This window comes from Chryseobacterium sp. FR054, assembly GCF_056844565.1.
In genome coordinates, this window is the sequence record NZ_JBXDSA010000002.1 from 1,152,693 (window position 1) to 1,209,049 (window position 56,357).

The window sequence follows — 56,357 nt, forward strand, 5'->3', positions numbered from 1 at the left end:
CCATATCAGTCAGAAGCATCAGAAGCTGCTTTTCATCTTCTTTTGACATTTTTTTGAAGTAGCTTTTTTCTGCGTTCAGTTTATTGAGCCGGGTTTGATCCAGATACATTTTTTTCTCCTTAAAATCCAGGGTCATGATGAATTGTCCGTCCAGTTCTATTTTCACCTCATTAATGATATGTTTTTGAGGAGTTTTGATATATTCCGTGGTGACATTGTTTTTAACCGTTAAAATATCCGTTTCATAGAATTCTTTATAATCTACATTTCTTGATGGAGTGTATTTAACCCTTAAAACGTGTATGAACTTTCCGTCCGGAGAAATCTTTGCGGCAATAGGTTCTTCATTCATCTCCTTGTAAGGATTGAATATTCTGTACTTTCCGGATTTTTGGCTCAGGGCAATAGCAATATTTCCCAATCCATCACAAAGATTAAGCGGAAAAACACTAATGGCTATCTCTTTTCCCTCGTATTCTTTTTTCTTTTTAATATTGACAACGTAGTCATCTATGCCGTCATGGTTCAGATCTGCAGTGTAAAATGACTTCAGATTCTCCTTTTCTATTTTATCCCTGAAGGCTGCAGTATTCAGATAAGATACTTTCGGCGGCAAGCTGTCATTGATCATCATCTGTTTATAGCAACGGTCTGCTTCAAATATTTTTACAATCTTTTCTCTGTTCTGCTTCTCTTTACTGCAGCAAAACAGTAATGCAAGTGCAGCTGTAATCAGTGTATATTTCATTGCCGCCAAAAATAATATTTTTAACAGATCATTCGGATTTTATTTACAAATTCAGTTTGTTTTTTTAAAAAATAGGGTTGAAAAGTTGAATTAACTTCAATGCTTTAAATATTTAATATGCTGAATTTAAAAAATCTGTAAAATTCGTGCTGTCTGTATGATATTATTTTATCCCCAACGAGACACAAAAGATTCTGACACTTTAGTGATCTTTAAATTTAAATACCTTGCTCATAGAAGTTCGCTTAAAATAAAAATCATAGATTTTTATGTATTCAGCAGTGTAAAATTTTATCGGAGATAAAATCCTAGCGCCTGATTTATCCGATATAAAAAAATAAATTGCGTCTTTGCGCAAACCCCCAACCAAAAATACATCAATCAAAAAGATCTGCTCAATCTGCCTGATCAGCGAGCGATAAAAAATAAAGCAATCATAAAAAGCGATGAAACAGCCTGCAGGAAATGGTGAAAAACAAAAAAACGGACCGAAGCCCGTTTTTCATTCAATATCATTATTAAAAATTAAATTCTTTCGTTTTTAATCTCTTCCACAATTTCAGGATTTAATAAAGTGGTAATATCCCCGAAATTACTGAAATCTCCTTCCGCAATTTTTCTCAGGATTCTGCGCATAATCTTTCCTGATCTTGTCTTCGGCAGCCCGGAAACGAACTGTATCTTATCCAGCTTGGCAATAGGCCCGATCTGGTCTGAAATAAGCTGATTGATCTCTTTTTTCAGATTTTCCTTATCACGGCCTTCTCCGCTTTCTTTTAAGATGACATAGCCATACAGGGCATTTCCTTTAATATCATGAGGGTAGCCTACAATAGCAGATTCTGCAACGGCCGGATGCTCATTGATGCTGTCTTCAATAGGTGCAGTACCCAGATTATGCCCGGAAACAATGATCACATCATCTACACGTCCGGTAATTCTGTAATATCCGACCTCATCCCTTAACGCTCCGTCTCCTGTGAAATATTTCCCCGGAAATGCCGTAAAATAAGTTTCCTTGTATCTCTGATGATCGCCCCAGATGGTTCTGGCAATTCCCGGCCACGGAAAACGGATGCATAAATTTCCGGTTACCTGATTTCCTGTGATTTCGTTACGCTTATCATCCATCAGTACCGGCTGAATACCGGGAATAGGAAGGGTGGCGTAGGTTGGTTTTGTAGGGGTGACGAATGGAAGAGGGGAGATCATGATTCCTCCGGTTTCTGTCTGCCACCAGGTGTCTACTACCGGGCATTTTTTCTTCCCGACATGATCGTTGAACCAGTGCCATGCCTCCTCATTGATAGGTTCTCCTACTGAACCGATAACTTTTAATGTACTCAGATCATGTTTGTCTACCCATTCTGTGCTTTCTTTGGCCAGAGAACGGATGGCGGTAGGAGCGGTGTAGAACTGGGTGACTTTATGTTTTTCAATAACTTCCCAGAAACGGTCCGGTTCAGGATAAGTCGGTACGCCTTCGAAAATAACGGTAGTGGCTCCGTTAAGAAGCGGCCCGTAAAGAATATAAGAGTGTCCGGTAATCCATCCGATATCTGCCGTACACCAGTAGATATCATTCTCTTTATAATTGAATACATTTTTGAAGGTATAGGCTGTGTACACCATGTAACCGGCACAGGTATGAAGCATTCCTTTAGGCTTTCCGGTAGAGCCGGAGGTATAAAGGATGAAAAGAGGATCCTCAGCATCCATGATTACGGTTACAAAATCGGCAGAGGCTTTTTCATACAGGTCTGTGAACCAGTAATCTCTGCCTTCTTTCATTTTGATTTCGTTGCGGGTTCTTTTTACCACAAGAACGGATTCTACGCTCGGCGTTTTTTCAAGGGCTTCATCCACAATGCTTTTCAGGTCCAGAACTTTATTTCCTCTGTAACTTCCGTCTGAGGTGATGACCATTTTAGCACCACAGTCGTTCACTCTGGAAGATACGGCAGAGGCTGAAAACCCGGCAAAAATTACCGAATGTACCGCTCCTAATTTCGCACAGGCAAGCATGGTGATGGCCAATTCCGGGATCATAGGAAGATAAATGCATACTCTGTCTCCTTTTTCAATTCCCATTTCGCGCAGAACATTGGCGGTTTTATTCACACGGGTGTATAATTCGCTGTAAGAAATATGCTGTGCTTCCTCTTTCGGATCATTAGGCTCCCAGATAATGGCTGTTTTTTCGCCTCTTACGGAAAGATGCCTGTCCAGGCAGTTTTTGGTGATATTTAATTTTGCATTTTTAAACCATGTGATTTTAGCCTCGTTCATATCGTACTTAACGACCTTGCTCCATCTCTGGTACCACACGAAATTCTGGTCGGCGATCTTGTCCCAGAATTTTTTAGGATTTTTGATAGACTTTTTGTACTCTTCAAAATAGTGAGGCAGATCTTCTATTAAGTAATTTCTCATATCCTTTCGTTTTTTTGAAATTTGAATTTTATTAATATTAAATGTATGTTTAATTTTTTGTTTAAGCCCTATATTCCCTGATTTTTTCCTGAATTTCTTCAATGATTTTCTCGTCATCAATCGTAGACGGGATCTGGAATTCTTTCCCGTCCAGCAGGGTTCTGATCAGCTTTCTCAGGATTTTTCCGGAACGGGTTTTCGGTAACCGTTTCACAACCACGGTGTTCTTTAAAAAAGCTACGGCACCGATCTTTTCACGAACCATCTGAATGATGTCTTTTTCCACCTGTTCTTCAGAAATCACCGAGCCGTTTTTCAAAACCACTGTGGCAAAAGGTACCTGGCCTTTAAGATCATCGTCTATTCCCACGACAGCACATTCCGCGACTTCCGGATGAGATGACACGATCTCCTCCATTTCGGAAGTTGAAAGACGGTGTCCGGCTACATTGATTACGTCATCCACTCTTCCGGTGATGAAAATATAGCCGTCTTCATCCTGAATGGCTCCGTCACCTGAGAAGTAGTAGCCGTTGTACTGTGACAGGTAGCTGTTCCGGAAGCGTTCATAATCATTCCAGATTCCAAGCATAGCACCCGGCGGGAGCGGAAGTTTAATGACGAGATAGCCTTCATGATGAGGATCGAGTTCAAATCCGTTTTCATCAAATATTTTAATATCATATCCCGGGATTGGCTTTCCGGCAGAAGCTCTTTTGATTTTGTACTGATCGTCAAAAGTCATTAAACCCAGCATCGGCCATCCGGATTCTGTCTGCCACCAGTGATCAATGGCGGGAACTCCAATATGTCGGGCAAACCAGTCAAGGGTAGCGACATCACAGCGTTCTCCGGCTAAAAACTGTTTCTTCAGGCAGGACAGATCGTATTTTTTTACAAGTTCACCGTCAGGATCTTCTTTTTTGATGGCTCTGATCGCAGTTGGAGCCGTAAACATGGCTGATACCCTATATTCTGAGATGATTCTCCAGAAAGTTCCTGCATCGGGTGTCATGATGGGTTTTCCTTCGAAAATGACGGTGGTGTTTCTGTTGATGAGGGGTCCGTAAACGCTGTAACTGTGTCCCACCGCCCATCCGAAATCGGAAGCGGCCCAGTAGGTTTCCCCGGGTTCCATACCGTAAATGTATTTCATGGAAAATTTCAGGGCAGTGGCATATCCTCCGGTATCGCGGACGATTCCTTTGGGTTTTCCGGTCGTTCCTGAAGTATAAAGAAGGTATAAAGGATGTACGGATTCTACCGGAACACAGTCTGCAGGAGCTGATTGCTGAACGAGTTCTTCGTAATCGGTCAGTCCTTCAAACATTTCGTGCTGGTTATCGACTAATTTTCTGTTGTAAACGATGATGTGGTCTACTTTGTCCTGGGCCAGTTCTATGGCTTTTTCCACCAAAGGCAGGTAAGGGATTCTTTTAGCGATTTCCACTCCGGCGGTAGCGGTAATCAATGCTTTGGGTTTGCAGTCGTCTATTCTCACCACCAGTTCATGAGGGGCAAATCCTCCGAAAACCACGTTGTGAATCACTCCGATCCTTGCACAGGCCAGCATGGCAAAAAGGGTCTGAGGAATCATCGGCATATAGATCACGGCGGTGTCTCCTTTCTGTAAACCTAAAGAAGCCAGCCCTCCGGCAAATTTTGAGATTTCCTCTTTAGCCTGGCTGAAGGTGTAGGTTTTTTTCTGCCCGGTTACCGGAGAGTCATATATAATGGCGGTCTGCTCTCCGAAACCATCTTCAATATGTTGGTCAATACACAGATAACACATATTGAGTTTTCCGTCCGCAAACCATTGCGGGTAGTTGTTTTTATCATGAGAGAGAATCTGTGACGGGAATTCTGTCCATTGGATCTGTTGGGCCTGTTCCTTCCAGAAGTTCTCCTTGTCTTCTATGCTTTGTTTAAATAAAATATCTGCCTTCATATCAGTTCTGTGTTTCATGTTTTCTGATTATCCTGTTTTTCCGTTTTTTTTTGAATCTTTTTTATTCAAACATCTCTTCAATCTGCTGGATCAGCTTCTTGATGGAATAAGGTTTGGTAATGTAAGCATCGGCTCCCATTTCCAGTCCCTTTTCAATGTCTTTTGGGTTGTTTTTGGCGCTCAGGAAAAGAACTTTGGTGTCTTTCAGTTTTTCATCCTGTTTGATGATTTCCAGCGTGCTGTATCCGTCCAGATTCGGCATCATGATATCGAGAAGGATAACATCCGGGGTCATGGTTTTTAAAAATTCCAGCACCTCGGCTCCGTCTCTGGCAATATAGACATCGTAGCCGTTTTTTTTGAAACTGTATTCCAGCGACATTAATATTTTGTGCTCGTCATCTGCAATGATTATCTTTTTCATAGGAGGTGTTTATAGTTATTCAACTTCATTTTTACGGTTATTTATCGGTTCAGGCATGCTGATGGTAAAAGTGACGCCCAGGCCGCTGTTTTCAGCTTTTATGCTTCCGTGGTGAGCCTGTACGATCTTTTTGGAAATGGCCAGCCCCAGACCACTTCCGGTAGGCTTGATAATATTTTGGTTTTTGGACTGATAAAATTTATCAAAGATCATTTCAAGGTCTTCTTCGGGAATATGTCTTCCGGTATTGAAGATCTTAATCACGAGTTCATTTTCTTTTTCCGATAATTTGGTCTGTATTGTTCCCTGGTCATCTGTGAATTTCAGGGCGTTTCCTAAAATATTCTGGAAAAGCTGGATCATTCTTGCTTCATCATATTCAAACAGATACTGATTCAGAAGGTTTACTTCGCTTAAATGGATGTTTTTCTGCTGGATAAGATGGTGCAGGGGACTGACTGCTTTTTTATAGGTTTCAAGAATGTTGTTTTCTTTGATGTTTAAAGCAATTTCGCCGTGTTCAAGTTTGTCCAGATAAAGAATGTCGTTGATGATTTCACTTAGCCGGTCTGATTCTGTGATGATATTATTCAAAAATTCCTGTTTGATCTCCAGGGGAATATCGTCGTCGTCTGCTAAAATTTCCCCCGCAGAGCGGATGGCAGTGATCGGGGTTCTCAGTTCATGGGCTACGGAATCCAGAAAGTCGTCTTTCTGGCGGTCTTTGATGATCAGGCTCTCGTTGGCATTTCTGAGGTCATCGGATAATTTCTGCAGTTCTTCAGACTGTTCCGTAAGCTTTTTGTTGAGGGAAATGTTTTCTTTGGATTCCTCTAAAATATTCAGGACTTCCTTTAAGGATATTTTATCCTCTTTTGTTACGCCTTCGATCAGGATCTTGGCAGAAGCGGTTCCTATCCTCCCGGCCAGAAGATTTTCTGAAAACTTGATAAACCTGGAATCGGCTGTTTCCGTCTGGGAATCGATATTGTATTTTAAATTGAAGATCCTTAACGCCTGTTCGGTTTTGTTTTTACCTAAAAATCTTTCCAGAATATTTTTAATATCCGAAACATAAGCTGTTCCGCGCCAGATAAAAGCATTTTCATGATTCTGAATGTATTTGTCGATGTCTACATACAGCTCGGCGAAATTTCTTTCACGGTAATTTCCTTTAACACTCACGGAAATAATGGTGAACAGAGCCGTATTGATGAGTAAAGACCAGAAGAAGATCTGCGAGATCCTGCTCAGATAAGGAATATTGAAAAACCCGAAAGCATCATACATATCTCTCAGAACGCCTTTGAATTCCTGGTTGTAAGAAAAATAATACTGCGGAATAATCAATCCGAAATAACATATGGCAAGTCCGGCGAGCAATCCTGTAACAGCTCCTTTATAGCTTCCCCTTCTCCAGAAAATAGCTCCGAAAAAAGCGGGAGCAAGCTGTGCGATCACTACAAACGAGATCAATCCCACCGAATCCAGTGATGTTCTCAGGATGAAATATTTATAGAAAACAAAAGCCATGATGATCAGCGCGAAAATACTGAACTTCCTGATGTTGGTAATGTTTCTGGTATTCTGAACCTCATTTTCAGATTTGAATTTTCCAAGTAATCCATAAGGAATGATGAGGTTGTTGGAAAGCATGATCGAAAGAGTAATGGCGGAAATAATAATCATGGAAATGCACGAACTCAGCCCGCCCAGGAATACAAAAACAGTAATCAGGGTATTGTCGAAATGCTGGGGAATCAAAATAGAGTAGAACTCCGGATTTACTTTCTGTCCGTCAAAAATAAGCCTTCCGCCCCAGGCGATCGGGAATATAAATACAGTGAAGATCAGAAGATAAAGAGGAAAAAACCAGATGGCGGTTCTGATATGTTTTTCCTGTCTGTTCTCTACAATAGCAGTGTGGAACTGTCTTGGAAGAATACATATGGCTGTTGCGGAGATCATACAAAGCACCATCCAGTTCATGGCGTCTTCGGTTCCGCTAAAAGTGTTTTTTTCTTTAAAATCTTCAAACTGGCTCGCTTTCTGGTAAATATCGGAGAATCCGTCAAAAACAAAATAAATAACAAAAACCCCGAGAATAATAATAAAGAAGAGTTTCAAAAAACTTTCGAGGGCAATGGCTGAAATAATCCCTAAACGTTTCTCGGAAGCATCCACGTATTTTGTTCCGTAATACGAGGAAAATAAAGCGATCAGGATAACTACGAATGTGGCGTTATCTGTAAGAATATTGCTGGACATTGAGGTTTCTGTCACCAGATGGAAAGTTTCTGAAATCGCTTTGATCTGAAGCCCGATATAAGGAACAATAGCGAGCAGGCAGACGATTGTAATAATGGCACTGAAGCTTCTGCTGTTACCGTATCTCAGAGAAATAAAATCCGCGAGGCTGCTTATTTTGTTGATTCTGGCAATACGTACGATCCGGGTATTGATGTAGATCCATGCCGGAATAATCATCACAGGTCCGATATAGATAGGAAGATAGTTGAGCCCGCTGGTGGCCGCGACGCCAATACTTCCGTAGTAGGTCCATGCCGTGCAGTACACCGCAAGAGACAGGGCATAAATATAGGGATTGTTGATCCACAACTTGCTCTTTTTCTTCTCTGCCAGGTGGGCAACTAAGAACAAAAGGGCCAGGTAAAGCAAAACCACAAAAAATAATGCAAAACTACTCATCATACCTTTTTACGATTACAAAAGAAATAATGATGGAAATCATCCAGACTGCAAACAGGTAAACGAGGATCATAGGATAGCCAAAAACTTCCCTGTCGCTGTTGAATAGCAGAGAAAAGGGAATACTGAAGGCAATCATCAGTCCGATGCTCAGGATAACCAGTTTTTGTTCGTGTCTTTTCTTCATAATGTTCATGAATAACGATAATTGATGAACAAATAATAATTCATCAATTATCGTTTATTTTTATAACTAAATCTTGTCGTCAGAATATTCTCCCGTCAGGGCATAATAGCCGAAAATACCCAGTCCGCCGGAAATAATCGGCATCAAAACAAATAAAATTATGATACCGAAAACCAGATCTTCCTGCTTACCCGAAGTAATTTTGGGAATTCCTAAAACTGTTATTCCGAAATATCCCACCACCAGCGCAATGGCGATCCAGAGTATGCCTAATATTTTTTTTAGTCCGTTCATTTTAGTAGTATTAAAATTAATAAAAATTTGAGTGATTCAGTGCCTAATCGTGAATATTATTGTTCTTGTTTTTAAGATAAAATAATCCGATGATTAAACAGACTGCAGCAACCCCTATCGGGTACCATAACCCTTCAAGATACCATGTCGGATGGCCTGCGTCTTTACCTACCGTAACCAGATAAGTGGCAACAGCCGGAAGAAGTCCTCCAAATACTCCGTTTCCGATATGATAAGGGAGAGACATGGAGGTGTAACGGATTCTTACCGGGAACATTTCTACAAGGAAAGCTGCGATAGGGCCATACACCATAGTTACAAATATCACCTGGATAAATACAAGGAAGATCAGATACCATTTTGTATTGTCGGCCAGGGTTACGGACTGTGATACTTTCGGTTCTTCCGCTTTTCCGTCTTTCATTACCGGACCAGCAGGCGACCAGTGAGCTACACTGTCTTTTTTAATTAAGGTTCCGTCTGTATAAAGGGTTTCTTTATGGAAGGTAATCAGACTGTCTGAAGCAACTTTATCGTGAATTTTAGCGGTTCTCTTTTCTGTAATGCCATTGGCGGCAACGGTTTTGTTTTCAAGCTTTACACTGTTGAACATACTGTCGTATATCGGGCGGTAGGCTAAGATGGCTACCAGCATTCCGGTCATCATCACCGCTTTTCGTCCTATTTTGTCAGAAAGCCATCCGAAGAAAACGAAGAAAGGAGTTCCCAGAAATAAGGCAGTTGCCATCAGTGAATCAACCTGTGCAGATTCTACATTCATTACTTTCTGCAGGAAGCTCATCGCATAGAACTGTCCCGTGTACCAGATTACCCCTTGTCCCATAGCGGCTCCGAACAGGGCAAGAAGAACAAATTTGAAATTGTATTTGTTTCCAAAGCTTTCCTTCAATGGGTTTTTGGACGTTTTTCCTTCGCTTTTAGCCTTTGCAAAAAGTGGAGATTCTTTCATGTTTTTTCTGATGATGTAAGAAACACCCACCATAAGAATAGAGATCCAGAAAGGAACCCTCCATCCCCAGTGGTCAAATTCTTCAGCCGAAAGCGAGGTTTTGGTAACCAGGATTACGATCAGGGAAATGAAAAGTCCTGCTGTTGCGGTAGTCTGTATCCATGATGTCCAGTAACCTCTCCGGTGAGGTTGTGCATATTCGGCAACATAGGTAGCGGCACCTCCGTATTCACCACCGAGGGCAAGTCCCTGGAGAAGTCTTAAAATTAAAACAAGGACAGGTGCTAAAAATCCGATGGTCTCATAGCTTGGAATACACCCGATCAGGAATGTTGAAAATCCCATGATCAGCAAAGTGACCAGAAACGTATATTTTCTTCCGATAATATCTCCCAGTCTTCCGAAAAACAGCGCTCCGAAAGGTCTTACGACAAATCCGGCGGCAAAAGTGGCCAGGGTGGACAGAAATGCTGCGGTAGGATTATCAGCAGGAAAGAATTTCGTTGCCAGAACAATGGCTAAGCTTCCGAAAATATAGAAGTCATACCATTCTATCAGGGTACCGAGAGAAGAGGCCGTAATAACGCTCCAGATCGTGCGGTTTTTCTGCCTTTCGGTCATGTTTTCGTAGTTTTCGTGATGGTTTTCGCTCATATTGCTTGATTTTTTTGATGTTAATTAAATAAATAATAGCGGAGAATCCGGTTGTTACAGGTAAATCTGAAACTGGACAATAAATTCGCCTTTACTAGAAGGGCTTTCTGTCGGGCTTGTATATGCCGGTCTTGTGGAATACTGTGTGGTAATTTTCGCGTGATGACCGTCAATAAACCAGTTGGCGCCTATATCAAATTGTGAAGATGATTTGTCGAAAGCTTCAAAACTTTTATGGGTGTACGCTGCGAAAGGCTGTATCCTGACTTTTGGTTTTTCCGCCTGATTGGGTAAGAGTAAACCGGCCTGGGCATAGATAATATTACCTGTTCCTATGGTAGGCTGAAGATTTCCGGGCCCTGCGATGGCTTTGTTTCCCATAAAGCTGGGGTCTGTTGCTGCAATGTTCATTATTCCTAAGTTTCTGACATAATTAGGTCCGAAATTGTAATTGTAATATCCGGCATAGGCAGAAACCGCCATTTTATGTTTAGCTTCTCCTAATGGAATATCAGCAAAAGCATCTACGGCAAAAAGAGTAATATCGTGTTTTTCTACGTTGGAGTTTACAGAAGTTCTTGTTCCGTCTGCCTGGTGGTAAAAACCTGCTCCTACATTGAAAACTTTTTTCGTTCCCAGATAAGAGCCGACTTTGAAGGGGAGGGTGTTGGATTCTTCATCAAGAAACTGGTACTCAACATAACCGGCCTTTGAAAAACTTGGATTTCCATTGTTGTCTACGGCTACGGCTTTCAACGGATCTGTTACATTTACCGGAACAAGATCGGTGGCAAAAGGTTTGTTTAAGCTGAAACGGTATTCCAGTTTTCCGTATTTTCCTTTGGCAAACATACCCAGCTGTCTGGCAAACTGATCTGAGTTATCGATGAGGGGCCATGAGAAAATAGGAGAGTCCACTGTAAGGAAATTAAGCGTTGAAGCCATGGTCATACGGGAAAGTCCCATATAATAATGAAGTCCTGCCCCTAAAGATAAACTGAATTTTTCCGCTTCTCCAGGTAAAATAACTGCATATTCATTCCAGGCATCATGAAAAAACAGCTGCGGTTTCTTGCCGTTTCCGTAACCGCCTGTTCCTGAAGTCCCTGATCCTCCACCATTGATAAAGGTCTGGTTGTTGATTCCAAAATGAGCCAGAATCATATATCTTTTAGAGATCTGGGCATAAGCTAAAGCTCTTAATCTTCTGTTTCCCAGGCTCCATGAGTTGTCCGTAGGTTCACCTGCTACCGTGCTTCCCGGATTCATCTGGGTATTTCTGAGCCAGAACTGATCCCATAAAATAAATCTGATGTACTTATCTCCATCCTGGTTGAGATTTAATTTTAATCCGCTGCCATAATCCGGAGAGCCCTGCGAGTATAAAGAACTGCTTATTACGGTTAATCCTATGAATATGAGAATTTTTTTCATAAATTATCAATTTTTGGCGTTGTTTTTTATTGATGCCAAATTGTAATTAATAATTTATTTACGAAAATTTAATATATATTTATGCTAATAGTATAGCTATAAGATGTAGCCTGTGAAATACAGAGTATGTGGTCTGTCATCTATCCATCTATCCGTCTATTATCTATCCGTCTATTATCTCTGATCTACTTCTTAAACCTTTCCCACTTGATCAGCATGTATTTATCAGCAAACTGGGTAATAATAATCCCTGAGTTCTTAATATTTTCTTCCTGGGCGATATACTCTATTAATTCATTTTGTTTCAGGATCTTATAAACCGGATGAAATTCTGAATGGGGAGGTCTTGTAATATTGTATTTTTTTATCCACGAACTTATGGTTACATGGGAAACACCAATAATTCTTTCTATCTCACGGTAGCTCAGGCCTTCAAGATAAAGCTGTAATGCTTTTGTGACATAGTAATCGTCAATCTGTTTTCCCAGTTTTTTAACGGTAAAATAATAGCTGCAGTCCTTGCAGTGAAAGCGTTGTTTTTCTTTTATGATTCCGCTTTTTACCACTTTGGTACTCTTGCATTTAGGACATTGGTTTTCCATAACTATACCTTTTTAGCAAATATATAATAATTTAGCAAATATATAATTTAACACAAAGATAATTTTACCTGTTGATTTTATTTAAACAAAAAAAATATCTTTTTAATTTGGATTTTAAAGAAATTATATTTTAAATTTGCCAAAAAATTTAGATAAATAAATGGAAATAGAAATTTCCTCATGCGCACATCTGATGTATGTGAGTGAAATACAGCAGGAAATGTATGATTCTGCACAGCGCAGAGGAACAGGGATCGCAAAGCGTTCCCTTGAGTATTTGAGTAAAAAAATTTCAGAAGGCAATGCTGTTGTAGCTACTGAAAATGGAGAGTGGGTAGGTTTCTGCTATATAGAAACCTGGTCGCACGGGAAATTTGTAGCCAATTCAGGACTTATTGTTTCTCCGAAATTCAGGAACGGAGGGGTTGCCACTCAGATCAAACAAAAAGTTTTCCAGCTGTCCAGAGATAAATATCCGGATGCAAAAGTATTCGGACTGACAACAGGGCTTGCGGTAATGAAGATCAACAGTGATCTCGGGTATAAACCGGTGATTTATTCCGAACTGACACAGGATGAGGAATTCTGGAACGGATGCAAAAGCTGTGTGAACTATGAAATATTAATGATGAAGGAACGTAAGAACTGTCTTTGTACGGCCATGCTTTTTGTTCCTGATAAGAAAGCAGCAGCCGGAACTTCAGAGGATCAGTCCGAAAATGAGTATGATCATAAAATCAGTCAGGTGGATGTGGATGATCATCTTGATGAATTTCACCGGACCATTAAAAATAATAAAAAGAATTCAGATGAAAAAGAAAGTCATCTTAGCGTTTAGCGGAGGTTTAGATACCTCTTACTGTGCAAAATACCTGAGTGAAACACTGGAGTATGATGTATATGCAGTCACTGTAAATACCGGAGGTTTTTCTAAAGAAGAAGAAAAAGAACTGGAGAAAAAAGCCCTGAATCTCGGGGTAAAAGAATACAGGTGTGTAGACGCTCAGGAGGATTATTATAATTCCTGTGTAAAATATCTGATCTTCGGAAATGTTTTGAAAAACAATACATATCCTTTGTCTGTAAGTGCTGAACGTACCATTCAGGCGCAGGAAATTGCAAAATATGCCATAGAAGTGAATGCTGATGCCATTGCGCACGGAAGTACAGGAGCCGGAAACGATCAGGTACGTTTTGATTTGATTTTTCAGGTGATGTGCCCGGAAATGGAGATCATTACACCAATCCGTGATAAGGCTCTGTCCCGCGAAGAGGAAATTGAATTTTTAAAGAGTCATGGCTATGAGATGGAATTCCATAAAGCACAGTATTCTGTAAATAAAGGACTTTGGGGAACCTCTGTAGGAGGGAAAGAAACACTGACCTCCAGAAATTATCTTCCGGAAGAAGCTTTTCCTTCACAAATAAAAGAAACGGAGCCTTCCGATCTGGAAATTGAATTTAAAAACGGAGAAGTAATTGCGGTGAATGGAGAAAGCTTTAAGCATCCTGTATATGCTATTCAGGAAATAGAAAAACTGGCATCTGCTTATGGAATTGGACGTGATATTCATGTGGGAGATACAATTGTAGGAATCAAAGGAAGAGTAGGATTTGAAGCGGCAGCGGCATCAGTCATTATAAAAGCCCATCATTTACTGGAAAAACATACCCTTTCAAAATACCAGCAGATGATGAAATCACAGCTTTCCGACTGGTATGGAAACTGGCTTCATGAAGCACTTTTCCTGGATCCTGTAATGAGAAATATTGAAACCTTTTTATCGGATTCTCAAAAAATGGTAACCGGAAAAGTATTTGTAACCCTTTATCCATACAGGTTCATCCTAAACGGAATTGAATCCGGTCATGATCTGATGTCTGATAAATTCGGCAGCTATGGCGAAGCCAACAGGGCCTGGAGCGGTGAAGATGTAAAAGGCTACACCAAAATTGTAAGCAACTCCCTGAATATATACCACCAGGTGAATTCAACATTATAAAAACAGGAGTTCCGAAGGAACGACTTAACGAAAGATAGGATGCAATCCTGTCAATTTAAATCCAACCGAAACATCCGTCAAAAGAGTTCCGGAGGAACGATTTAATAAAGATAGGATGCAATCCTGTCAAATTTTATCAATTATCAACATTCAAAATGAAAAAAACAGTAGGAATTGTAGGCGCCAACGGCTACACAGGAAGCGAATTGGTCCGTCTTCTGGCTTTTCATCCTCATGTGTCATTGAGTTTTTTATATAGCCGTTCCAATCCGGGAACAAAGATTTCAGATTTGTATCCGGATTTAGCAACCGTTTGCGAGGATGCTCTGACGGATCAGCCAAAAGAGACAGATATCCTTTTCCTTTGTCTTCCTCATAAAGAAAGCCGGAATTGGCTGATGCAGAATCCTGTCAGTGAAGAAACGTTGGTCATTGATCTGGGAAATGATTTCCGTTTGGATGGGAAATTGGAAAACAGAAATTTTATCTACGGACTTCCTGAAATCAATAAAAAACATCTGAATGGGACGAAAAATATTGCCAATCCGGGATGTTTTGCTACGGCAATTCAGCTGGCATTACTGCCTCTGGCTGAAAAAGGATTGCTGGATGAGGTTTTTACCACAGGAATTACAGGTTCCACAGGAGCCGGGCAGTCATTACAGGCCACTACCCATTTTACATGGAGGAACGATAATATCTCAGCATACAAAACGTTGTCGCATCAGCATGTTGATGAGGTTTTGAAACAGCTGGTTTCGTTTAATCATAAAGAGATCAGTTTGAACTTTGTACCATGGAGAGGCGATTTTGCAAGAGGAATTTTTACAAGTTCTACTGTAAAAACAGATTTAATACTTTCAGAAATAAGTCAGTTGTATCAGGATTTTTATGCGGATGAACCTTTTGTAAAGGTAAGTGAGAAAGCAATTGATTTAAAACAGGTTGTCAATACCAATCGCTGTGTGATTCAGATTGAGAAAAGTGGAAATGTAGCCGTTATTCACTCAGCGATTGACAATTTGTTGAAAGGAGCTTCAGGACAGGCAGTTCAGAATATGAATATTTCAATGGGCTGGAAAGAAAATCTGGGGCTGGATTTGAAGCCGGTAGCGTTTTAAGGTCAATTTTTAGAGAATAGAATTGATTCTGGCAAAAGTTTCCGGTCTTGAATTTTGTTTCAGAACAAAAATGAATTAAAAAAACAAAAATGAATTTATTCAACGTATATCCATTATTTAATATAAACCCGGTAAAGGCTCAGGGATCTTTTCTCTGGGATGAAAAAGGAGAACAGTATCTTGATTTTTATGGAGGGCATGCCGTGATTTCTATCGGACACAACCATCCGTATTATCAGAATAAGCTGAAAGACCAGCTTGAAAAAATTTCTTTCTACTCCAATTCTGTACAGAATAATCTGCAGAATGAACTGGCTGAAAAGCTGGGAGCACTTTCAGGATATGAAGATTACAATCTTTTCCTGTGTAATTCAGGGGCTGAAGCCAATGAAAATGCTTTAAAGCTGGCTTCTTTCCATAATGGGAAAAATAAAGTGCTTTATTTCTCAGGTTCATTTCACGGAAGAACTTCTGCCGCGGTTTCGGTGACAGATAATCCCAGCATTGTAGCACCGGTTAACTTTTCGGAAAGATTCATCAAATCAGAATGGAATAATGTAGAACAGCTTCAGCAGACCTTTGAAAAGCACGGAAACGAAATTTCCTCTGTCATTATGGAAGGTATTCAGGGAGTAGGAGGAATTATGATTCCGACAGCAGAGTTTCTATCCGCAATTAAAGAACTGTGTGAGAAATATGAGGCTGTTCTTATTCTTGATGAAGTGCAGTCCGGCTATGGAAGAAGCGGCTGTTTCTTTGCCCATCAGGAATTCGGGATAACACCTGATATTATCACCACAGCAAAGGGAATGGGAAATGGATTTCCGGTTGGCGGAGTTCTGATTCATCCGAAATTCGAAGCAAGTAATGGTCTGCTCGGAACGACATTTGGCGGGAATCATCTGGCCTGTGCTGCTGCAATCGCAGTACTGGATGTGATGAAAGATGAAAATCTTATTGAAAATGCTCAGAAAATGGGCCAGTATATTGAAAATGAAATTAAAGATCTTCCACATATTCAGGCCATTCGGAGGAAAGGGCTGATGATTGGAATAGAACTCGACAGAGACTGTTCTGAAGTAAGGAAAAACCTGCTGTATGGCCACCACATTTTTACAGGAAACTCCAATGATAAAAATGTATTGAGGATTCTTCCCGCACTCAATATCGGAAAAGAGGAAACAGACCTTTTCATCAATGCCTTGAAAGTGGTATTGGGGAATGTTTAAGAAGCGGAAGAGCAAAACTGAAAAAGACTGAAAAATTAATTTAAACTGAAATGGATATTTCATTTATCCATTAAAAAAACAGAAACTGTCAAATGAAAAAGTTCACCTCTGTAAGTGATGTAGAAAACTTACAGGATATTATAAAAAAAGCTTTAGAAATAAAAGAAAATCCTCTTTCGGAAACCGCGAAAGGAAAAGGAAAAACCATAGGTCTGGTATTCCTGAATTCAAGTCTGAGAACCCGTTTAAGCAGTCAGATTGCTGCCCAGAACTTAGGGTTGAACGTATTGACCTTAAATGCAGCACAGGAAGCCTGGAATCTTGAATTTGCCGATGGTGCTGTAATGAACGGAGATACCGTAGAACACATCAAAGATGCTATTGAAGTACTGAATCAGTACTGCGATATCATTGCGGTACGTTGTTTTGCAGGAATGAAAAATAAAGAAGATGACGTTAACGAAAGCATTTTAAGCCAGTTCGAAAAACATGCGAAAGTACCGGTTGTTTCCCTGGAATCAGCAACGCGGCATCCTTTGCAAAGCCTGGCAGACTGTATTACAATCACTGAAAACTGGAAAGAAGAACGTAAGCCCAAAATAGTTCTTACCTGGGCGCCTCACATCAAACCGATTGCTCAGGCCGTAGGAAATTCTTTTGCAGAATGGATGCAGGAAATGGATGTCGATTTTGTAATCACCAATCCGGAAGGCTATGATCTGGATAAAAACTTTACAAAAGATGTAAAGGTAATTCATGATCAGGATGAAGCTCTCAAAGATGCCGATTTCATTTACGTGAAAAACTGGTCGTCTTTTGATGATTACGCTGCAATGCCCGAAGTAAAAGAAAGCTGGATGCTGACGAATGAAAAACTGGAAAATACCAATCATGCAAAAATAATGCACTGCCTTCCAGTCCGTAGAAATGTAGAACTCAGCGACGAGGTTATGGATGGTGAAAACTCCGTCATCTATCAACAGGCAAAAAACAGAATTTTCTCCGCCCAGGCCGTTTTCAGTGAAATTTTAAACAACATACAATAACAAATCAAAAAAGTCCCAACGGGACGATTCAACCAAGGATAGGATGAAATCCTATCAATTTAAAAAACCGTCAAATTGAAATATAACCCCAAAATCAAAATCTCAACGGGACGATTCAACCAAGGATAGGATGAAATCCTATCAATTTAAAAACCCGCCATTTAAAAACCCGCCAAATTGAAATACAACCCCAAAATCAAAAAAGTCCCAACGGGACGATTCAACCAAGAATAGGATAGAATCCTGTTAAAATATATCAAATATCAATCATAATCCACAATGAACAACAAATTATACATCATAAAAATAGGAGGCGCCCTGATTGACGATGAAGCATTGTTAAATCAGTTTCTGGAGCAGTTTTCCGGAATTAAGGAAAAGAAAATCCTTGTTCATGGAGGAGGAAAGCTGGCGACAACGCTGGCGGATAAGCTCGGTATAGAACAGAAGATGATTAACGGAAGGAGGATTACAGATAAAGAGACATTGGATATTGTAACGATGGTGTATGCAGGCGGAATCAATAAAAATATTGTTGAAAAATTGCAGCAGAAAAAATGTAATGCGATAGGGTTTTCGGGAGCGGACGGTAATTTAATTAAAGCCAAAAAAAGAGAACACCCTGAAATTGACTTCGGATATGTAGGGGATATCAATAAAAAGAGTATCAATAAAAAACTGGTTTCTAAACTGATTAAACTGGATCTTGTTCCCGTATTTTCAGCAATTACCCATGATAAAAAAGGGAATCTTTTCAATACCAATGCAGATACTATTGCCTCTGTAATGGCACAGGCTTTATCAGAAAAATATGAGGTTGAACTGTTGTACTGTTTTGATAAAGAGGGGGTTTTGGAAGATGTTGACGATCCTGAATCTGTAATCAGGAACGTTTCTGAAGAAAAATTTCTAACCTTGAAAAAACAGGGAAAACTTCATAAAGGAATCCTTCCCAAACTGGAAAATGCTCTTGGAGCCATAAAAAATAATGTAAATAAAGTGTTTCTCATCAAAGAAACCGAACTCAAAAATCATATAGAACATCATCATGCAGGAACAGAAATCTGTTTATAGTAAAGAAGAATTATTGAGCAATGCCGTGGAATTGCTTAAAAGCCTGATCGAAATTCCTTCATTCAGCAAAGATGAATTCAATACCTCGGTAGAGATTGAAAATTTCTTCGGAAAGCATCAGATTCCCACGAAACGTTTCAGGAACAATATCTGGGCGGTGAATAAAAACTTTGATGTATTCAAACCGTCAGTCCTGCTCAACACTCACCATGATACAGTAAAACCGAATAAGGCCTACACATTGGACCCGTTTCTGCCGATCGAAAAAGAAGGAAAACTATATGGATTGGGAAGCAATGATGCAGGAGCTTCTTTGGTTTCTATGGCGCAGGTATTTCTGCATTTTTATGAAAAAGAAGATTTAAAATATAATTTAGTTATTGCTTTGACAGCAGAGGAGGAGATTTCAGGATTTGATGGAATTGAAGCCCTGTTTCCGCAGCTTCCCAATGTGGAACTCGCTATTGTAGGAGAACCCACGCAGATGAATCTGGCGATTGCAGAAAAAGGACTTCTGGTTATTGACGGGGAAATGAAAGGAACTACTTCTCACGCTGCTCATCCGAACAATGACAACTCCATCGTAAAATGCATGGAAGACCTTCAGCACATCTTAAACTTCCGGTTTCCGAAAGTTTCCGACTATCTGGGCGAGGTGAAAGTTACTTTGTCAGGAATTCATGCGGGAGTACAGCATAATGTCGTTCCGGAATCATGTTCTTTCACGCTGGATGTAAGAGTTACCGATGAATACTCCAATAAAGAGGCATTTGAAATCATTCAGTCGCAGATGAAATCAGAACTCAGGGCGAGATCTTTCAGGCTCAATTCCTCAAAGATCGAAATGGATCATCCGTTTGTACAGGCCGGCTTGGAAATAGGAAGAACTACTTACGGTTCGCCTACCTCTTCGGATCAGGCAATTATTCCATGTACATCCGTAAAAATAGGTCCTGGAGACAGCAGGCGTTCTCATACAGCCGATGAATACATCTATATAAAAGAAATAGAAGAAGGAATTGAAATCTATATCCGGATTCTGGAAAAAGTTTTATAAAAAAGAGAAAACGAACCGCGGTTTGATGTCTCTTATCAGTCATACATGTTTTAGCTACGCCCGGCAGGGAAATTAAAGTTGAGTTTTTAATAAGGATTTATGCAAAAAGAAAAATTAAAGACAAATGCTTTTGAATGTGGAGATGTTTTTTTAATAGTTTTTTACTGGTAACAGTATATAGTTAAGGATCTCTGCCGGGCAGCTGAAACAAAATAAATAATTATCTATGAAAAAAATATGGCAAAAGGATAATCTTGCTACCAATATATTAGTTAACAGCTTTACAGTCGGGAAAGATCTTGACTTTGATGAACGTCTGGCAAAGTACGACGTTAAAGGATCGATGGCTCACTGCAAAATGCTGGCAGAAACCGGAATTATCTCCGGTGAAGAATCGGAACAGATGCTTTCCGTTCTGCAGATTATTCTAAACGAAATTGAAAATGGTCATTTTGAGATCGACAAAGAAGCTGAGGATATTCATTCCCAGATTGAAGCGATACTCATTGAAAAATTAGGCGATACCGGAAAGAAGATCCATACCGCAAGATCACGTAATGATCAGGTTTTGACAGACATAAAACTCTATCTTTTAGATGAGATCCGTGAGATTACTCTGTTAACGGATGAGTTTTTTCAGATCCTTACAGGACTTGCGGACCGGCATAAAAACATACTGCTTCCGGGATATACCCATCTTCAGATTGCCATGCCGTCATCTTTCGGATTATGGTTTGGGGCCTATGCTGAAGCTTTGCTGGATGATATTGAACTCCTGTTTTCGGTGAAGAACATCATCAACAAAAATCCTTTGGGTTCAGCGGCCGGCTATGGCTCTTCATTTCCGATCGACAGAGAAAGTACAACCTATAACCTGGGGTTTCGGTCGATGAATTATAATTCGGTATATGCCCAGATGACCAGAGGGAAATCAGAGAAATTACTCTCTATGGCTATGGCCGTATTGGCAGGAACACTTTCGAAATTTGCCTATGATGTCTGTCTGTATCTTAATCAGAACTTCGATTTCATTAGCTTTCCAAAAGAATTTACCACAGGAAGCAGTATCATGCCCCATAAAAAGAATCCGGATATTTTCGAGTTGGTTCGCGCACGGTGCAACAGAATCCAGTCGCTTCCAAATGAACTGATCATGCTTACCAACAACCTTCCGTCAGGTTACCACAGAGATGTACAGCTCACAAAAGAAATCCTTTTCCCGGCTATCGATTCATTAAAGGAATGTCTGGAAATTTTAAATTATACCCTTCCGAATATTCAGGTGAAAGATGGGATTCTTGAAGATGAAAAGTATAAATATCTGTTCAGTGTGGAAAAGATCAATGAAGAAGTAAAGAATGGAAGCTCATTCCGCGATGCCTATATCAAAATAGGACAGGAGATTGAAAACCTTGAATTTGAATTTGAAAAAGGAGAATTGAATCATACCCACCAGGGAAGCATAGGAAATCTCTGCCTGGATAAAATAGAATACCAGTTCAGTAAGCTGAAAAATAAATTATTGGGTTGATCTTAAACAATATGTGTTAAAGATCTTATCAAAGCTTCGGTTTCTCTCAGTTGATAGATACCTCTGATCATAGAAGTCATTCCGCAGTGCTGTCATGCTGAGCGGAATCGAAGCATCTTTAAATGAATAGAATGGATTTAAATTAAATAAATATTGTAGATATGTAAAAAGGATAAGAATGGAAATCAGATTGAGTGCAGATGAACTGAGATAAAAACAAGGGATATAAAGTGCGGCAAAGTAAAAAGACTTTGTATTTCAAAAATAAGCGAAGCGCCTTTGTCTATCCTAAAAACGCTCAGCAATATTTCTCTTTGTGTATTCTTGCGATTAATTAAAAAAATAATTAAAAACTACTCCAGATCAATCTTAAACTTGGTAGATTTTTTCACCTCGTGAAGCACAATAGAACTGTGATATTGCCCTATATTAGGAATATTTGAAATAACATTGACTGCAAAGTCATTATATGAGTTAATGTCCTTAGCGATAATTTTAAGCATATAATCATACTCTCCGGAAAGACTGATGATCTCCTGTACTTCGTCATGTTTACCAATATTCTTTTCAAAAGTCTCCAGGACTTTCTGAGATTGTTCCTTTAAACGGACGTTGCAGTAAACCACAATATTAAGACCCAGCTTTTCACGGTTTAAAAGACCTACATATTTCTCAATAATGCCCTGCTTCTCCAGCTGCTTGATCCGTTCATACGTTGGAGTAAAGGTAAGACCAATCCTTTCTGAGATTTCCTTAACAGATAAAGTGGAATCTTCCTGGATGATACTGAGAATCATTTTGTCTTTTAAATCCATAAAATAAATTTGAGTTGAAACAAAAATAGTATTTATAAATGAAAATAAGGAAAGAACCACCGTTTTAATTTATTTGAAAAATTGGTTTTGTAGATTCGTGAAATTTTTATATCTTTGCACCTAATGAATAAAAAAGTATTTATATCATTAGATTTACCGGGCGAAAGCGCCCTTTACGATATTTATTGTTATTAAGCGAAGATTTGTCTTCGCTTTTTTTATGCTCAAAAATTAAGAAATATGTTTACGATTACAGAACTTAGCACCGAGAGAATCAATAGTATACTGACTGAGGCAATGGCTTTTGCCAACGGAAAAACTGCTAAAATTCAAGGAGAAGTTTTCTGCTCAAATCTTTTCTTTGAAGACAGTACAAGAACAAAGACAAGCTTCGATATGGCAGAAAGAAAACTGGGACTTCAGGTAGTTCCTTTTGATGCCACGAACAGTTCAGTAAATAAAGGAGAGAGTCTTTATGACACCGTAAAGACTATTGAAAGCATCGGAATCAACCTGGTTGTAATCAGAGATAAAAAAGACCGTTATTTTGAAGAACTTAAAAATATAAATATTCCGGTAATCAATGGAGGAGACGGAACAGGAAATCACCCTTCACAGTGTATGCTGGATCTGCTGACCATCTACCAGGAATTCGGAAAATTTGAAGGACTGAAAGTAGGAATCGTAGGAGATGTAAAGCACAGCCGTGTAGCCAACTCCAATGCTGAAGCTTTAAGAAGATTAGGCGCTAAAGTATATTTCTCAGGACCCGAACAGTGGTTTGATGAAGGAGCTCTGATCAACGGAACTTATCTGGCTTTAGACGAACTGATCGCTGAAGTGGATGTTTTAATGCTCCTGAGAATACAGCATGAAAGACACGATGCCAAAATGAGCTTCTCCGCTTCAGAATACCACAGAAGATACGGGCTGACGAAAGAAAGAGAAAAAGCAATGAAAGACGGTGCTATCATCATGCATCCGGCACCCATCAACAGAGGAGTTGAAATAGATACCGACCTGGTGGAATGTACACGCTCAAGAGTCTTCAGACAAATGCAGAACGGCGTTTTTGCCAGAATGGCCATCTTAAAAGAAGCCCTTGAACAAAAAGGATATACCTTTAAATAAAAAAGAGCCCCAAAGGGGCGATTTACCATAGCCAGGGGTGAAACCCTTGGCTAATAATAATGAAGACAAAATTATGTGAGCCCGTAGAGCAATCTAATTAATAGCCACGGGTGAAACCCATAGAAAAAGAATGAAGGCCCGTAGGGGCAACCTGTAAATAAAAAGAAAATCTAAATAGAAAAAATGAAGAAAAAATTAATACTGGAGTCCGGTGAAGTGTTTCATGGAGAAGGTTTCGGAGCAGATTTGGAAACTGCCGGAGAAGTAGTTTTCAATACCGGAATGACAGGGTATCAGGAACTGATCTCTGACCCGTCCTACTGCGGTCAGATTGTTTGTATGACCTATCCGCTTATCGGGAATTATGGTATTAACCGTGATGATTATGAGAGTATTGAGCCGGCTATTAAAGGACTTATCGTAAAAGAGCTTTGCGATCTTCCTTCCAATTTCCGTACTCAGATTACTTTAGATGAATTATTTAAGAAGAAAAAGCTTTCAGGAATTTCAGGGATTGATACCCGTAAGCTGACCAGAATTCTTCGTAACCAGGGAGTGGTAAAAGGAAAAATCGTGAATGTGGATGCAGATGAAAATGCAGTAGCTGCTGAATTGAAATCAACGACCTTCCCAATCAATCAGGTGGAAGAAGTTTCTACAAAAACGCCTTATGCCAATCCAAACAGAGGTTTCAAGGTGGTTTTGGTAGATTTCGGAGCAAAACTGGGAATTATCAGAGAATTATCCCAAAGAAACTGTGACATTATTGTAGTTTCTCAGGATACAACAGCAGAAGAGATCTTATTGATGAATCCTGACGGGATTATGCTGTCAAACGGTCCTGGCGACCCGGAAGATGTTCCACACGCGCTGGATATGATCAGAGGTTTGTTAGGAAAAGTTCCGATTTTCGGGATCTGTTTAGGACATCAGCTGATCGGATTGGCCTGCGGTGCAAAAACATTCAAACTGAAATTCGGACATAGGGGAGGAAACCATCCGGTACTGGATTTAGAGAAAAACAAAGTGGCAATTACTTCCCAGAATCACGGTTATGCAGTAGACCAGGAGAGTTTGAAAGGAACAGATCTTATTGAAACACATATCGCATTGAATGACAGAACCAACGAAGGGTTAAGACACAAAATCCACCCATGTTTCTCAGTTCAGTATCACCCTGAAGCAAGCCCGGGCCCTGAAGATGCGAATTACCTGTTTGATGAGTTCATTGATTTAATGGAAAACTTTAAAAATAAATAAGGGAAATGTCAACATTCCGCCAGATATATTATCAGATTGTGTTTAGTACAAAGAACAGGGTTCCTGTATTAAATATTGAACATGAAGATCAGTTATACAAATATATTTGGGGGATTGTAAAGAATAAGAATTGTAAACTTTATAGGATTAATGGAATGCCGGATCATATTCATTTATTCACAGATTTGCATCCGTCTGTTTCTTTAAGCAGTCTGGTAAAAGACATAAAAGTTTCAAGTAATTTGTGGATGAAGCAAAGTGGATTATTTCCCGGTTTTGAAGAATGGCAGAGTGGCTACGGAGCATTCACTTATTCTGAAAGAGAAAAAGATATGATCATCAGTTATATTAAAAAGCAGAAAGAGCATCATAAAAGTGAATCTTTTGAAGCTGAATATAAGAATTTGTTAAAGTCTCATGGAGTTGAATTTGATGAAAAATATTTGTGGTAAATAATGTTCAACCCACTTCGTGGGTTGTCCGAATATAATTAAAAATTCCAATCCATAGGTATAAAATTCAGCCACTTCGTGGCTGCCCCAAAAAACAAAACAGAACCATGAAATGGTTCAGCAGTAATAGCTACGGATGAAATCCGTGGAATAATAAAAAAAAGAAAAATGGCAAAACGTACAGATATAAAAACAATTTTAGTAATCGGTTCCGGACCAATCATCATCGGTCAGGCAGCGGAATTTGATTATGCGGGAACGCAGGCTTGTTTGTCTTTGAAAGAAGAAGGGTACAAAGTGATCCTGATCAATTCAAACCCTGCAACGATCATGACGGATGTAGAAATCGCGGATAAAGTATATATCGAGCCGATTTCATTACAGTTTGTAAGTCACATCATCAGAAAAGAGCGTCCGGATGCGCTTTTACCGACGCTTGGAGGGCAGACTGGTCTTAACATGGCGGTAGAGTTGGAAAAATCAGGAATTCTTGAAGAGTGTAAAGTAGAAGTTTTGGGAACAAAGCTTTCAGCGATCAACAGAGCGGAGGACAGAGATCTGTTCCGTGAGCTGATGAGAGAACTGAATGAGCCGGTTCCGGAATCAGATATCGTAAACACCGTAGAAGGGGCTTTAGGATTTGCTGACAATATCGGTTATCCTGTAATTGTCCGTCCGGCCTTTACAATGGGAGGGACTGGAGGAGGAATCGCTTCCAATGAAACCGAGCTGAAAGAAATTGCTGAACTTGGATTGAAGCATAGCCCTGTTACCCAGTGTCTTATCGAAAAATCAATCGCAGGTTTCAAAGAAATTGAATACGAAGTAATGCGTGATGCCAACGACAACGCGATTGTGGTTTGTAACATGGAAAACATCGATCCGGTGGGAGTTCATACAGGAGATTCAATTGTAGTGGCACCATCCCAGACCCTTTCAGACAGAGAATATCAGCTGTTGAGAAATGCATCGTTAAAAATCATCAGAGCATTGGGAATTGAAGGAGGATGTAACGTACAGCTGGCACTCGATCCGCATTCATTCAACTACTATATCATCGAAGTTAACCCGAGAGTTTCCCGTTCATCAGCTTTAGCAAGTAAGGCAACAGGATATCCGATTGCAAAGATTGCAGCGAAAATCGCAGTAGGATTAACCCTTGATGAAATCATGAACCCGGTAACAGGAAAAACATACGCCTGCTTTGAACCAGCCCTTGACTATGTGGTGACAAAATTCCCGAGATTCCCGTTCGATAAATTCGAAACAGCGGACAGAAGACTTTCAACACAGATGAAGGCAACAGGAGAAGTAATGGCCATCGGAAGAAACTTCGAGGAATCTTTGCAGAAAGCCATCCGCTCTCTTGAAACCGGAATCAGACACTTAGGATTAAAAACAAAACAGGCACAGGCACTTACCGCTGAAGAAATAGAAAGAAGAATCAGAGTATGCGACGATGAGAGATTATTCATCATCGGAGATGCTTTAAGAAGAGGATACGACTGGGAACAGATCGTAGAATGGAGCAAAATTGACAAATTCTTCATCTGGAAACTGAAAAAATTAGTGGATTTCGAAAAAACGATCGCCGCTAATAAATTTGATAAAGAAACTTTAATCCAGGCTAAGAAATTAGGCTTTGCAGACCTGAATATCGCTCACCTTTGGGAAGTATCACAGAGAGAGGTTTTCAACTTCAGAAAAGAAAACGGAGTGATGCCGGTATACAAAATGGTAGATACCTGTGCAGCTGAGTTTGAAAGTGAAACACCTTACTTCTACGGAACTTACGAAGAAGAAAACGAAAGTGTGGTTTCAGATAAAGAAAAGATTATCGTTCTGGGTTCAGGACCTATCAGAATCGGACAGGGAGTTGAATTTGACTACGCAACCGTTCACTCGGTTTGGGCCATCAAAGAAATGGGTTACGAGGCGATCATCATCAACAATAATCCGGAGACCGTTTCCACAGACTTCTCCATCTCAGATAAACTTTACTTCGAGCCGCTTACCGAAGAAGATGTAATGAACATCATCGATCTTGAAAAACCTAAAGGGGTAGTTGTACAGTTCGGTGGGCAGACAGCGATCAACCTTGCGGATAAACTGGCCTCTCACGGCGTACAGATCCTGGGGACTTCACTTGAAGACCTTGACAGAGCTGAAAACAGAGATAAATTCGAAAAAGCACTTCAGGAAATGGGAATTCCTCAGCCAAAAGGAAAAACATCCACTTCCAAAGAAGAAGCGATAAAAATTGCCAACGAAATCGGTTATCCGGTGCTGGTTCGTCCGAGTTATGTACTGGGAGGAAGAGCAATGGAGATCGTTTACGCAGAAGCAGAACTTGCCCATTATATGGAGCATGCGGTAGAGGCAAGCCCTGAACACCCTGTTCTGGTAGACAAATACATGGTAGGTAAAGAGATCGAGGTAGATGCGATCTGTGACGGGGAAACCGTAGTGATTCCGGGAATTATGGAACACATCGAAAGAGCGGGGGTTCACTCCGGAGACTCTATCGCGGTATACCCGCCGCAGAATATCTCTCAGAGTGAAGTGGATACACTGGTAGATTACACCCAGAGACTGGCAAAAGGGCTGAACGTAATCGGACTGATGAACATACAGTACGTTCTTTTCGAAGGAAACGTATATGTGATCGAAGTCAACCCGAGATCTTCAAGAACCGTTCCTTTCCTTTCCAAAATCACAGACGTTCCGATGGCGAACCTGGCAACAAAAGCTATTCTTGGACAGAAATTAACAGATCTGGGCTACAAAAACGGCCTGGTTCCGAATAAAGAAGGAGTCTTCGTGAAAGTTCCCGTATTCTCTTTCTCGAAACTGACAAAAGTTGACATCTCCTTAGGCCCTGAAATGAAGTCTACGGGAGAAGTAATGGGGAAAGATACCACGCTGGAAAAAGCACTTTACAAAGGACTGATTGCAGCAGGAAGAAAAGTACCGATGCACGGATCTATCCTGTTCACGGTAGCAGATAAGCATAAGCAGGAAGCTGCTGATCTTGCAGCAAGATTCCATGAAGTAGGTTTCAGAATCTGGGCGACGGAAGGAACCGCGAAATTCTTCGAAGAAAAAGGAATTCCTTGCAAAATAGGATACAAGATCGGAGAAGAGGACGTAAACCTCATCGACCTGATCCAGAAAGGAAAAGTTCAGTATGTAGTAAACACCACCACCAAAGGAAAACAGGCGGAAAGAGACGGATTCCAGATCAGAAGAATGAGCGTGGAAAACGGAGTGCCTTGTCTGACTTCAATGGATACGGTAGAAGCCATCTTAAAAGTAATCGAAAGCATGAGTTTCAAAATGGAAACCATGTAATCAGAACTTAAATAATATTGTAAACCTCATAGACCTCCAAATCTATGAGGTTTTTTTATTAATTTCACTCCACAAAACCTGTTTGAATTAAAGATTTTCGTATAATTTTACAAAAAAGCTTTAAATCAAAATACATGCACATTCTGAAAAAATTCAAATTCTTCTATGGAGTTATTTTCACCCTTGTTCTGTTGGGATGCTCAATACAAACGGATTTTTATATTCAGAATCTTACGCAGACCGGTAAGATTGTTAAAATCAACTATGGAAGGAAGATCATAAATTCGTTGAATAATGATTCCTATGGAAATTTCAGTTTCAATTATCAGGATGGCATTGTGAAACCCGGAGCTTTTAAAAAGAATAAAGATCTGCGGTCTCTGGAAAAAATAAATGTTAATGATTCTGTGATCACCATTGAAATCCCTCCGCATTCAACGGTAAGGATTGAAAAAACACATAATTATTACTGGATGAAAAGTATCGGGAGTATTGAAATTGACGGCCAAAAGCTCAGTGTTAAAGAGGTAAGAGAAAAGTCAGACGAATTTAAAGATGACTATATGTATAAAATTCAATAAAAAAGTCTGAAGAGAAAAAGAAACTACATTTTTCCGATCGGTTTAATCCTCCAGCTGTATTTCTATCCGTTGCTGCTTTACATAGCTGCTGGGAGACATCTGCGTAATTTTTCTGAAATTCCGGTTGAAACTGGATTTGGAATTGAACCCGCACTCAAATGCCAGGGCAAGCAGTGTATATTGCCTGCTTTCCGGCCTGAGCAACAGCTTTTTGAAAGCTTCTACTCTTAAAGTATTGATATAATCGTAAAAGTTTTTTCCTTCCTTAGAATTAATGACCTGGGAAAGTGTACCGGGAAGAACATCCAGCATTTTGGCCAGATCTCCTCGCCAATATCCGGGAATGAAATAAGAGCCTTTGATAAAATTTTTAATTTTGGGCTGGTCCTGTAATTTTATCCGGAATTATTTTAAGCGATCAGGAGAGTTACGCTTTCAGAACATTAAGCAGTTCCTTATCTTAGGATATAATACTTATAAACATCTTTGATCTTTTCTTATCTCAACTTAACATTTAATGTTTCAGATAAAACTTAAACAGACTTTTAAAGTCATTTTAAACCGCTTTTAAATAAGGGTTTTAAAACAGAAATACACATTTTCCCTGCCGAGGTCTGTTTTTTGGTGAAAAACAGTTTAAACTGTACAGGATTATTTATAAATTAGAGCGTTACAAATCAAAATAATCAGTAGCATTCAGAAACAGGCAGGAAATTCATCAAATTAAAACTTACCATGGCAGAATATCAGGCAAAATCGAGCAATTCTCTGACTTTTGAAATGACCAGTGACGGAATTACAATAGGAAAACTGGTGTACAGAAGCTGGTTCAGATTTAATGCTGAAATACAGACATCCGTTCACGCTTATCAGATAGAACCGAAAGGTTTCTGGGGCACAACCATTGAGCTGAAAGATGATGAAAAGGTACTGCTGAAATTCAGGATGAACTGGAACGGGGAAATTGTGGTGCAAACCTATTTTAATGGAGTAAAGGAAAGCTATATTTTTAAACATCGGGGAGTCTTCAAAGATTCATTTGTGCTTACAGATCAGGAAGGAACGGAACTTATGGTTATAAAACCGCACCTGAAATGGACTTCGCTGAATTACGAGTACAGCATCACCACCTCTGATACATTTGAAGCGTCCTCCTATAAAGATATTCTGTTACTCAACTCTTTACACTGTGCCAATTATTATATGGCGCTGATAACATCCGCGGTCATATAAACAGAAAATCCGATATCCCCGGATGTTGCGCTGCTCTTGCACATTTCAGCCGGTATATTCCTGTAAAAGAACTGTTAAAAAGAACCCATTCGCCAGGCTGTCCTGAAGCCGGGTTAGACAGGAATGTAATTTAAGTGCTCCATAGGAGTACTCTGTTCATAGAATTTAGCAGGAGCGGACTGATAATTATATTGATTAATATGTTATTTTACACCTTTGTTTACCTTAAAAAAACATCGGCATTTTACAGATCCTTGTTGATTTTGCGATTAATTAAAAATAACTTCTCACCCAATACTAATAATAAATAAGGCTAAAATTAATTTCCGGCATCATTCTCCCGGTTTTCCGCCTGTTTTCTTTCTAATTTTTCGGGTAAGGAATAGCTTTATCCCGTTCAATCGGATTATATTCTTTTCGGATCTGGTCCTGAGTAGGCTTGGTAAGTTCATAAAACTCCTCTCTCGACTTAATCCTTCTTCCGTTAATCGTTACATACCAGTCAGGGTTGAATTCGGTTCTCATTCTGGCATACGGGTCATTGAAGAACTCAAGATTCAGTTTAATCCAGGTCTTGTAGTTGATCTTCAGGGCATTCAGGTTATAATGCTTTTCAAGAAAGGCTGATGTGTCGTAGGTTTTATCAAAATTGACATTTCTTAAAAGCTGATAAACAAAATGCCTTTGCGAATCTTCAATAGCAACAATTAATCCCGGTAGTCCCCTGAACTTATAAGGCCCTTCTGAAATCGGAAGATCAGAAGTAAACCAGGCCGTCCAGTTTCTGCCTCCGAATTGTGTAGTTGCCTTCTGGATTTTATAACTTCCCAGTGTTTTGGTTTCGTTTTCTATCTTCCATTGGATGGGATCGGTGGATTCATAAACATAATAATAAGGCATCATCATGATCTGTACATAATTCAGGTTGTTATTGGTGTTTATCTTTCTCTTAAGCGTCTGCTGAGACTGGCTCGTATACTGAGAGAATTCATGCTGTGGAAGCCTGGTCAGGGAATCGTTTACCGCAAACTGATATTCATAGAATTTTACTTCATCCGGATTGATATCCAGGACCATTTCCTGCTTTTCATAATCCGTATCCAGAGAATCTACTTTGTACTTAAACTCATAAATAAACCGGTGGGTTTGTGAGAAAATGTTTGCGGAAAAGAGCATAAAAGCTGCAAAAGCTATCGTTTTTTTCATAATAATTTTTTTAGCTGACTAGAGTGTTTTCTGTATAGCGGCAAAATGAGCCAATGCTCTTTTGTCTGTTATTTTAATGTCTGTTATCACATTTGATTTCCATTTCCGGTTCCTTTTTATCAAGGAAGGTAATAACCGGGCATCCGAAAGATTGGGAAAGAAACCCGAATATGACAATAGGTTTTCCTTTCAGAAGATAACCTGTCCACTGCGAAGAATAGTTGGTCATATCCATTTCAACACCGTTAAGAGGATAAAACTCCTGGCCTTCACCTTCATTTACAAATGATTTTTCAAATACCTGCTCTTTTTTATTGTTGAGGACGATCAGTTTTCGCTCGGAAATCTGTCCTTCTTTCAGAAAATCCTGAAGATAATACGTCAGGTCATCATATCGGGCCTGATAAGTCTTTCCGTATTCCGGTTTTACTCCTGAAAAATATTTTTTTGAAACCTCCGGACCTGCCTTTTCCCACTTCACAGGCTTCATTTTATTCTCTGTAAACGGGTTTTCATTTCCAAAAGCGGCAACCGTATTATTGTACAGGGAGTAAGAAGCATCAGTACTTTTCTGTGAATTTACCTTGAATCCCAGCATATAGGAATATCCGTCAATTTCATCACCTGAAGAAACATAAGGACTCAGGTAAGCAACCGCTTTGAGTTGATTGATGGGAAGTTTCTCTGATTTGTTGGATTCATAATTATAGATGAACAGAAAATCATTTTCAGTAAGATGAATGGCATCCAGCATCTTTTTTCTGTACTGAGCATCCAGTTCAAGGTATTTCAGTTTTTCAAAAGGAATCTCTTTCTGTTTTTTGATCATGTCTTCCGGAACGGGATGAGGATCATTATAAATATCCGAAACCGAAATGAAAGAGTCCAGAAAATTATTGTTATCAATAGAATAAATGTCAAACAGATTAACGTTTTTTTCCTCTGTTTTTGTTGTGTTTACAGAAGCGTGGGTGGTAACAACATCAGGAAGTGCTTTTTTTTCCTCTTTTTTGCATCCGGACATGGCCAGCTGGCAGGAAAGTAAAGCAACAGCAGTGTTGATTTTTATTAATCTTTTCAAAGGAAAATTCATGTTGTTTTTTAAATAAGACATCTATTAATTATTAATAAAGTTTATAGTAAGGTTCCGAATAATATTTGCTTGGTTTAATATAAGCCGTTTTTCTGTCGGCATCAAAAATCCAGTTGAATCTCCTCAGCATATCTGCCCCGAAATAATTTTTAGTCTGCATCTTTATTTCCCCCGCAAAAAAACCGGCTGCAACATCCTTCAGGACGAAATTTCCAAGCTTAAAAAAAGGAAGAATGCCCTGTTTGGTCGTAACAACTGTTCCGCTGGAGGTTTTCAGCTGCTTTTCCCCGGCTATTTTCAGGTTTTTGTCAAGCTGCTTTTCATCCGCGAAATCATTACTGTACAGCAGTGCTCCCGAATATCCCGACTGAAGCAAAAATAAAGCTTCCTGCTGTCTTTTACCATCAATAACGTTGTCCCCGTGAATGAAGAACAGATCATTATCAAACAATAGGCTAATGGGCTGATAGCCTTTCAGATCAGGCTTTTTATCATAAACTACAAACATATTGTTGTCATAGTCAATTTTAAAAGCCTTTCCCTGAAACATCCCGGTTCCTATTTTTCCGTCCGCTTCATGGCCCGTGAGTTCATTATCGAAAAAACGGACATTCTTCAGACTTATTTTCCCTATATCCACAGTATTGTTATCACTGATCTCATCTTTGTTAAAGATAATATGATCCGCTTTACGCTGTCTGTTGGGTGAAATAGAAGCCTCTTTCATAGAGATCTGGAACATCAGGTCCAGGGAGTCCTGTTTGTTGACCAGCGTTTTTACAATGATATTATGATGTTGGGTAATCCGAAAAGGGATGGTCTTCTGGGCGTTAAGACTGATAAATCCGGCAGTGAGCAGTATGAGAATATTTGTTTTTTTGAGCATGATCAGGTGATTAGTTATTTAAAAATTTAAAATTACCGATTATCTTTGGAACAGCAAATAATAAAATGGATGATTCAGAAATTGCTGGATAGCGGACTTCACTGGGAAAAGAAAGAATTCAGGCGGAATGAGTTCCTGAAGATTTCAGGAAGTGCAGATACACATATCTATTTTGTAGAAAAGGGAAGCCTCAGGATCTTTATGACCGATAACAGTGAAGAACGCATCATCCGTTTCGGATATACCGGAAATATTATTGTTTCACTGGATTCTTTTTTATCCGGAAAACCATCGGAATTTTATATCCAGGCCATTAAGAAAACAACAGTAAGGACCGCTTCCAAAAAAGACTTTTACCAATTTATTCATACAGATGAAGAACATCTGAAATTCTGGATTTCCGTGCTGGAGGATCTGGTTCTTCAGCAGATAGAACGGGAAAAAGACCTTCTGATCAGCTCTCCGGGAGAACGTTATGCAAGAGTATTGAAAAGAAGCCCGCAGCTGTTTCAGGAAATCCCGAATAAATATATTGCCAATTATCTCAGAATGTCCCCGGAAACTTTGTCCAGATTAAAAAAATCTTGAGTTCCGTCAAGATTCAGGAAAAGAGAAATCAGGAAATTTGCTAAAAAATTAAAATGAAAATTTCTTCAGAACAATTGATCCTTGATCTTCAGAATACCGTGCGGAATGCCATTCAGACTGCCGGAAAAATACAGAACAGATCCGAAAGTGAACTGAATTTCAGAACTTCTGAAAACAGCTGGAGTGCACTGGAATGCCTGGCCCATCTCAACCGTTACGGCAATTTCTATATTCCTGAAATCACCCGCAGGATTTCAGATGCAAAAGTTCCCGCCCGGCCCGTATTTTCTTCCGGGATCTTAGGAAATTATTTTGCAGGCAGCATGCTTCCGAAGGAAAAACTGAATACCATGAAGACCTTTAAAAGTATGAACCCCATCCACAGCCAGCTGAACAAAAGCACGATAGATGAATTCATCAGCCAGCAGCATCAGTTACTGGAGCTGCTGGAAAAAGCAAAAAATATTGATCTGAACAGGACAAAAACAAATATCAGCATCTCGAATTGGATCAGATTGAAATTAGGAGACACCTTCAGGTTTGTCATCAACCATAACCTAAGACACCTTGTACAGGCGGAAAGAGTACTGAAGAATATCTGAAAATCATAACAGAAATGCCGGAAAATGATTACCTTTAATTCAATGGAAATCATATACCGGAAAATCATACAGACTCCGTTGGGAGAGATGGCAGCCTGTGCCGTAGATCAGGGAATCTGCCTGCTGGAATTCACCGACAGGAAGAATGTTGAGAAACAGTTTACGTCCTTATCAAAGGCTTTAAAAGCCGAAATTAAAGAAGGAGAACATTCTCATTTTCAACAGCTGGAAAAAGAACTGGCAGAATATTTTGCCGGAAACAGAATTTCTTTTGAAGTTCCTCTTCATACCACCGGAACAGAGTTTCAGGAGAAAGTCTGGCAATTGCTCCGCGAGATTCCTATGGGAGAGATCAGAACCTACAAACAGCAGTCTGAATTCTTAGGAAATCCTAAGGCGATCCGGGCTGTGGGAACCGCCAATGGAATTAATAAAATAGCAATTCTGATTCCCTGCCACCGGGTGATCGGTTCAAACGGCGAGCTGGTAGGTTATGCCGGAGGAATATGGAGAAAGCAAAAATTATTGGAACTGGAAAAGGCTATTTTGTTTTGATTTTTGTAATTTTATACAAAATTTTACACGTGAAAAAATTATTAGCAGCACTTTGCATATCAGTTTCAGCATTCAGTTTTGCGCAGGACTATTCTGTGCCGGCAGCCAGCCCGCGCCAGAAAGTAGAGCAGCAGTTTTCTATGTCCAAAATCACGATTGATTACGGAAGACCGGGAGTGAAAGGACGTAAAATATTCGGAGAGCTTGTCCCTTACGGACAGGTTTGGAGAGCAGGCGCCAACTCTTCTACGAAAATTACATTCGGACAGTCCGTTAACTTCGGTGGAAAAATGGTTCCGGCAGGAACGTACGGTCTGTTCATCGTACCTACTGAAAAAGAATGGAAAGTTATTTTAAATAAAGATTTCCAGCAGTGGGGAGCCTATACGTATGATCCGAAACAGGATGTGGTAGACGTTACCGTACCGGTAAATCAACTGGCAGATAAACAGGAGTGGTTTGAAATCACCCTGAATCCTACCGATGAGAACTCAGGAAACTTAGTGATCAAATGGGATACGGCTCAGGCTGAAGTGGCTTTAAAACCCGCAAAACCCGATGCAGTGATCAAAATCTCTGATAAATTGAAAGAAATTAAGAAAATTGAAGCTGACGCTGCCAAAACTAAAAGCTAAACAATGAAATTTTCTGTACAGCCTGTATTGGAAAATCAGGAATACCAATTAATCCCCTTACAGCAAGGGGATTTTGAGTCTTTATACGAAGTGGCTTCTGATCCTAAAGTTTGGGAACAGCATCCCAATAAAGACCGCTACAAAAGAGAAATCTTTGAAAACTTCTTCAAAGGGGCAATGGAAAGTAAAGGGGCTTTTAAAATTGTTGAAAAAGCTACCGGAGAAGTATTGGGAAGCAGCCGCTACTATGATTTTGATGAAGATGACAGCCATATTTTTATCGGTTATACCTTTTATGGAACAAAATCGTGGGGCAGAGGAATCAATCCGCAGGTGAAAAAGCTGATGCTGGATTATATTTTTCAGTTTGTAGACAAAGTACACTTCCACATAGGAAAAGAAAATTTCCGGTCACAGACAGCTTTGGAACGATTGGGAGGAAAGAAGATCGCCGAAGAGGAAGTCGCTTATTTTGCAGAACCTACACGCACCAATTTTGTATATGAAATAAAAAAAGAAGACTGGATATGAAAAAATATAAAATTCAAAAATCCCCGTTTGTTGTTCCTACCACAGACGGAAAACTGATCGAAGAGCACTGGGGAAACTCCACAGGAAACAGCGGAGTCTCTATCGCTCATATGGTAGCCCCTCCGGACTGGAGCGAGCCTCACCAGACCCCTGAATTTGATGAATTCACTTACATCATTTCAGGAAAAAAACAGTTTGAAATAGATGGTGAGCTGGTTGTTCTTGAAAAGGGCCAGAGCATTCTGGTAGAAAAAGGAGCCAGAGTACGTTACAGCAACCCTTTTTCTGAAGCCTGCGAATATCTTGCCGTTTGTCTTCCCGCTTTCTCAGTAGAACTGGTGCACAGGGAAGAAGAAGGCGTAGATTAAACACTATGGCAACACAGATTTGCCCCGGATTCGGAGAGAATTCTTTTACATGGTATATAAATGATGAGCCTGATGTCATGCATTGGGAATATGATACCTGTGGCTATCATGCCTTAGAAATGTATCTGCGGCGGTTGAGAACATAAAACAAAAAAACATGCTTGAAGGATGCTTCCGGTGAATATTGGTGGTGCTCTGGATGCAATACAATACAAACTATATAGCTGTCTCGGAAGTGAGATGGCTTTTTTATTCTAAAGCAAATAGAATATAAAAATATTTAGATAATCAGTAAAAACTATGAAAATCAAATGATCAGCAAAAACTTTAATGCCGTTACCCTCCTGAACATTGTTCTGGGTGGTGCCATCGGTGTCGGAATTGATGCAGCAGCAGGCTCTCTTACCGGATATTCTCCAAAGAAATATGATGTTGAACCGGAAGCAAACCGGCAGCCGTAAAATATACCAATGTACCAATGGGTATTATCATTGATACATTGTTACACTGAAATAGAACTTATTTCAGAACTTCTTTCAGAAACATCAGTGTATGATTCCAGGCTCTTTTGGCCATCACTTCATTATAGTCCGGCGATTTCGGGTCGGTGAAAGTATGCTTGGAATGGGCATACGTAATGATCTGCCAGTCGGCATTTCCTTCATTCATTTCTCGGATGAGGTTATTGTAATCTTCAGGGGTTACGCTTTTATCATCAGCCGGATTTTCCACAAGGATTTTGGTGCTGATAGGTCCGTTTTTCCGGGTCTGATCCTTACCCAGGCTACCGTGTATGGAAACAGCCCCCGCAACAGGTAGGCTTCCCCTTGCAGATTCCAGAGCTCCAGTTCCTCCGAAACAATATCCGATTACGGCAATTTTGGCAGGAATAGCTCCGTTTTTCTTAAGCTGCTCCAGTGCGAGTGAAATCCTTTTCTGATAAGCATCGTAATTCTTTTTATAATATCCGGAGGTCTTAGCTGCACTTTCATTATCAGCAGGAATGTTTCCTTCGCCGTAAATATCGGCAATAAAAGCGATATATCCTTGCTTTTCAAGTTCGGCGGCGGCGGTTTTGGCTTCCTGGTCAATACCTTTCCAGGCAGGTAAGATCAGTACGCCGGGCAGTTTTTTTCCGGCATTGGACGTGATCATTCCATTGAGTTTTTGGGTGCCGTCCTGATAAGATACAGGTTTAAGGTTCTGGGCAAAAAGGTTTCCTGAAACCACCATTATTGCAGCTGTTAAGGCTGAGCGTAGGGAAAATCTAGTTTGGGTAAGATTCCCATGTATTGTTATACTCATAAGTTATCTTATTATTTATACCATTTGCATAATCATTAAATTCAATTTTATAGGGGTTTTTGAAAGATATATGGATACGTATGGGGATATATAAATTTCCTTTTCCTGCCGCGGGTATCCTTATTCTCTTTGTTTGCTGGTCATAGTATCTGATCATATAACTAAAGGCAGGATCACCGATAGTTTCACGGTAGATATCAAAATCTTCACGGGGTATTTCAGTTGAAAAATAAAGAGTTTTATTGTATTTTTTTAAAAGATACTGAATGAAATCTTTATTCCAGAATTTACCCACGAGAAAGTTATATTCCTTATAACGGTCAAAAAAACCGTCTTTCATACCTTCAGGAATATTTTGTGCATAGTAAATAGCAAGAAAAGTATTTCTGTCCATCAGTTCTTTTTTGGATCTTTTTTTCATTATATCGTCCACAATCTTTCTGTTGATGGTATTGTAGATCTGTTCAATATTCCCGTTTAAGGCCACATCAAAGTGCTCCATCTTTTCAGGAGGATACACTTTGCCCAATTCGCAAAGCTGTTGGGAACATCCGTTTTGTTCAGGAACTCCCGGAATGGTAGGGCAGGCGTCATCCTTATCCGGGATTCCGTCACCATCAGTATCCGTCCACGGGCATCCGTTATTTTCAGAAGGCCCGGGTACAGTAGGGCAATGGTCGTCCTTATCCGGAATTGTGTCGCTATCCACATCCGGCCACGGACAGCCTTTATTTTCTGAAGATCCTGCTTCTTGAGGACATTTATCCAGATAAAACGGGATATGGTCCTGATCTTCGTCAGAAAGACATATTTTCTTACTGAATTCTTTACGGCATTTTTTGAAAGCTTCCTGGTTTTCTATATTCTGTGCCTGAAAAAAAACTCCCGTCAATATCAGTAAAATTACAAAATTTCTCATAATCAAAACAATAGGCCTTTGTCTGAATAACTAAAGTAAATTACCGTGCTTCGGTTTTCAGGAGTTTCCACTGGTTATTTTTATACTCATAGGTTATTGTACCCCTGGTTTTAGGGTCTTCTGACTTAATCAGATACGGAGTAATAAATTCCAGCACAACAGGGATTGAAACTTCCAGATTACTTTCCTGTCTGGCAGGAATTCTTATTTTCATGAGTTCCGGATCATAATATTTTGTAATATAATCAAACGTTTCATAACCAATTACGGCCAGATCCCGGATCAGATTAAGATCTTCGCGCGGAAATTTTGTTGAAAGAATAATTTCCTTATCATATTTTTTCCGGGCATACTCAAGAACCTCTTTATTCCAGAATTTAGTGATTAGAAAATTGTATTCGGGAGTGCTTCCGTCATTACAGGAATGCTCATCAAAATATCCCTGGTTATTCAGATACTTGATGTAAATATAGGCGTTCTTATTATTCAGATCTTTTTTAGAAATTATTTGAATGAGATTATCCAGTACCGTTTTATTGATTTTAAGATAAATTTTTTCAATATCAGCATGATCTGTTTTAAATTTTTCAAATCTTGCCAGAACTTTTTCCCGGTACTCTCTGCAGTCCTGTTTTTTGAAAACGCCTTTGTCTTCTGTGTTCTGTGCATAACAAGAAGTTCCTGCCAATATCAGTAAAAATAAAATTCTCTTCATGGTTATAAAAAAATCCTCATCTAAAGTAATAAAAATAACTTAAAACGAGGATTTATAGTTTGATTTCAAGTATAAGGCCGTCAGAATTTTACGTTCAGATTAGCCAGCTCCTGTCTGAGATCCGTATCAGGATTGATTTTGATCGTATGAAAGCCCAGCAGTTGAGCCGCTTCGATATTTTTGGAATTATCGTCTATAAAAACAGATTCTTCCGCGTGGATGTTATATCTTTTCATCAGAACATGCCAGATCTCCGGGTCAGGTTTAATCAGTTTCTCCGTTCCTGAAACCACAATTTTCCCTTCAAAAAGCCGGAAGAAATCATAGTTTTCCAGAGCATAGGGAAAAGTCTCTTCCGACCAGTTTGTCAGCCCGAAAAGATGATAATCCGTATCAGCCAGCGCTCTCAGGATCTCTACATTTTCGGGAATATCACTTTTCAGCATCACCGTCCAGTTGTCGTAATAAGCTCTGATCTCTTTTTCCCATTCCGGGAATTTCTTCACCTGAATATCTGTGCCTTCTGCAAGACTTCTTCCTCTGTCCTGTTCTATATTCCATTCATCCTGAGCTATATTTTCCAGGAAATATTCCATCTTTTCGTTGTCATTGAAATAATCTCTGAAAAAATACCTCGGATTCCAGTCCATCAGAACACCGCCAAAATCGAATATAATGTTTTTAATTTCCATACCTGATAAAATGTTTATACTTCCAGACATTCTTTCCAGGACAGCAGAATTTCTTTCCAGTCTTCTAACGGAATGATTGTTTTGGTAAAACCTTCCTGCCATAATTCAAAATGATCAGGAGTGATATGGGCAAACCAATAGCTTTTTGCCATCCCGCCTCCATAATCAGGATCAATGATCGCAGAAAAATTACCCGAAATGGCTAAATCCAGATCAGCTACGAAATCATCAATGTCATCAGGATGTCTGAAACTGAAGATGTAATTGGCGATCGGGCTCCCGGAGATCATTCCATTGAATTGTTTTTGTGTTTTTTGCATGACCAGATCATACTTCTGTAATACCGCACTGTTCAATGTTGGAAAAATTAATGTTTACCCTGCAAAAATCAGGAAAGTTTTTTATTTAAGCACCCTGAAACAGATAGGTTTTGAAAAGTTTAACATTCCGGGAGCAATACGTTCTTTAGGGAACTGTTTTCCGGATGACTGCTGACTTTTTTACCTCTGATCTTATTCATAAAAACCAACAGAATATAGACAAAACATCCTCTGCTGCGGAATTTATTCAATAGAGGCGTATAACATTAAAATTGTCGTTAAATGGGTTGGAAAATGCAAAAGGGTGCAGGAATTTTAACCATTGTAATGCATTTAAGGCGTAAGAAAATCCTGGAATTTCAGCAAGGTTTCAAATTTGATACTAACCGATTTAAGATTAAAACAGCCGAAGGCAGGTCCATAGCTTCATCCAATCAACGGAGTTGAATCTACACTTTGCTCTCTAAAATCAACAGCATTTTAGATAATCTTTGAGTTTCAAAAAATGATCAGTATAAACAGATTTCACAAATTGTCAGATGCTTTACCTTTTTTTAGGCTCGCAGATCCGGCAGATTGAGCAGATTTTTTGTTTCTAACGGAGAGTTTTTAATGTATTGGAAGGAGATCTTTGCAGGGTGTCAGCGCCTTTGCACCCTAAAAGCATTAAATATTAAAAAAATCTCAGTGTTCTTTAGCGTTAATCCAACAACATTATTCAAAAATCTCTGCGATTTGTAGTGAAATAATTATTCCGGTTTATAAAACAGATACTGCCCGTTTTCATAATAGGCATTGATATGCTGAAGACCGTTGGTAAGGATAATTTCCTTTGCCCCGATAATGGAATTATATCTTGCCGTCTGCTCAAATGTTTTCTCTGTCAGTTTAATTTGCGGAGCCTTACATTCAATCAGGATGATGGGTTCGGTTTTCTCGGTAATTAAAAGGTCAATTCTTTTGGTAAGCCCGTTCAGGACGATCTTCTTTTCAGTGATAAGAGCAGAGGCTGAATAAGCTTTTACGGTAAGATAATAATGGACCCAATGCTGTCTTACCCATTCTTCAGGGGTAAGTAAAAGGTAAGTTTTGCGGACCAGATCATAAATAAAAAACTTATCTTTGTCTTTCTTGAATTTAAAATCAAAAGTTTCCTGAAAATTCAGTTTTGGAAGTTCCATTAATAAGATGAAAGAATTAGATTTAATCCTCAAAAATATTAAAAATAAAGAAGTTTTACCTATTTATTTTTTCCACGGAGATGAACCTTACTTTATTGATGTTGCTGTAAAGGCCCTTGAACACAACTTTCTGGAGGAAGATGAAAAAGCTTTCAACCAGACGGTGGTGTACGGAAAAGATACCTCTTACCAGGAAATTCTTTCATTGGCCAGACAGTTTCCGATGATGGGGGATAAGCAGGTGATCATTGTAAAAGAAGCACAGGACCTGAAATTCAATGAAGAGGAGAACCGGATTCTGGAAACTTATGTAGACAATCCTGTGCCTTCTACGGTATTGGTTTTTGCCCATAAGCATAAGAAACTGGACAGCAGGAAGAAAGCGACAAAAGCACTGGACAAAGCCAAAGCCCTTTTCTTAAGCGAATCGGTGAGAGACAGCGGGCTTGCCAAATGGATTGCCGATGAATGCGACAGCCTGAAGATTAAAACTGCCCCGAATATTTCCCACCTCCTGGCAGAATATCTGGGTAATGACCTTTCGAGAATAGCCAATGAGCTGAATAAACTGAAAATGATCCTTAAAGAAGGAGAGGTACTGGATGGTACCATTGTGGAAAACCATATCGGGATCAGTAAGGAATACAATGTTTTTGAACTTCAGAAGGCTTTGGGAACCAAAAATACCGATGCAGCCTTTAAAATTGCTCATTTTATGGGCAAAAATCCTAAGAATAACCCCTTTGTCATGATGCTGGCCAACCTGTACAGCTATTTTTCCAATGTGATTATTTACCAGACTATGGCCGGACAGCCGCCACAGGTGATCGCTTCACAGATGGGAGTGAATCCGTATTTTATTAAAGATTATGCGGAAAGTGCCCGCCTTTATCCTTTAAAACACGCCACAAGAGTCATTTCTATCCTGAGGGAATTCGATATGAAAGGAAAAGGGCTTGGAGCAGTGAATATGGGAGAAGCAGAGCTGATTAAAGAACTTGTATACAAAATCATCAATGTCGATAAGATTAAAATGAAGGTCTGACCCCGAATATATTGAAGCGCATCAGCATTAAAGAAGAACCAAGCATTAAAACAGATAGCCAATCTATGATAAAAAATATTTTTCTGATCGTTTTATCGGCAGTTTTGTCCGGATGTGCCGTAAAGAACACAGCAGGCAAAGTGGTAAAAGAAGAGTATTATGAACTGCATACCGCAGCGAAACAGAAAGCGGTTCTTGTTTTGTTTCCGTGTTTTCCCTGCAATATTGAGCATACGAAAGCAGAAGCCGGATTTCTGAAAGATATTGAAAAGGAAGGAATCAGTGTTCTGCTTCTGAATTACAACGGGAAACTGTTTTTAACGGAAGCCGAGAAGAAAGAATATGCCTTAGCTTTGGAGGCTATATTCGATAAGAATAAAATTAACAGAGATAATGTTTTCCTCGGTGGTTTTTCCAGTGGCGGAAATGTAGCGTTTCTGCTGTCGGGCTATTTAATGAAGAATAAGAATTCTGTACAGCCCAAAGGTCTTCTGGTGGTAGATTCCCCTGTTGATCTTGAAAAACTGTATCATAATGCAGAAAGGGATGTTGTAGCGAATGTAGATCCGGATGCCGTGGAAGAAGGAAAATTTCTGATAGAAATGTTTGAAAGGGAATTGGGAAAACCCAATGAGCATCCCGGAAAATATAAAGAAGCTTCCCCTTACCTGATCTCCGTTAATTCCACTGAGAATATTCGGTATTTAAAAGGAATCAAAACCCGTTTTTATTGTGAACCCGATCTGGAATGGCAGCAGAACAACAGAGGCAGGAAGTTTGAAGATCTTAATGCTTTTATGCTGAAGAAAGCGAATCAGTCCCTTACAGACCTCGGAAGCCGTACCGCAGAATATATAGAAACCCGGAACCGGGGAATACGGGCCAACGGAAAAAAGCATCCCCATTCTTGGAATATTGTGGACCATGAAGGGCTGGTAAAATGGATGCTGGGGAAAGAAAAGTAATATCACCTACTTTTAAACCGTGAACCGTGAACTCAAAACTTTAAACATTACCCCTCAGTTTCTTCTGATGATGCTTCCAACCTGCACCAGACCACTGCAAACGGACTAAACACAACATATATCGACAATCCGCATATCTGTTATTGACAAGTATCATTAAAATAACTTTAAAAAAACATTAAAAATTACGAAATTAGCGGACTTTAATTTAAATCTTTTGAACAAGTAGATTATGGAGCAAAACATTTTAGATTGTGTGATCGTTGGATCCGGACCTTCTGGCTTTACAGCGGCAATTTATGCAGCAAGAGCAGACCTGAAGCCTGAACTGTATACAGGTTTGGAGCCGGGCGGACAATTAACAACAACAACGGAGGTGGATAACTTTCCAGGGTATCCGGCAGGGATTACAGGGCCTGAAATGATGATGGATCTTCAGAAGCAGGCAGAAAGATTTGATACCAAAGTTCATTACGAAATGATCACCAAAGCAGAATTCTCTAAAGAAGAAGGTGGTGTTCACAAATTATATGCAGGGAATAAAGAGATCTTTGCCAGAACGGTTATTATCTCTACCGGAGCTACGGCCAAGTATTTAGGTCTTGATGATGAGAAAAAATATGCGGGAGGCGGTGTTTCTGCCTGTGCTACCTGCGACGGATTCTTCTATAAAGGGAAAGACGTAGTGGTAGTAGGAGCCGGAGATACAGCTGCTGAAGAAGCAACTTACCTTGCCAAGCTGTGTAAAAAAGTTACGATGCTGGTAAGAAAAGACGTGTTCAGAGCTTCAAAAGCAATGATTCACAGGGTAGAAAACACCCCGAATATTGAAGTGAAATTCCACCATGAATTAATCGGGATAGAAGGGGAGAACAGCCTGGTAGAAAGAGCCATAGTGATCAACAACCAGACTCAGGAAACTTCTGCGATCGAGGTAGACGGTATCTTCATCGCTATCGGCCACAAACCGAATACAGACATTTTCGCGGGTCAGATCGATCTTGATGAGAACGGATATATTGTGACCGAAAAAGGATCTTCCAGAACCAACCTTCCGGGAGTATTTGCCGCGGGAGACGTTCAGGATCATATCTACCGACAGGCGATCACAGCAGCGGGAAGCGGTTGTATGGCTGCTATGGATGCAGAGAAATACTTAGCTGAATTACACTAATATCCAGCTTTTAATGATATGAAGCGTACCTCAGGGTGCGCTTTTTTTATGGAGTAACGCGATAGACAGGTAAATTTATTGGATGTTGCTTTTTTGTTGGAAAATCGCAATGGCGCAAGTTTTTTTGTCACCATGCTGGCTAATTCATCGCTTCACCAGATTAACAAAATTGATTCCACTCTTAGCTCCCCGAAGTCATCAGTATTAATCACAGAACTTTGCGCTAAAGAAAGGCATTCATACCCATAAATTTCTCACAAATTTCACAAATTGTCAGATGTTTATAAGCTTTTTCCAGGCTTGCTGATTACACAGATTGAGCAGATCTTTTTAAATACTTTTTGAAAAAAATAATTAATCCAGAATATAGATTTTCTTTTCTTTAAGATTAAAACCCAGTTTTTTCCCCAGCCAGTTGATGCTTGTCTTTCCTTCATAAATCAGGCCTTCTACAAATAGTACATGGGGTTTGTCTACCTTAGCAAACGAATTGGAAACAGAGTTTACACTTCCTTTATAGAATATACTGGTAAGGGCAGGATTGAACTCACTTTTCTTTTCAATACGCTGAAGATCTTCTTTCTTAATGCCCAAAGTGCCCATAAGTCTTTCGCTCAGCCAATAAGAATCATTTCCGGCACCGGAATCCAGAAGAACATTGATCTTAATATCATTTACATGAATATAAGTAGTGATATCCAAAGACTGATCCGCATTTGTCGAAAGCTGGATATCTATAACTTTCTTTCCGCTTAATTTTTCTTTTGGAAACACAATTTCCTTAGTTGTATAATCTATAATGAATTCTGTGTCATAAAGCATCGGCAGAGAAATAAGCCCGTCTATTCCTTTGATCTCCATAGGGTGGGTGGCATACCAGGTATCTTTGAATTTTTTACCGTTAAAAACGATCTCTTTTGATTTGAACATGGGCACCGTAAGCTGCTCCCCGGTAGCACGGAAGGCTGTGAGGAAGTTATATGATTCCTTTTGGCTGAGGTCTTTGGAGAAGTTGTTCAGAAAAAGATTAACCCCGCCACCGGTATCAAAAATAAAGTTTCCTTTTTTGCCTTCTACATCAGCCTGTACAATGAGATGTCCGGACGGCAATATGTTTACAGATGTTTTTTGAGCGAAAACAACGGAAGAAAGAACTAAAGATGCGGCAAGAACCGGCTTTTTAACAAATGATTGTGCAAACATCGGAAAACAGGTATTGGTTTTTTGTTTTGTTCTCTATATGAACCCTGCAAATATAATATATTACTCAGAGTAACGAAGAAAAATTTCTGCATTGGTAAAGCTTCAAGGCTGCCGTATAAGGAAATATTCTCCAAAAATCCTTTCAATATTCTTATCCTTCATTTTGCTGTTGTACTTTATGATTAATGAAACAAGTCTGTACGCCGGGCTGAAAGACATTTTAATGGGAAAAATGACACTTACGGTTAACCGTAATGTTTGTCCTCTTTTTTCGGTTACTTTTGAAAGACAACTTTAAAAAATAACAGAATGGATGAAAACTTAATTCCTTCAAAATTTGATTTACTTACGATTGTTAATCTGGTAGCTCCTTCACTTGAGGACATCCATACAGAAATAGATGAACTCAGGAAAAGCCATCCTAAGCTGAACAGCAATGAACTCTCGCAGAAATACTCCCGGAAAATAATAAAAAACTATACCAGTTTTGGGGTAGCTTCTGCCTTACCCAGCGTAATCCCGGGAGTAGGAACGTTGGGGCAGATTGCCATTGAAGGCACAACGGTTACTGCTGATCTTACCTTAATGCTGAGGCTGATGGCCAAGATCTGTTATGGGATAGGCGTCATCAACAACAAAGATATGGATCAGGGGTTTAACCGGGATTTTATCCAGGTTCTGGGAATCTGGTGCGGAGTCATTGTTTCCGCTAAAGTAGCAGCTGAAAAGATCGGAACTAAGGTGGCTATTGCCCAGTTCAATAAAAATGTATCGGGGAAGGTACTGCAAAAGATCAATAGCAGAGTGAGTGTTACAATATTTACCAAATGGGGGACAAAAAGAGGAGGTATTGCACTGGGAAAACTCATCCCATTCGGAGTGGGAGCTGCTGTTGGCGGCAGTTTTAATTATTACACCATGAACAGTTTTTCAAAAGCAGCTATAAAGCATTACGAATCGGATGATCATGAGGATTACATCGTGATTTAAGCTTGTTTAAATCATTAAAGACCTTGTGTGATAAGATTAATAAGGGGGAAAATCAGTTTTTCTGGTTCTGTAAGAACATTGGAGCATCTGCGGGAAAATTATTAATATCAATACTTTTCTCTGATTTTAAACAGTCTCTTACTATTTCTGTTTCACAAAAAGAATCAGGGTAATAATAAGGGGTTGTTTTCTAAATGCGGAACCGGCTGTACCTCAATATGATAAATGGTAGACAGGGTCCGGTGTAAATTTCCCATTTTATCAAGATACTCCTGTGTTGTTATTGTTAAATTTGTATTTTGGGTTCCCAGATAGTTAAGTTTGGTCTTATTGATTGTTATTGTTTCTTCAAGGCTCAGCAGATGATCGTCTGTACCGTTTTTTAATGGCTTGTCTGAAGAACTGAATGCTTTTTCCAGTTCTATACCGGTTTTAATAAGTCCGGCTACAGTAGATATGGCAGATAGTGTGGCCGCCAGTTTTTGGCTTTTCACCATTTCTTCCTGCGTTTTTTGAAACTTTATATACAGTTCATTGGTTTTCTCCTGAAGAGCTGCCATTTCTCCGGTCAATTTTTCAATTTTGTCTCTTGTTTCTGCGTCTTCTATAAATTGTTTTTTTTTCTTTTCCAGGTTGCTCCAGTATTGTGCAATCTGAATTTCCTTCAGATTGGAATCTGTATTCAGACTTATCCATTGTCCCATCAGATTTCTTATATTGGCTTCCTGGTGGGCCATTTCTATAAAACGGCTATAAAACTCCTTATTGATGGAAGCAGCGGTCAGCCTGTCACCATTTTTTGTAATCCAGAGGAAAGAAGAATTGCTTTTAAGGTGGGCCGGGGCAATTCCTCCGGGCTGCATACGGTCTGTATTCAGATAATTTGCCATAGCGTCCAGCGGTTCGGATCCAATTCCGATGGGATTAATGATCCGGCCCTGGGGCAGCGTTAAAAAACCGTTTTCATCTACATAGATCACCAGCTCCAGAAGGTAGCCCGATGAAGAAGGATTTTGGATGGCGTCATAGATGTTATTATGAATGGCTGCCAATTCGGTGTTGAAATTATCTTTCAGCACTGCATCCCTGAACTCTATGGCCAGAATATTCAGGACGCTTGTGGCAAGGCCTATGTTTTTGTTGTCCAGCGGATTCTGTATCTGGAGATCGTATATCACCGAAGCTCCCTCAATATCCGGTGTTAAATTCAGTTGTGGAATTTTATCAGGCATGATTCGAGATTTTAGATTTTATAATGTATATTTTATTCTGAATATCCGTCATGATCTTTTTGTGGGTAACGGGTACTATCATCTGTTTGGTAATAGCAGTAATATTGCTTTCAACAGAGTAGAAATCGGTTTTAGTAAAAATTTTATCAGATATTCCTGTACATTTATTAGATAGAAAATAGTCTTTGGAAATATTAAAAGCATCACTGGATTGGTATGCCAGCATTTGATAAGCTTTCTGGTCTCCGGGAATGGCATTGTAGTATTCATTTACAAAATGTAGTTCTACCTCTTCTTTCCTTAGAAACTTATCTACGGTTTGGGATACCTGGCTCGGCATGTATTTGCGGTCAATCTTTAAATCATCATAGATAGCTTCCAGCTCTGAATAATCTGAGTTGTAAGCTTTCATCTGTTCTTCAAAATCCTGGCTGTAAATCCTTTTGAAGGAATAATAGGTTGCGGTTCCTTTTATATACTCATGAATTACATAACCAAAATTATAGGACATCTCACGTCTTTCCTTTCTTTCAATCAAAGTATCAGGTGTGCATATATTGAATCCTGCTGAGGATTGGATAAGCTGGTCGAATTTTTCTTTATGCAGCTTAATATGGTAATCTACGGAATAGCTGAAATTCTCATTCTGCATTTTCTCCAGCCAGCTTTCATAATCCAGCAGGAAACTCAGAAACTGTCCTGTCGAACGGTCTTTTTCGTATAGAATGATCATAAGATCCATTTCTATCTTGAAGCATCGGGCAACCACGGGAGCCAGAAAATAATCGTTATACAGGAAAAGCTTGCTTCTGATGATCTGGATGCGGTCCAGAACCATCAGAAGACTGTCCTTGTTCATATGGTATCCTTTCAGGATTCCTTTGTCCTGCCTGTCGTAGATATAGGCATATATGGCTGCATCAAATCCTGTAAATGCTGCCAACATATCCTGTGTAATGAAGGTTTTGTATATTTCGGAAGGAAGTTCGTACCGGACGTATTTCTTCAGCTGGTCAATATCATTAATAATGACATTAATGCCATCCTGTAATTTTGAAATCTGGCTGGAAATATTCTTCAGCATCTGAACCTGTATGCTGATAAGTTCTCCTATGCCAGGTCCTTTTGGGGAGAGCATTCCTGCAACGGAAGATGCTACCTGAACGCACGTCATTAAAGTTGCCGGATCCATCTGATTTGTATTTGTTTAAAGGTTATGATATGATCTGAATTATATCCCTGGAATATAATTTCCGATCATTGTTTTATACAAAATTCGACAAACTGCAAGCCTACGGCAATACTCCTTTTGGGGTATTTTTACAGATAAAAAAATTGAAAAATGTTGCTTTGAAAGTTCTGTATGGGTCTCCATTATTCAATAGAAATGTAATTTAATTTGTTCCGGAAAACAGAATTGCGGGAGAAAAGCATCCAAAGAAACTGTGCAAATTTGTGTATTATGTAGGTTTATTTGTTTAGGAATTTTATTTTTTGAAACTGCTGTTTTTATCCCTTAAAGCTGTTGTTGTCAAATGTAAAATCTTCTGAAAGTCTTAGATTTTCCTGGGTCTTTATGCATTGTAATGGTTGAAATCCGAGCGTCGTTGTGATTCTCCAACAATGCTTATTCAAAAAAATCTGCTCAATCCGCCAGATCTGCGAGATATTTTTAGGTCCGCAGATTGTGCAGATCCCCTACCTGGCGTATATTATTTAATTGGGGAAAACATTTTGCTTAAGGGTGAAACGTTATAGGTTTCCAAAACCTATAACGTTTATTGGCGGTACAAGGATTTGCTGATATACAGGATCAAACTGGAGTTTGAAGGCTCTAATATCCGGTCAGTTTTGAAACTCTTATAAAATCTCTCTATATTTAAGGTAAAATACCTAAATTTAGCATCCAATCGAAAATAGAATATGGAAAGAAAGATTATAAAAATCAAACATATTACAGGCACCTACATTATTGAAGTTCCCAACGGAGCCCTGAATGAAATGAAAACACAGCTGGACAAATGCCTGAATGATGAACAGGGAGCCATTGTCGTGAAAGGGGAGGATGGAGATCAGTTTGTATATCCGTCCGATCTTTTAAAAAACAGTTTTATTTCAATAGTAAACAGGGAATAAGTAGAGCGCTCTGAAAAAAATCTTCCTGATTTTAAGTCTATTATTAAGTTCTGTTAAAATTTCTTTTATAAAAGTTTTGCAGGAACATAAAATCGTTCTATATTTGCACCACTGAAAACAACGGTATAGCCGGAGTTTAGGGAGAGTTGGCAGAGTGGTCGATTGCGGCAGTCTTGAAAACTGTTGACTGTAACAGGTCCGGGGGTTCGAATCCCTCACTCTCCGCAAGGTTAGAAACCAAAATAAGCCAAACCGCTGTAAACATCAATGTTTACAGAGGTTTTTGTTTTTAGCGCCAGTATCAAAAGTCAAAATAAGGGATCAAGCGCAAAAGTTGTGGATGCTCTCTCTGCTAAGTTTTTAAATTTGGAGAATGTATATTCCTGATGAATTAGTAAAATTATTACTTCCTGATTTTTTAGTAGAGCACTTTGATATCATAAAAGCAGAAGATATTGAGGGAGTTCTTCATATCGATTTTGAGGGATCAGGCGCAAAAGTTGTGGACTAAGCAAAAAGTCTGGTTAATCTGAAGAGGAAAAATGCTCTGTCTTTCACCCCTCTAAGCTGCATTCTGAAGTTTTTGATTTTAGCATTAAAAGACTCTGCAGAAGCATTAGTGCTTCTTTTGTCAAAAAAGGCTAAGATTTCTCTATAATGATTCATTATTGTTTTTCTTAAGGCTTGTCCAGCCTTTATTAGCCAATGTGCCAATTGAGTCATAGCTACATATTTTTTAAATATTTATTAATCTCTAAAATCTTTGAACTATTTTCATTATTTAAATAAAAACACGACATGTTCTGTCGCTTTGAAGCCATAGCTTTGTTAAAGGGATAAAATTTCTCTTATTAAATGAGGAAAATATGAAAGTGATAAAATAAATAGTATTAGATCCCGTTCAAGTGATATCGCTGTCTTAAAAAGTGTTAAATTTGCAGCGGGAATACAAAAACTAATATTAACTAAAAAAAAGACATCAATACATGAGAAAAAAATATGCAGGCGTTCTGGCTGTATGTGCTGTTCTTACTTTTCCTGCTCAGGAAGTAGTATGGCAGAAAGATCTCAGATCCTCTACCCAGGATTTTTTAAGCCAGATTACCACCACCATCGATCAGCAGTACCTGATCACCGGAAGTTCTATCCAGACCAAAAGCCAATCACCATCTGCTAACAGCCAAAAGCAAAACAACGGCTACGATTTCCATCTGGTCAAACTTAACCAGCAGGGCGAACAGGTCTGGGAAAAATACCTTTCAGGACAGAACCACGACTATCTTTCCGCTTCCGTTTCCACCTGGGAAGGAGGTTTCCTTGTAGCAGGAACTTCTTATTCAGGAAAAGGACTGGATAAAAAAGACGATTCCAGAGGAGGATCGGATATCTGGCTGGTAAGGCTGAATGAATTCGGAGATGAATTATGGCAGAAAACATTGGGAAATGCTTCCGATGAAGAAGCCAGAGCAGTCGTTCAGACCACCGACCTGGGATTCTTTGTCGCCGGAAATGTGCAGAACTCTTCCAAAGGCTATGGCTCCAAAGATGCCTGGATCATCCGGCTGGATAAAAACGGAAAAGAACTTTCGCAGTTGATTTTAGGCGGCAAAGGCCTGGATGAAGTGGAGAAAATGATTCCTACGAAGGATGGCGGTGTATTACTAGGGATGTATTCCAGAAGTCATAAAACTAACATGAGTAATCAGCAATCGGGAATGAGTAATGGAGTTTCAACGGGAATTTCGGTTATCGGTAATTCATTATCAGCTGTTTCAAAGCAGACCGAAAATTTCGGTGAAGGTGATTACTGGATCGTAAAGCTGGATAAAAACGGCAAAGTGGAATGGGAAAAGAACTACGGAGGAAAAGGTGATGACCATCTGAGAACACTGGCTTTAACTTCTACTGGCTACCTTATCGGTGGAGAATCCCGGTCCGAAAGATCAGGCAACAAAAACACGGGCATAGAAGAAGGAACCGATCTGTGGCTCGTTGCTTTAAACGAAAGAGGGGAAGAACAGTGGCAGAAATCCTACAATTTCGGGAACCGTGATATCCTGATGGGGATGAGTGTGATCCATTCCGCGGATGATAAAACTTCTAAAGGAATATTACTCGGCGGTTACACCCAGGCCGAAGGAAGAATAGAAAAAGATGACGAAACCTTCTGGATGCTGTACCTGGATCAGGACGGCAATGAACAGTGGAGAAAGCATGTAGCGGGAGAAAACAGGAAAAAAGAAGAAAGGCTTTCGGATATCAGGCTGAACAGGGACGGCTCCATCATTCTTGCCGGGACCAGTGCTGAAGAACTAGGGAAAGAGAACTGGAAAATCGTGAAGCTTGGAGACAGCCAGATCGATAAGCTGATCCAGAAACAGAACATCAAAATTTATCCGAACCCTGTCACCGATTATGCCTATGTAGAAATAGGTATGGATTTCAGGGAAGCGGATATTGTGGTGTATGATATGGGCGGAAGGCAGCTTCAGAGTGTGAATACAAAAAATAAGGTGACCAAGATCAATACCCAGCCTTTGGTTCAGGGGGCTTATCTGGTGGTGATCAAAACCGATACGAATAAAACTGCAAATGCAAAACTGATTAAGAAATAAACATGAAACAGAAACATATAATTATACAAATATTGGTATTCTTATCTACATTCGGGTATTCACAGTCCGGGATAGGAAATGATTCCCAACAGAAAACGAATCTGATTTCACTTCCTACAACCGCCAATGCTTATGCATTAGATAGAGTAGGTAAACTGCCGGTAGATTTGTTCAGAGGAAAAGCAAATATTAATATTCCGGTGTATAGCATCCAGACGGATGGTGTCCATATTCCCATATCACTGGCTTACAACACCGGAGGTATTAAACTTAATGAGGTTGCAGGAACTTCAGGACTGGGCTGGGCATTAAATATACCCAATACCGTTACTCATAGTATTGTAGATCTGGATGATAGATATATTTCCATGTTTTCTAAAAATATTAATGAAGTTAAAACCAATATCAGAAATATAGGGGCATATGATAATGATGCGCGTCCTATTGTAGAAGGAATATACCAGGGAAATTATGATACCAGACCGGATATATTCAATTATAATCTTCCGACAGCATCGGGGAGCTTTATTGTAAGTAACGGCTCCGGGTATACTATTCCTCATGATGATATTAAAATAGAGACCTCTACTGAAATTAAACATATAAAAATAACTGATAAAACAGGAAATCTTTTTTACCTGTCTCCTAAAAGTTTTTCGGCTTCTGATACAGAAGAAAACGGAATGGGGGAAACCAACGAACCTCTATACGGACTGGACAGCATCCGTACAGCAAACAACAGGAAAATAGAATTCAAATATAATAAAGTATTAAGTTATCTTGAAAAAAGTATCAATGAAAGGTTTAATATGCTTTTAACACAAAGGCCTCCCGGAATTAATTTTGAACCTTCTGTTCCGTTACCTCCCTACGAACGTTTTGAAGGATCGGTAGCGAGTACAGAATGGCTTCTCACTCAGATTATTTTTCCTGAGGGAGAAGTTGTGTTCAGGTATTCTGATGATGAAGGGCTCAATACAGTAGCAGGGGAATTGTACCGTAAAGATCTGAATACACAAACTGGTGTGGCATTAAGAAAAATTCTGGTAAAAAATAAAGCAGGTCATATTATTAAAAACCTGAGCTTAAATTATTCTTATTTTGAATCTGCCCGGACTCATAAAAACTACCAGGATTACCGTTTAAAGTTAACGGAAATTTATGATAACCTGCAGCAGAACAGTCATACTTTTACGTATAATGAAGATAATCCTTTGCCTGCAAGAAGCACAGGTAATGATGATTACTGGGGGTATATCAATAATATATATGGTACGGAAACAACTCCTAACATCCCACGAATTGTTAATACACAATATGTATCCGGAGAGGTTACAATACCTAACGACAAAAGCAGAAACAGAGCAACTAATCCATCGTATTCTCAGCTGGCTGTTTTGAACAAAATTACTTATCCTACAAAAGGAAGTAAAAAATTATATTATGAGTCCAATACAATTTCCCAGTCCAAAACAATAATTGGAACAGATGGATGGAACGTCGGAAGATTAATGAGCCAATATCCTGGGGATAATGTTATTGATACAACAAACTGGGTGAATAAAGATTTTATTATTCCTCTGAGTGAAGTGGTAGGTAAGGAAGACGTAAAGGTTACGATTGCTTTTGGAAATTCATGTAAAAATAACAATGATGATGTCAGTACAATTCATGAAACCTCATGTTTTGGATCGGGAACCCATAACGGTATTCAATTAGGAAGTAATGGAAAGCCAAAAGTTACTGTTTTACAGATAGGACAGTTTTCACCAGGGATGCCTATTAAACTTGATCTTAACAGGATGGGAAATTGTAAGTGCTCTTTTTCTGTACGGGTTGATTATAAAACCACCAGTACCTCCAATGTTGAAACTCCGGTAGGCGGACTAAGAATAACAAGAATAGAAGATATTAATGAGAATAATACAACAAATGTTTTCAATTATGATTACAGGTATCTTGATAAAACCACAAATCAGCTCACAGGAAGCGGAGCTCTCAACCTCCCATTCCAGTATGCACGGTTAAGAAAAAAGTATGTGAGACAGATTGATCCTACCAATGGAGAAGAAACCGGTAATCCTTATCTGGAAAAACATCTGGTCGTAAGTAATTATGGTTCAAGCTACAACAGTTATGCAAGTTCTGATATTGTCACCTATAAGCAGGTGGCAGAATACAGTGATTTAGGTAAAACCATCAGTATGTTTACCCAGAACAATACTCCGCAGCAGCTTTATTCCTATATCCATTCCAAATACAACAAATGGCAGGACGGGTTGCTTACAAAAAGTATTACCCTGAATAAAGCCAATGATACGGTAAAGGTGCAGACCAATACATTTGCTTTTAATCCATTGAAAAATCCACTATCGGGCTATGTTCCTAAACATCCGGAAGAAATTGCATTTGCCCACGATATAGAAATTGTTCAGTATATGTTACAGATGCTTGGAGGCCCTTCGCCTCAATATATTGAAGCCTATCATGTTGATAAGCAGTGTATTCCGATTGAATCCGGAAAAATTGAAGCTGTTGAAACCGTTACCGACGAATTTTTCCAGAATAAAAAAATAGAATCCAAAACAGCGAATAGCTATTACAATACCGATATTAATAAACCGATTAATCTGAAAAATACAGTAAGTTCCCTTCCTTCCGGAGAAAGTATCAAAACAGAATATCAATATGCCCATGAAAAAGGAAACCAGCTGATGATCGGCAAAAACATAATAGACACTCCGTTGGAGACTATAGTTTCAAAAACGGTAAATGGAGTAACTAAAACAGTCGCCAGAAGTGAAAGAATTTACCCGTCTTCCCAGGGAGAAGCAGACATGAAAACATCAGGGCTTGTTCTTCCGGTATCTGTGCTTTCCCGCAGTATTGAAAATAATGTTCCTTCCGTAGAAGTAACTTATGACAGATACGACAATAAAGGCAATCTTCTTCAGTATACCACAAAAGACGGAATACCTGTAACTATCATCTGGGGATACAACACTTCTCAGCCCATAGCTAAAATCGAAGGAGCCCGGTTACAGGATATCCCGCAAAACCTGACCGACGGTATTGTGAATGCTTCGAATACCGATGCCCAGACAGGTTCGGAAG

At 39.4% G+C, this 56,357-nt stretch carries 55 protein-coding genes and 1 tRNA gene (1 of these 56 only partly in view); 31 read left to right on the top strand and 25 right to left on the bottom strand.

All coding sequences use genetic code 11. The features are described 5' to 3' along the window. The 10 genes from AC106S_RS12465 to AC106S_RS12510 all read right to left on the bottom strand — a co-directional run. Positions 1–748 carry the 5' portion of a hypothetical protein gene (locus AC106S_RS12465; RefSeq protein ID WP_482439479.1) on the bottom strand. 203 nt of this gene lie to the left of the window's left edge, so 748 of the gene's 951 nt are visible here — the first part of the coding sequence; it begins with the start codon at positions 746–748; the stop codon falls past the left edge of the window. A gap of 525 nt (positions 749–1,273) precedes the next feature. Beyond that, positions 1,274–3,181 (bottom strand): acetate--CoA ligase, encoded by a 1,908-nt coding sequence (acs, locus tag AC106S_RS12470; RefSeq protein ID WP_482439481.1) that lies wholly within the window; start codon positions 3,179–3,181, stop codon positions 1,274–1,276. Positions 3,182–3,242: 61 nt separating this feature from the next. Then, complete coding sequence (locus AC106S_RS12475; protein ID WP_482439584.1) at positions 3,243–5,129, bottom strand: AMP-binding protein; 1,887 nt, start codon at positions 5,127–5,129, stop codon at positions 3,243–3,245. A gap of 61 nt (positions 5,130–5,190) precedes the next feature. Further along, complete coding sequence (locus AC106S_RS12480) at positions 5,191–5,553, bottom strand: response regulator transcription factor (protein ID WP_482439483.1); 363 nt, start codon at positions 5,551–5,553, stop codon at positions 5,191–5,193. Positions 5,554–5,568: 15 nt separating this feature from the next. Continuing rightward, on the bottom strand, positions 5,569–8,262 hold the full coding sequence (locus tag AC106S_RS12485) for an ATP-binding protein (protein ID WP_482439586.1): 2,694 nt from the start codon (positions 8,260–8,262) through the stop codon (positions 5,569–5,571). Further along, positions 8,255–8,449: a hypothetical protein gene (locus AC106S_RS12490; RefSeq protein ID WP_482439485.1), complete on the bottom strand. Its 195-nt coding sequence runs from the start codon at positions 8,447–8,449 to the stop codon at positions 8,255–8,257. The genes AC106S_RS12485 and AC106S_RS12490 overlap by 8 nt, the downstream gene beginning before the upstream one ends. A gap of 66 nt (positions 8,450–8,515) precedes the next feature. Then, on the bottom strand, positions 8,516–8,743 hold the full coding sequence (locus tag AC106S_RS12495; RefSeq protein ID WP_482439487.1) for a DUF6814 family protein: 228 nt from the start codon (positions 8,741–8,743) through the stop codon (positions 8,516–8,518). A gap of 43 nt (positions 8,744–8,786) precedes the next feature. Continuing rightward, positions 8,787–10,367, bottom strand: a complete 1,581-nt coding sequence (locus AC106S_RS12500; RefSeq protein WP_482439489.1) for an MFS transporter — start codon at positions 10,365–10,367, stop codon at positions 8,787–8,789. A 54-nt stretch (positions 10,368–10,421) separates the two neighbouring features. Beyond that, the gene (locus AC106S_RS12505; protein WP_482439491.1) at positions 10,422–11,801 is read right to left on the bottom strand and encodes a porin; all 1,380 of its coding nucleotides are present in this window, start codon (positions 11,799–11,801) and stop codon (positions 10,422–10,424) included. Positions 11,802–11,986: 185 nt separating this feature from the next. Continuing rightward, positions 11,987–12,403, bottom strand: a complete 417-nt coding sequence (locus AC106S_RS12510; protein ID WP_482439493.1) for an IS1/IS1595 family N-terminal zinc-binding domain-containing protein — start codon at positions 12,401–12,403, stop codon at positions 11,987–11,989. A 160-nt stretch (positions 12,404–12,563) separates the two neighbouring features. Here AC106S_RS12510 and AC106S_RS12515 point away from each other — a divergent pair, with 160 nt between their 5' ends. The 8 genes from AC106S_RS12515 to argH all read left to right on the top strand — a co-directional run bounded on the left by AC106S_RS12515 (position 12,564) and on the right by argH (position 21,464). Continuing rightward, a complete protein-coding gene (locus AC106S_RS12515; protein ID WP_482439495.1) occupies positions 12,564–13,241 on the top strand; it encodes a GNAT family N-acetyltransferase in 678 nt (225 codons plus the stop codon). Further along, positions 13,213–14,406 (top strand): argininosuccinate synthase, encoded by a 1,194-nt coding sequence (locus AC106S_RS12520; protein WP_482439497.1) that lies wholly within the window; start codon positions 13,213–13,215, stop codon positions 14,404–14,406. The genes AC106S_RS12515 and AC106S_RS12520 overlap by 29 nt, the downstream gene beginning before the upstream one ends. A gap of 155 nt (positions 14,407–14,561) precedes the next feature. Next, complete coding sequence (gene argC / locus AC106S_RS12525; protein ID WP_482439499.1) at positions 14,562–15,527, top strand: N-acetyl-gamma-glutamyl-phosphate reductase; 966 nt, start codon at positions 14,562–14,564, stop codon at positions 15,525–15,527. Positions 15,528–15,616: 89 nt separating this feature from the next. Next, the gene (locus tag AC106S_RS12530) at positions 15,617–16,756 is read left to right on the top strand and encodes an aspartate aminotransferase family protein (RefSeq protein WP_482439501.1); all 1,140 of its coding nucleotides are present in this window, start codon (positions 15,617–15,619) and stop codon (positions 16,754–16,756) included. Between the two features lie 92 nt (positions 16,757–16,848). Beyond that, entirely contained in the window at positions 16,849–17,802 is a 954-nt protein-coding gene (locus AC106S_RS12535; protein ID WP_482439503.1) for an N-acetylornithine carbamoyltransferase, read from the top strand. A gap of 279 nt (positions 17,803–18,081) precedes the next feature. Further along, positions 18,082–18,876, top strand: a complete 795-nt coding sequence (argB, locus tag AC106S_RS12540) for an acetylglutamate kinase (protein WP_482439505.1) — start codon at positions 18,082–18,084, stop codon at positions 18,874–18,876. Then, positions 18,851–19,933, top strand: a complete 1,083-nt coding sequence (locus AC106S_RS12545) for a M20 family metallo-hydrolase (protein WP_482439506.1) — start codon at positions 18,851–18,853, stop codon at positions 19,931–19,933. The genes argB and AC106S_RS12545 overlap by 26 nt, the downstream gene beginning before the upstream one ends. 226 nt (positions 19,934–20,159) lie before the next feature. After that, positions 20,160–21,464, top strand: a complete 1,305-nt coding sequence (argH, locus tag AC106S_RS12550) for an argininosuccinate lyase (protein WP_482439508.1) — start codon at positions 20,160–20,162, stop codon at positions 21,462–21,464. 353 nt (positions 21,465–21,817) lie between these two features. Here the strand turns inward: argH and AC106S_RS12555 are convergent, their stop codons facing one another. Continuing rightward, positions 21,818–22,279: an Lrp/AsnC family transcriptional regulator gene (locus tag AC106S_RS12555; RefSeq protein WP_153391378.1), complete on the bottom strand. Its 462-nt coding sequence runs from the start codon at positions 22,277–22,279 to the stop codon at positions 21,818–21,820. A 240-nt stretch (positions 22,280–22,519) separates the two neighbouring features. Here AC106S_RS12555 and AC106S_RS12560 point away from each other — a divergent pair, with 240 nt between their 5' ends. The 5 genes from AC106S_RS12560 to AC106S_RS12580 all read left to right on the top strand — a co-directional run bounded on the left by AC106S_RS12560 (position 22,520) and on the right by AC106S_RS12580 (position 29,054). After that, the gene (locus AC106S_RS12560; protein ID WP_482439510.1) at positions 22,520–23,410 is read left to right on the top strand and encodes an aspartate carbamoyltransferase catalytic subunit; all 891 of its coding nucleotides are present in this window, start codon (positions 22,520–22,522) and stop codon (positions 23,408–23,410) included. A 183-nt stretch (positions 23,411–23,593) separates the two neighbouring features. Further along, complete coding sequence (locus AC106S_RS12565; RefSeq protein WP_482439512.1) at positions 23,594–24,670, top strand: carbamoyl phosphate synthase small subunit; 1,077 nt, start codon at positions 23,594–23,596, stop codon at positions 24,668–24,670. A gap of 5 nt (positions 24,671–24,675) precedes the next feature. Further along, positions 24,676–25,122, top strand: coding sequence for an IS200/IS605 family transposase (gene tnpA / locus AC106S_RS12570; RefSeq protein ID WP_482439513.1), 447 nt, complete (start codon positions 24,676–24,678; stop codon positions 25,120–25,122). A gap of 168 nt (positions 25,123–25,290) precedes the next feature. Beyond that, positions 25,291–28,473, top strand: a complete 3,183-nt coding sequence (gene carB, locus AC106S_RS12575) for a carbamoyl-phosphate synthase large subunit (RefSeq protein ID WP_482439515.1) — start codon at positions 25,291–25,293, stop codon at positions 28,471–28,473. A gap of 134 nt (positions 28,474–28,607) precedes the next feature. Then, positions 28,608–29,054, top strand: coding sequence for a hypothetical protein (locus AC106S_RS12580; protein ID WP_482439517.1), 447 nt, complete (start codon positions 28,608–28,610; stop codon positions 29,052–29,054). A 42-nt stretch (positions 29,055–29,096) separates the two neighbouring features. On the opposite strand, the gene AC106S_RS12585 is transcribed toward AC106S_RS12580, so the two are convergent. After that, positions 29,097–29,366 carry a helix-turn-helix domain-containing protein gene (locus AC106S_RS12585; protein WP_482439519.1) on the bottom strand — a complete coding sequence of 90 codons (270 nt, stop codon included), beginning with the start codon at positions 29,364–29,366 and terminating at the stop codon, positions 29,097–29,099. A 423-nt stretch (positions 29,367–29,789) separates the two neighbouring features. On the opposite strand from AC106S_RS12585, the gene AC106S_RS12590 reads away from it, so the two are divergent. Beyond that, positions 29,790–30,287 (top strand): hypothetical protein, encoded by a 498-nt coding sequence (locus AC106S_RS12590; protein ID WP_482439521.1) that lies wholly within the window; start codon positions 29,790–29,792, stop codon positions 30,285–30,287. 363 nt (positions 30,288–30,650) lie between these two features. Here AC106S_RS12590 and AC106S_RS12595 read toward each other — a convergent pair whose 3' ends face one another. The 3 genes from AC106S_RS12595 to AC106S_RS12605 all read right to left on the bottom strand — a co-directional run bounded on the left by AC106S_RS12595 (position 30,651) and on the right by AC106S_RS12605 (position 33,472). Further along, on the bottom strand, positions 30,651–31,493 hold the full coding sequence (locus tag AC106S_RS12595) for a GLPGLI family protein (RefSeq protein ID WP_482439523.1): 843 nt from the start codon (positions 31,491–31,493) through the stop codon (positions 30,651–30,653). A 73-nt stretch (positions 31,494–31,566) separates the two neighbouring features. Continuing rightward, complete coding sequence (locus tag AC106S_RS12600) at positions 31,567–32,574, bottom strand: hypothetical protein (protein WP_482439525.1); 1,008 nt, start codon at positions 32,572–32,574, stop codon at positions 31,567–31,569. Positions 32,575–32,617: 43 nt separating this feature from the next. Beyond that, complete coding sequence (locus AC106S_RS12605; protein ID WP_482439527.1) at positions 32,618–33,472, bottom strand: hypothetical protein; 855 nt, start codon at positions 33,470–33,472, stop codon at positions 32,618–32,620. 69 nt (positions 33,473–33,541) lie between these two features. On the opposite strand from AC106S_RS12605, the gene AC106S_RS12610 reads away from it, so the two are divergent. The 8 genes from AC106S_RS12610 to AC106S_RS12645 all read left to right on the top strand — a co-directional run bounded on the left by AC106S_RS12610 (position 33,542) and on the right by AC106S_RS12645 (position 37,212). Continuing rightward, complete coding sequence (locus AC106S_RS12610) at positions 33,542–34,060, top strand: Crp/Fnr family transcriptional regulator (RefSeq protein WP_482439529.1); 519 nt, start codon at positions 33,542–33,544, stop codon at positions 34,058–34,060. A gap of 53 nt (positions 34,061–34,113) precedes the next feature. After that, entirely contained in the window at positions 34,114–34,662 is a 549-nt protein-coding gene (locus tag AC106S_RS12615) for a DinB family protein (RefSeq protein ID WP_482439530.1), read from the top strand. A gap of 42 nt (positions 34,663–34,704) precedes the next feature. After that, entirely contained in the window at positions 34,705–35,217 is a 513-nt protein-coding gene (locus AC106S_RS12620; RefSeq protein ID WP_482439531.1) for a methylated-DNA--[protein]-cysteine S-methyltransferase, read from the top strand. 29 nt (positions 35,218–35,246) lie between these two features. Then, positions 35,247–35,852: a DUF2911 domain-containing protein gene (locus AC106S_RS12625; protein WP_482439532.1), complete on the top strand. Its 606-nt coding sequence runs from the start codon at positions 35,247–35,249 to the stop codon at positions 35,850–35,852. A gap of 3 nt (positions 35,853–35,855) precedes the next feature. Then, a complete protein-coding gene (locus tag AC106S_RS12630) occupies positions 35,856–36,383 on the top strand; it encodes a GNAT family N-acetyltransferase (RefSeq protein ID WP_482439533.1) in 528 nt (175 codons plus the stop codon). Further along, entirely contained in the window at positions 36,380–36,751 is a 372-nt protein-coding gene (locus AC106S_RS12635; RefSeq protein WP_482439535.1) for a cupin domain-containing protein, read from the top strand. Before AC106S_RS12630 ends, AC106S_RS12635 begins: the two co-directional genes overlap by 4 nt. A 5-nt stretch (positions 36,752–36,756) precedes the next feature. Then, positions 36,757–36,897, top strand: coding sequence for a hypothetical protein (locus AC106S_RS12640; protein ID WP_482439536.1), 141 nt, complete (start codon positions 36,757–36,759; stop codon positions 36,895–36,897). Between the two features lie 165 nt (positions 36,898–37,062). Next, complete coding sequence (locus AC106S_RS12645) at positions 37,063–37,212, top strand: hypothetical protein (RefSeq protein ID WP_482439537.1); 150 nt, start codon at positions 37,063–37,065, stop codon at positions 37,210–37,212. Positions 37,213–37,270: 58 nt separating this feature from the next. Here AC106S_RS12645 and AC106S_RS12650 read toward each other — a convergent pair whose 3' ends face one another. The 6 genes from AC106S_RS12650 to AC106S_RS12675 all read right to left on the bottom strand — a co-directional run bounded on the left by AC106S_RS12650 (position 37,271) and on the right by AC106S_RS12675 (position 41,883). Continuing rightward, positions 37,271–38,056, bottom strand: a complete 786-nt coding sequence (locus AC106S_RS12650) for a dienelactone hydrolase family protein (protein ID WP_482439538.1) — start codon at positions 38,054–38,056, stop codon at positions 37,271–37,273. Further along, positions 38,019–38,975 carry a thrombospondin type 3 repeat-containing protein gene (locus AC106S_RS12655; RefSeq protein ID WP_482439539.1) on the bottom strand — a complete coding sequence of 319 codons (957 nt, stop codon included), beginning with the start codon at positions 38,973–38,975 and terminating at the stop codon, positions 38,019–38,021. Before AC106S_RS12655 ends, AC106S_RS12650 begins: the two co-directional genes overlap by 38 nt. A 40-nt stretch (positions 38,976–39,015) precedes the next feature. Then, the gene (locus tag AC106S_RS12660) at positions 39,016–39,690 is read right to left on the bottom strand and encodes a hypothetical protein (protein ID WP_482439540.1); all 675 of its coding nucleotides are present in this window, start codon (positions 39,688–39,690) and stop codon (positions 39,016–39,018) included. Between the two features lie 80 nt (positions 39,691–39,770). Next, positions 39,771–40,382, bottom strand: coding sequence for an HAD family hydrolase (locus AC106S_RS12665; RefSeq protein ID WP_482439542.1), 612 nt, complete (start codon positions 40,380–40,382; stop codon positions 39,771–39,773). A gap of 14 nt (positions 40,383–40,396) precedes the next feature. After that, positions 40,397–40,702, bottom strand: a complete 306-nt coding sequence (locus tag AC106S_RS12670; RefSeq protein WP_482439544.1) for a hypothetical protein — start codon at positions 40,700–40,702, stop codon at positions 40,397–40,399. A 749-nt stretch (positions 40,703–41,451) separates the two neighbouring features. Continuing rightward, the gene (locus AC106S_RS12675; protein WP_482439545.1) at positions 41,452–41,883 is read right to left on the bottom strand and encodes a type I restriction enzyme HsdR N-terminal domain-containing protein; all 432 of its coding nucleotides are present in this window, start codon (positions 41,881–41,883) and stop codon (positions 41,452–41,454) included. Between the two features lie 7 nt (positions 41,884–41,890). Here AC106S_RS12675 and holA point away from each other — a divergent pair, with 7 nt between their 5' ends. The 3 genes from holA (at position 41,891) to trxB (ending at position 45,067) form a co-directional block, all read left to right on the top strand. After that, complete coding sequence (gene holA, locus AC106S_RS12680; RefSeq protein ID WP_482439547.1) at positions 41,891–42,928, top strand: DNA polymerase III subunit delta; 1,038 nt, start codon at positions 41,891–41,893, stop codon at positions 42,926–42,928. A gap of 65 nt (positions 42,929–42,993) precedes the next feature. Continuing rightward, the gene (locus AC106S_RS12685; protein WP_482439548.1) at positions 42,994–43,893 is read left to right on the top strand and encodes an alpha/beta hydrolase family protein; all 900 of its coding nucleotides are present in this window, start codon (positions 42,994–42,996) and stop codon (positions 43,891–43,893) included. A 232-nt stretch (positions 43,894–44,125) separates the two neighbouring features. Further along, positions 44,126–45,067 (top strand): thioredoxin-disulfide reductase, encoded by a 942-nt coding sequence (gene trxB, locus AC106S_RS12690; protein ID WP_482439550.1) that lies wholly within the window; start codon positions 44,126–44,128, stop codon positions 45,065–45,067. A gap of 354 nt (positions 45,068–45,421) precedes the next feature. Here trxB and AC106S_RS12695 read toward each other — a convergent pair whose 3' ends face one another. After that, positions 45,422–46,270: a hypothetical protein gene (locus tag AC106S_RS12695; protein WP_482439551.1), complete on the bottom strand. Its 849-nt coding sequence runs from the start codon at positions 46,268–46,270 to the stop codon at positions 45,422–45,424. 309 nt (positions 46,271–46,579) lie between these two features. Here AC106S_RS12695 and AC106S_RS12700 point away from each other — a divergent pair, with 309 nt between their 5' ends. Beyond that, the gene (locus AC106S_RS12700) at positions 46,580–47,260 is read left to right on the top strand and encodes a hypothetical protein (RefSeq protein ID WP_482439553.1); all 681 of its coding nucleotides are present in this window, start codon (positions 46,580–46,582) and stop codon (positions 47,258–47,260) included. Between the two features lie 164 nt (positions 47,261–47,424). On the opposite strand, the gene AC106S_RS12705 is transcribed toward AC106S_RS12700, so the two are convergent. Together AC106S_RS12705 and AC106S_RS12710 are read right to left on the bottom strand one after the other, a co-directional pair. Next, positions 47,425–48,492, bottom strand: a complete 1,068-nt coding sequence (locus AC106S_RS12705) for a hypothetical protein (RefSeq protein ID WP_482439554.1) — start codon at positions 48,490–48,492, stop codon at positions 47,425–47,427. Continuing rightward, positions 48,485–49,684, bottom strand: a complete 1,200-nt coding sequence (locus AC106S_RS12710; RefSeq protein ID WP_482439555.1) for a hypothetical protein — start codon at positions 49,682–49,684, stop codon at positions 48,485–48,487. Before AC106S_RS12710 ends, AC106S_RS12705 begins: the two co-directional genes overlap by 8 nt. 731 nt (positions 49,685–50,415) lie before the next feature. Here AC106S_RS12710 and AC106S_RS12715 point away from each other — a divergent pair. The 3 genes from AC106S_RS12715 (at position 50,416) to AC106S_RS12725 (ending at position 51,139) form a co-directional block, all read left to right on the top strand. Then, positions 50,416–50,628, top strand: a complete 213-nt coding sequence (locus tag AC106S_RS12715) for a glyceraldehyde-3-phosphate dehydrogenase (protein ID WP_482439556.1) — start codon at positions 50,416–50,418, stop codon at positions 50,626–50,628. Positions 50,629–50,768: 140 nt separating this feature from the next. Further along, positions 50,769–50,853 (top strand) — tRNA-Ser (locus tag AC106S_RS12720). Between the two features lie 148 nt (positions 50,854–51,001). After that, a complete protein-coding gene (locus AC106S_RS12725; protein WP_482439558.1) occupies positions 51,002–51,139 on the top strand; it encodes a hypothetical protein in 138 nt (45 codons plus the stop codon). Here the strand turns inward: AC106S_RS12725 and AC106S_RS12730 are convergent. Further along, positions 51,136–51,351: a transposase gene (locus tag AC106S_RS12730; protein ID WP_482439559.1), complete on the bottom strand. Its 216-nt coding sequence runs from the start codon at positions 51,349–51,351 to the stop codon at positions 51,136–51,138. The genes AC106S_RS12725 and AC106S_RS12730 overlap by 4 nt on opposite strands. Before the next feature lie 263 nt (positions 51,352–51,614). On the opposite strand from AC106S_RS12730, the gene AC106S_RS12735 reads away from it, so the two are divergent. Together AC106S_RS12735 and AC106S_RS12740 are read left to right on the top strand one after the other, a co-directional pair. After that, positions 51,615–53,243, top strand: a complete 1,629-nt coding sequence (locus tag AC106S_RS12735; RefSeq protein ID WP_482439560.1) for a T9SS type A sorting domain-containing protein — start codon at positions 51,615–51,617, stop codon at positions 53,241–53,243. 2 nt (positions 53,244–53,245) lie between these two features. Then, positions 53,246–56,357: hypothetical protein (locus AC106S_RS12740; RefSeq protein ID WP_482439561.1), on the top strand; the 3,112-nt coding region annotated here is incomplete at its 3' end.

Coding starts and splice junctions, on each gene's coding strand:
- acs (WP_482439481.1), bottom strand. CDS start 3,181: ATGAGAAATTACTTAATAGAAGATCTGCCTCACTATTTTGAAGAGTAC.
- AC106S_RS12475 (WP_482439584.1), bottom strand. CDS start 5,129: ATGAAGGCAGATATTTTATTTAAACAAAGCATAGAAGACAAGGAGAAC.
- AC106S_RS12480 (WP_482439483.1), bottom strand. CDS start 5,553: ATGAAAAAGATAATCATTGCAGATGACGAGCACAAAATATTAATGTCG.
- AC106S_RS12485 (WP_482439586.1), bottom strand. CDS start 8,262: ATGAGTAGTTTTGCATTATTTTTTGTGGTTTTGCTTTACCTGGCCCTT.
- AC106S_RS12490 (WP_482439485.1), bottom strand. CDS start 8,449: ATGAAGAAAAGACACGAACAAAAACTGGTTATCCTGAGCATCGGACTG.
- AC106S_RS12495 (WP_482439487.1), bottom strand. CDS start 8,743: ATGAACGGACTAAAAAAAATATTAGGCATACTCTGGATCGCCATTGCG.
- AC106S_RS12500 (WP_482439489.1), bottom strand. CDS start 10,367: ATGAGCGAAAACCATCACGAAAACTACGAAAACATGACCGAAAGGCAG.
- AC106S_RS12505 (WP_482439491.1), bottom strand. CDS start 11,801: ATGAAAAAAATTCTCATATTCATAGGATTAACCGTAATAAGCAGTTCT.
- AC106S_RS12510 (WP_482439493.1), bottom strand. CDS start 12,403: ATGGAAAACCAATGTCCTAAATGCAAGAGTACCAAAGTGGTAAAAAGC.
- AC106S_RS12515 (WP_482439495.1), top strand. CDS start 12,564: ATGGAAATAGAAATTTCCTCATGCGCACATCTGATGTATGTGAGTGAA.
- AC106S_RS12520 (WP_482439497.1), top strand. CDS start 13,213: ATGAAAAAGAAAGTCATCTTAGCGTTTAGCGGAGGTTTAGATACCTCT.
- argC (WP_482439499.1), top strand. CDS start 14,562: ATGAAAAAAACAGTAGGAATTGTAGGCGCCAACGGCTACACAGGAAGC.
- AC106S_RS12530 (WP_482439501.1), top strand. CDS start 15,617: ATGAATTTATTCAACGTATATCCATTATTTAATATAAACCCGGTAAAG.
- AC106S_RS12535 (WP_482439503.1), top strand. CDS start 16,849: ATGAAAAAGTTCACCTCTGTAAGTGATGTAGAAAACTTACAGGATATT.
- argB (WP_482439505.1), top strand. CDS start 18,082: ATGAACAACAAATTATACATCATAAAAATAGGAGGCGCCCTGATTGAC.
- AC106S_RS12545 (WP_482439506.1), top strand. CDS start 18,851: ATGCAGGAACAGAAATCTGTTTATAGTAAAGAAGAATTATTGAGCAAT.
- argH (WP_482439508.1), top strand. CDS start 20,160: ATGAAAAAAATATGGCAAAAGGATAATCTTGCTACCAATATATTAGTT.
- AC106S_RS12555 (WP_153391378.1), bottom strand. CDS start 22,279: ATGGATTTAAAAGACAAAATGATTCTCAGTATCATCCAGGAAGATTCC.
- AC106S_RS12560 (WP_482439510.1), top strand. CDS start 22,520: ATGTTTACGATTACAGAACTTAGCACCGAGAGAATCAATAGTATACTG.
- AC106S_RS12565 (WP_482439512.1), top strand. CDS start 23,594: ATGAAGAAAAAATTAATACTGGAGTCCGGTGAAGTGTTTCATGGAGAA.
- tnpA (WP_482439513.1), top strand. CDS start 24,676: ATGTCAACATTCCGCCAGATATATTATCAGATTGTGTTTAGTACAAAG.
- carB (WP_482439515.1), top strand. CDS start 25,291: ATGGCAAAACGTACAGATATAAAAACAATTTTAGTAATCGGTTCCGGA.
- AC106S_RS12580 (WP_482439517.1), top strand. CDS start 28,608: ATGCACATTCTGAAAAAATTCAAATTCTTCTATGGAGTTATTTTCACC.
- AC106S_RS12585 (WP_482439519.1), bottom strand. CDS start 29,366: ATGCTGGATGTTCTTCCCGGTACACTTTCCCAGGTCATTAATTCTAAG.
- AC106S_RS12590 (WP_482439521.1), top strand. CDS start 29,790: ATGGCAGAATATCAGGCAAAATCGAGCAATTCTCTGACTTTTGAAATG.
- AC106S_RS12595 (WP_482439523.1), bottom strand. CDS start 31,493: ATGAAAAAAACGATAGCTTTTGCAGCTTTTATGCTCTTTTCCGCAAAC.
- AC106S_RS12605 (WP_482439527.1), bottom strand. CDS start 33,472: ATGCTCAAAAAAACAAATATTCTCATACTGCTCACTGCCGGATTTATC.
- AC106S_RS12610 (WP_482439529.1), top strand. CDS start 33,542: ATGATTCAGAAATTGCTGGATAGCGGACTTCACTGGGAAAAGAAAGAA.
- AC106S_RS12615 (WP_482439530.1), top strand. CDS start 34,114: ATGAAAATTTCTTCAGAACAATTGATCCTTGATCTTCAGAATACCGTG.
- AC106S_RS12620 (WP_482439531.1), top strand. CDS start 34,705: ATGGAAATCATATACCGGAAAATCATACAGACTCCGTTGGGAGAGATG.
- AC106S_RS12630 (WP_482439533.1), top strand. CDS start 35,856: ATGAAATTTTCTGTACAGCCTGTATTGGAAAATCAGGAATACCAATTA.
- AC106S_RS12635 (WP_482439535.1), top strand. CDS start 36,380: ATGAAAAAATATAAAATTCAAAAATCCCCGTTTGTTGTTCCTACCACA.
- AC106S_RS12640 (WP_482439536.1), top strand. CDS start 36,757: ATGGCAACACAGATTTGCCCCGGATTCGGAGAGAATTCTTTTACATGG.
- AC106S_RS12645 (WP_482439537.1), top strand. CDS start 37,063: ATGATCAGCAAAAACTTTAATGCCGTTACCCTCCTGAACATTGTTCTG.
- AC106S_RS12650 (WP_482439538.1), bottom strand. CDS start 38,056: ATGAGTATAACAATACATGGGAATCTTACCCAAACTAGATTTTCCCTA.
- AC106S_RS12655 (WP_482439539.1), bottom strand. CDS start 38,975: ATGAGAAATTTTGTAATTTTACTGATATTGACGGGAGTTTTTTTTCAG.
- AC106S_RS12660 (WP_482439540.1), bottom strand. CDS start 39,690: ATGAAGAGAATTTTATTTTTACTGATATTGGCAGGAACTTCTTGTTAT.
- AC106S_RS12665 (WP_482439542.1), bottom strand. CDS start 40,382: ATGGAAATTAAAAACATTATATTCGATTTTGGCGGTGTTCTGATGGAC.
- AC106S_RS12670 (WP_482439544.1), bottom strand. CDS start 40,702: ATGCAAAAAACACAAAAACAATTCAATGGAATGATCTCCGGGAGCCCG.
- AC106S_RS12675 (WP_482439545.1), bottom strand. CDS start 41,883: ATGGAACTTCCAAAACTGAATTTTCAGGAAACTTTTGATTTTAAATTC.
- holA (WP_482439547.1), top strand. CDS start 41,891: ATGAAAGAATTAGATTTAATCCTCAAAAATATTAAAAATAAAGAAGTT.
- AC106S_RS12685 (WP_482439548.1), top strand. CDS start 42,994: ATGATAAAAAATATTTTTCTGATCGTTTTATCGGCAGTTTTGTCCGGA.
- trxB (WP_482439550.1), top strand. CDS start 44,126: ATGGAGCAAAACATTTTAGATTGTGTGATCGTTGGATCCGGACCTTCT.
- AC106S_RS12695 (WP_482439551.1), bottom strand. CDS start 46,270: ATGTTTGCACAATCATTTGTTAAAAAGCCGGTTCTTGCCGCATCTTTA.
- AC106S_RS12700 (WP_482439553.1), top strand. CDS start 46,580: ATGGATGAAAACTTAATTCCTTCAAAATTTGATTTACTTACGATTGTT.
- AC106S_RS12705 (WP_482439554.1), bottom strand. CDS start 48,492: ATGCCTGATAAAATTCCACAACTGAATTTAACACCGGATATTGAGGGA.
- AC106S_RS12710 (WP_482439555.1), bottom strand. CDS start 49,684: ATGGATCCGGCAACTTTAATGACGTGCGTTCAGGTAGCATCTTCCGTT.
- AC106S_RS12715 (WP_482439556.1), top strand. CDS start 50,416: ATGGAAAGAAAGATTATAAAAATCAAACATATTACAGGCACCTACATT.
- AC106S_RS12725 (WP_482439558.1), top strand. CDS start 51,002: ATGTATATTCCTGATGAATTAGTAAAATTATTACTTCCTGATTTTTTA.
- AC106S_RS12730 (WP_482439559.1), bottom strand. CDS start 51,351: ATGACTCAATTGGCACATTGGCTAATAAAGGCTGGACAAGCCTTAAGA.
- AC106S_RS12735 (WP_482439560.1), top strand. CDS start 51,615: ATGAGAAAAAAATATGCAGGCGTTCTGGCTGTATGTGCTGTTCTTACT.